Source organism: Streptomyces sp. 147326 (genome assembly GCF_045000215.1).
Lineage (GTDB): Bacteria > Actinomycetota > Actinomycetes > Streptomycetales > Streptomycetaceae > Streptomyces.
This window is the reverse complement of sequence record NZ_CP134201.1, coordinates 3,630,279-3,687,787: the sequence shown is the minus strand read 5'-3', so window position 1 is coordinate 3,687,787 and position 57,509 is coordinate 3,630,279. Positions and strand designations below refer to the sequence as shown.

At 71.9% G+C, this 57,509-nt stretch carries 52 protein-coding genes and 2 pseudogenes (1 of these 54 only partly in view); 38 read left to right on the top strand and 16 right to left on the bottom strand.

The window, feature by feature from the left end; all coding sequences use genetic code 11:
• Positions 1–39 precede the first annotated feature (39 nt).
• From RIU97_RS16280 to glmM, 8 genes are all read left to right on the top strand, one after another.
• Positions 40–1,062: a DNA-directed RNA polymerase subunit alpha gene (locus RIU97_RS16280; protein WP_008739666.1), complete on the top strand. Its 1,023-nt coding sequence runs from the start codon at positions 40–42 to the stop codon at positions 1,060–1,062.
• Positions 1,063–1,154: 92 nt separating this feature from the next.
• Complete coding sequence (gene rplQ / locus RIU97_RS16275) at positions 1,155–1,628, top strand: 50S ribosomal protein L17 (protein WP_319733898.1); 474 nt, start codon at positions 1,155–1,157, stop codon at positions 1,626–1,628.
• Positions 1,629–1,727: 99 nt separating this feature from the next.
• Complete coding sequence (gene truA / locus RIU97_RS16270; protein ID WP_404957436.1) at positions 1,728–2,579, top strand: tRNA pseudouridine(38-40) synthase TruA; 852 nt, start codon at positions 1,728–1,730, stop codon at positions 2,577–2,579.
• 63 nt (positions 2,580–2,642) lie between these two features.
• Positions 2,643–4,271, top strand: coding sequence for an ABC-F family ATP-binding cassette domain-containing protein (locus RIU97_RS16265; RefSeq protein WP_404957434.1), 1,629 nt, complete (start codon positions 2,643–2,645; stop codon positions 4,269–4,271).
• Between the two features lie 69 nt (positions 4,272–4,340).
• Positions 4,341–5,654, top strand: coding sequence for a glycosyltransferase family 87 protein (locus RIU97_RS16260; RefSeq protein WP_404957432.1), 1,314 nt, complete (start codon positions 4,341–4,343; stop codon positions 5,652–5,654).
• 231 nt (positions 5,655–5,885) lie between these two features.
• On the top strand, positions 5,886–6,329 hold the full coding sequence (gene rplM, locus RIU97_RS16255) for a 50S ribosomal protein L13 (RefSeq protein WP_073912858.1): 444 nt from the start codon (positions 5,886–5,888) through the stop codon (positions 6,327–6,329).
• 42 nt (positions 6,330–6,371) lie between these two features.
• A complete protein-coding gene (gene rpsI / locus RIU97_RS16250) occupies positions 6,372–6,890 on the top strand; it encodes a 30S ribosomal protein S9 (protein WP_361753580.1) in 519 nt (172 codons plus the stop codon).
• 136 nt (positions 6,891–7,026) lie between these two features.
• The gene (gene glmM, locus RIU97_RS16245; RefSeq protein WP_404957429.1) at positions 7,027–8,385 is read left to right on the top strand and encodes a phosphoglucosamine mutase; all 1,359 of its coding nucleotides are present in this window, start codon (positions 7,027–7,029) and stop codon (positions 8,383–8,385) included.
• On the opposite strand, the gene RIU97_RS16240 is transcribed toward glmM, so the two are convergent.
• Both RIU97_RS16240 and coaA read right to left on the bottom strand, forming a co-directional pair.
• On the bottom strand, positions 8,382–9,353 hold the full coding sequence (locus RIU97_RS16240) for a DUF389 domain-containing protein (RefSeq protein ID WP_404957427.1): 972 nt from the start codon (positions 9,351–9,353) through the stop codon (positions 8,382–8,384). The genes glmM and RIU97_RS16240 overlap by 4 nt on opposite strands.
• A 16-nt stretch (positions 9,354–9,369) precedes the next feature.
• On the bottom strand, positions 9,370–10,419 hold the full coding sequence (coaA, locus tag RIU97_RS16235) for a type I pantothenate kinase (RefSeq protein ID WP_404957425.1): 1,050 nt from the start codon (positions 10,417–10,419) through the stop codon (positions 9,370–9,372).
• A 259-nt stretch (positions 10,420–10,678) separates the two neighbouring features.
• Here coaA and RIU97_RS16230 point away from each other — a divergent pair, with 259 nt between their 5' ends.
• The 8 genes from RIU97_RS16230 to RIU97_RS16195 all read left to right on the top strand — a co-directional run bounded on the left by RIU97_RS16230 (position 10,679) and on the right by RIU97_RS16195 (position 18,477).
• Positions 10,679–11,434: a hypothetical protein gene (locus tag RIU97_RS16230; RefSeq protein ID WP_404957422.1), complete on the top strand. Its 756-nt coding sequence runs from the start codon at positions 10,679–10,681 to the stop codon at positions 11,432–11,434.
• A 108-nt stretch (positions 11,435–11,542) separates the two neighbouring features.
• Positions 11,543–13,390, top strand: a complete 1,848-nt coding sequence (gene glmS / locus RIU97_RS16225; protein ID WP_404957420.1) for a glutamine--fructose-6-phosphate transaminase (isomerizing) — start codon at positions 11,543–11,545, stop codon at positions 13,388–13,390.
• A 23-nt stretch (positions 13,391–13,413) separates the two neighbouring features.
• Positions 13,414–13,782 carry a holo-ACP synthase gene (locus RIU97_RS16220; RefSeq protein ID WP_404962856.1) on the top strand — a complete coding sequence of 123 codons (369 nt, stop codon included), beginning with the start codon at positions 13,414–13,416 and terminating at the stop codon, positions 13,780–13,782.
• A gap of 26 nt (positions 13,783–13,808) precedes the next feature.
• The gene (locus tag RIU97_RS16215) at positions 13,809–15,197 is read left to right on the top strand and encodes an NAD(P)H-hydrate epimerase (RefSeq protein WP_404957418.1); all 1,389 of its coding nucleotides are present in this window, start codon (positions 13,809–13,811) and stop codon (positions 15,195–15,197) included.
• 122 nt (positions 15,198–15,319) lie between these two features.
• Entirely contained in the window at positions 15,320–16,456 is a 1,137-nt protein-coding gene (gene alr, locus RIU97_RS16210) for an alanine racemase (protein ID WP_404957416.1), read from the top strand.
• Positions 16,453–17,664 carry an alpha/beta fold hydrolase gene (locus RIU97_RS16205; protein ID WP_404962855.1) on the top strand — a complete coding sequence of 404 codons (1,212 nt, stop codon included), beginning with the start codon at positions 16,453–16,455 and terminating at the stop codon, positions 17,662–17,664. Before alr ends, RIU97_RS16205 begins: the two co-directional genes overlap by 4 nt.
• Entirely contained in the window at positions 17,615–18,181 is a 567-nt protein-coding gene (gene tsaE / locus RIU97_RS16200) for a tRNA (adenosine(37)-N6)-threonylcarbamoyltransferase complex ATPase subunit type 1 TsaE (protein WP_383577451.1), read from the top strand. The genes RIU97_RS16205 and tsaE overlap by 50 nt, the downstream gene beginning before the upstream one ends.
• 116 nt (positions 18,182–18,297) lie before the next feature.
• Positions 18,298–18,477 (top strand): hypothetical protein, encoded by a 180-nt coding sequence (locus RIU97_RS16195; protein WP_361760648.1) that lies wholly within the window; start codon positions 18,298–18,300, stop codon positions 18,475–18,477.
• 33 nt (positions 18,478–18,510) lie between these two features.
• Here the strand turns inward: RIU97_RS16195 and RIU97_RS16190 are convergent, their stop codons facing one another.
• Complete coding sequence (locus RIU97_RS16190) at positions 18,511–19,068, bottom strand: hypothetical protein (protein ID WP_404957413.1); 558 nt, start codon at positions 19,066–19,068, stop codon at positions 18,511–18,513.
• A 155-nt stretch (positions 19,069–19,223) separates the two neighbouring features.
• On the opposite strand from RIU97_RS16190, the gene tsaB reads away from it, so the two are divergent.
• The 5 genes from tsaB to RIU97_RS16165 are packed head-to-tail and all read left to right on the top strand — an operon-like array spanning position 19,224 to position 22,457.
• A complete protein-coding gene (tsaB, locus tag RIU97_RS16185; RefSeq protein WP_327415826.1) occupies positions 19,224–19,886 on the top strand; it encodes a tRNA (adenosine(37)-N6)-threonylcarbamoyltransferase complex dimerization subunit type 1 TsaB in 663 nt (220 codons plus the stop codon).
• 29 nt (positions 19,887–19,915) lie between these two features.
• The gene (gene rimI / locus RIU97_RS16180) at positions 19,916–20,395 is read left to right on the top strand and encodes a ribosomal protein S18-alanine N-acetyltransferase (RefSeq protein WP_030710386.1); all 480 of its coding nucleotides are present in this window, start codon (positions 19,916–19,918) and stop codon (positions 20,393–20,395) included.
• A complete protein-coding gene (tsaD, locus tag RIU97_RS16175; protein WP_404957410.1) occupies positions 20,388–21,512 on the top strand; it encodes a tRNA (adenosine(37)-N6)-threonylcarbamoyltransferase complex transferase subunit TsaD in 1,125 nt (374 codons plus the stop codon). The genes rimI and tsaD overlap by 8 nt, the downstream gene beginning before the upstream one ends.
• Complete coding sequence (locus RIU97_RS16170; protein ID WP_319727499.1) at positions 21,509–21,781, top strand: hypothetical protein; 273 nt, start codon at positions 21,509–21,511, stop codon at positions 21,779–21,781. The genes tsaD and RIU97_RS16170 overlap by 4 nt, the downstream gene beginning before the upstream one ends.
• A gap of 52 nt (positions 21,782–21,833) precedes the next feature.
• On the top strand, positions 21,834–22,457 hold the full coding sequence (locus RIU97_RS16165; protein WP_404957408.1) for a hypothetical protein: 624 nt from the start codon (positions 21,834–21,836) through the stop codon (positions 22,455–22,457).
• Between the two features lie 138 nt (positions 22,458–22,595).
• Here the strand turns inward: RIU97_RS16165 and RIU97_RS16160 are convergent, their stop codons facing one another.
• Complete coding sequence (locus RIU97_RS16160) at positions 22,596–23,792, bottom strand: THUMP-like domain-containing protein (RefSeq protein WP_404957405.1); 1,197 nt, start codon at positions 23,790–23,792, stop codon at positions 22,596–22,598.
• A 195-nt stretch (positions 23,793–23,987) separates the two neighbouring features.
• Here RIU97_RS16160 and RIU97_RS16155 point away from each other — a divergent pair, with 195 nt between their 5' ends.
• A complete protein-coding gene (locus tag RIU97_RS16155; protein WP_361760623.1) occupies positions 23,988–24,857 on the top strand; it encodes a polysaccharide deacetylase family protein in 870 nt (289 codons plus the stop codon).
• Complete coding sequence (locus RIU97_RS16150; RefSeq protein WP_404957402.1) at positions 24,854–25,753, top strand: polysaccharide deacetylase family protein; 900 nt, start codon at positions 24,854–24,856, stop codon at positions 25,751–25,753. The genes RIU97_RS16155 and RIU97_RS16150 overlap by 4 nt, the downstream gene beginning before the upstream one ends.
• On the opposite strand, the gene RIU97_RS16145 is transcribed toward RIU97_RS16150, so the two are convergent.
• The 5 genes and pseudogenes from RIU97_RS16145 to RIU97_RS16125 all read right to left on the bottom strand — a co-directional run bounded on the left by RIU97_RS16145 (position 25,750) and on the right by RIU97_RS16125 (position 28,904).
• Entirely contained in the window at positions 25,750–27,162 is a 1,413-nt protein-coding gene (locus RIU97_RS16145; protein ID WP_404957400.1) for an FtsW/RodA/SpoVE family cell cycle protein, read from the bottom strand. The genes RIU97_RS16150 and RIU97_RS16145 overlap by 4 nt on opposite strands.
• A complete protein-coding gene (locus RIU97_RS16140) occupies positions 27,150–27,800 on the bottom strand; it encodes an LCP family protein (protein WP_404962854.1) in 651 nt (216 codons plus the stop codon). Before RIU97_RS16140 ends, RIU97_RS16145 begins: the two co-directional genes overlap by 13 nt.
• A gap of 96 nt (positions 27,801–27,896) precedes the next feature.
• Positions 27,897–27,944: pseudogene (locus tag RIU97_RS16135) on the bottom strand (hypothetical protein); the annotation flags it as partial.
• A gap of 2 nt (positions 27,945–27,946) precedes the next feature.
• Positions 27,947–28,315: pseudogene (locus tag RIU97_RS16130) on the bottom strand (response regulator); the annotation flags it as partial.
• A 58-nt stretch (positions 28,316–28,373) separates the two neighbouring features.
• Entirely contained in the window at positions 28,374–28,904 is a 531-nt protein-coding gene (locus RIU97_RS16125) for a hypothetical protein (protein WP_404957398.1), read from the bottom strand.
• 257 nt (positions 28,905–29,161) lie between these two features.
• Here RIU97_RS16125 and groES point away from each other — a divergent pair, with 257 nt between their 5' ends.
• Positions 29,162–29,470 carry a co-chaperone GroES gene (groES, locus tag RIU97_RS16120; protein WP_030011064.1) on the top strand — a complete coding sequence of 103 codons (309 nt, stop codon included), beginning with the start codon at positions 29,162–29,164 and terminating at the stop codon, positions 29,468–29,470.
• A gap of 112 nt (positions 29,471–29,582) precedes the next feature.
• The gene (gene groL / locus RIU97_RS16115; RefSeq protein ID WP_362851991.1) at positions 29,583–31,211 is read left to right on the top strand and encodes a chaperonin GroEL; all 1,629 of its coding nucleotides are present in this window, start codon (positions 29,583–29,585) and stop codon (positions 31,209–31,211) included.
• 72 nt (positions 31,212–31,283) lie between these two features.
• Here groL and RIU97_RS16110 read toward each other — a convergent pair whose 3' ends face one another.
• The 3 genes from RIU97_RS16110 to RIU97_RS16100 all read right to left on the bottom strand — a co-directional run bounded on the left by RIU97_RS16110 (position 31,284) and on the right by RIU97_RS16100 (position 33,581).
• Positions 31,284–31,994, bottom strand: coding sequence for an ester cyclase (locus RIU97_RS16110; RefSeq protein ID WP_404957395.1), 711 nt, complete (start codon positions 31,992–31,994; stop codon positions 31,284–31,286).
• A 95-nt stretch (positions 31,995–32,089) separates the two neighbouring features.
• Entirely contained in the window at positions 32,090–32,863 is a 774-nt protein-coding gene (locus tag RIU97_RS16105) for an SDR family NAD(P)-dependent oxidoreductase (protein ID WP_404957393.1), read from the bottom strand.
• Positions 32,864–32,894: 31 nt separating this feature from the next.
• Complete coding sequence (locus RIU97_RS16100; protein WP_404962853.1) at positions 32,895–33,581, bottom strand: MOSC domain-containing protein; 687 nt, start codon at positions 33,579–33,581, stop codon at positions 32,895–32,897.
• A 93-nt stretch (positions 33,582–33,674) separates the two neighbouring features.
• On the opposite strand from RIU97_RS16100, the gene RIU97_RS16095 reads away from it, so the two are divergent.
• Complete coding sequence (locus tag RIU97_RS16095) at positions 33,675–34,574, top strand: LysR family transcriptional regulator (protein ID WP_404957391.1); 900 nt, start codon at positions 33,675–33,677, stop codon at positions 34,572–34,574.
• Between the two features lie 194 nt (positions 34,575–34,768).
• Here the strand turns inward: RIU97_RS16095 and RIU97_RS16090 are convergent, their stop codons facing one another.
• Positions 34,769–35,095 (bottom strand): WhiB family transcriptional regulator, encoded by a 327-nt coding sequence (locus RIU97_RS16090; RefSeq protein ID WP_030710411.1) that lies wholly within the window; start codon positions 35,093–35,095, stop codon positions 34,769–34,771.
• Between the two features lie 390 nt (positions 35,096–35,485).
• Here RIU97_RS16090 and RIU97_RS16085 point away from each other — a divergent pair, with 390 nt between their 5' ends.
• The 4 genes from RIU97_RS16085 (at position 35,486) to RIU97_RS16070 (ending at position 39,958) form a co-directional block, all read left to right on the top strand.
• Complete coding sequence (locus RIU97_RS16085) at positions 35,486–36,097, top strand: response regulator transcription factor (protein ID WP_003948568.1); 612 nt, start codon at positions 35,486–35,488, stop codon at positions 36,095–36,097.
• A gap of 348 nt (positions 36,098–36,445) precedes the next feature.
• On the top strand, positions 36,446–37,075 hold the full coding sequence (locus RIU97_RS16080; RefSeq protein WP_030389108.1) for a sigma-70 family RNA polymerase sigma factor: 630 nt from the start codon (positions 36,446–36,448) through the stop codon (positions 37,073–37,075).
• 114 nt (positions 37,076–37,189) lie between these two features.
• A complete protein-coding gene (guaB, locus tag RIU97_RS16075; RefSeq protein WP_404957388.1) occupies positions 37,190–38,689 on the top strand; it encodes an IMP dehydrogenase in 1,500 nt (499 codons plus the stop codon).
• 144 nt (positions 38,690–38,833) lie between these two features.
• On the top strand, positions 38,834–39,958 hold the full coding sequence (locus tag RIU97_RS16070) for a GuaB3 family IMP dehydrogenase-related protein (protein WP_189733282.1): 1,125 nt from the start codon (positions 38,834–38,836) through the stop codon (positions 39,956–39,958).
• Positions 39,959–40,035: 77 nt separating this feature from the next.
• Here RIU97_RS16070 and RIU97_RS16065 read toward each other — a convergent pair whose 3' ends face one another.
• Together RIU97_RS16065 and RIU97_RS16060 are read right to left on the bottom strand one after the other, a co-directional pair.
• The gene (locus RIU97_RS16065; protein ID WP_404957385.1) at positions 40,036–40,509 is read right to left on the bottom strand and encodes a hypothetical protein; all 474 of its coding nucleotides are present in this window, start codon (positions 40,507–40,509) and stop codon (positions 40,036–40,038) included.
• 117 nt (positions 40,510–40,626) lie between these two features.
• Complete coding sequence (locus RIU97_RS16060; RefSeq protein ID WP_404957383.1) at positions 40,627–41,856, bottom strand: nucleotide sugar dehydrogenase; 1,230 nt, start codon at positions 41,854–41,856, stop codon at positions 40,627–40,629.
• A gap of 231 nt (positions 41,857–42,087) precedes the next feature.
• Here RIU97_RS16060 and RIU97_RS16055 point away from each other — a divergent pair, with 231 nt between their 5' ends.
• The 7 genes from RIU97_RS16055 to RIU97_RS16025 all read left to right on the top strand — a co-directional run bounded on the left by RIU97_RS16055 (position 42,088) and on the right by RIU97_RS16025 (position 56,359).
• Positions 42,088–43,794 carry a glycerol-3-phosphate dehydrogenase/oxidase gene (locus tag RIU97_RS16055; protein ID WP_404957381.1) on the top strand — a complete coding sequence of 569 codons (1,707 nt, stop codon included), beginning with the start codon at positions 42,088–42,090 and terminating at the stop codon, positions 43,792–43,794.
• Between the two features lie 908 nt (positions 43,795–44,702).
• A complete protein-coding gene (locus RIU97_RS16050) occupies positions 44,703–46,649 on the top strand; it encodes a serine/threonine-protein kinase (protein WP_404962852.1) in 1,947 nt (648 codons plus the stop codon).
• A 77-nt stretch (positions 46,650–46,726) separates the two neighbouring features.
• Positions 46,727–49,240, top strand: coding sequence for a protein kinase (locus RIU97_RS16045; protein ID WP_404957378.1), 2,514 nt, complete (start codon positions 46,727–46,729; stop codon positions 49,238–49,240).
• 125 nt (positions 49,241–49,365) lie between these two features.
• The gene (locus tag RIU97_RS16040) at positions 49,366–50,994 is read left to right on the top strand and encodes a serine/threonine-protein kinase (RefSeq protein ID WP_404957376.1); all 1,629 of its coding nucleotides are present in this window, start codon (positions 49,366–49,368) and stop codon (positions 50,992–50,994) included.
• Between the two features lie 93 nt (positions 50,995–51,087).
• Complete coding sequence (locus RIU97_RS16035; protein WP_404957374.1) at positions 51,088–52,716, top strand: succinic semialdehyde dehydrogenase; 1,629 nt, start codon at positions 51,088–51,090, stop codon at positions 52,714–52,716.
• Between the two features lie 9 nt (positions 52,717–52,725).
• Positions 52,726–54,549 (top strand): GMC oxidoreductase, encoded by a 1,824-nt coding sequence (locus tag RIU97_RS16030; RefSeq protein ID WP_404957372.1) that lies wholly within the window; start codon positions 52,726–52,728, stop codon positions 54,547–54,549.
• Between the two features lie 166 nt (positions 54,550–54,715).
• Entirely contained in the window at positions 54,716–56,359 is a 1,644-nt protein-coding gene (locus RIU97_RS16025; protein WP_404957370.1) for an LPXTG cell wall anchor domain-containing protein, read from the top strand.
• 297 nt (positions 56,360–56,656) lie between these two features.
• Here RIU97_RS16025 and RIU97_RS16020 read toward each other — a convergent pair whose 3' ends face one another.
• Positions 56,657–56,920: a chorismate mutase gene (locus RIU97_RS16020; RefSeq protein ID WP_319726447.1), complete on the bottom strand. Its 264-nt coding sequence runs from the start codon at positions 56,918–56,920 to the stop codon at positions 56,657–56,659.
• Between the two features lie 297 nt (positions 56,921–57,217).
• Between RIU97_RS16020 and guaA the strand changes: the two genes are divergently transcribed.
• Positions 57,218–57,509 carry the start of a glutamine-hydrolyzing GMP synthase gene (gene guaA, locus RIU97_RS16015; protein ID WP_404957367.1) on the top strand. The gene runs 1,295 nt beyond the window's last position, so only the first 292 of its 1,587 coding nucleotides appear in the window; the start codon lies at positions 57,218–57,220; the stop codon falls past the right edge of the window.

Here is a 57,509-nt window from a genome sequence, read left to right as displayed (position 1 = left end):
CGTCAAATAGTGGGCGTCCACGAATGAAGGAACACAGACATGCTTATCGCTCAGCGTCCTTCGCTGACCGAAGAGGTCGTCGACGAGTACCGCTCGCGGTTCGTGATCGAGCCGCTGGAGCCGGGCTTCGGCTACACCCTCGGCAACTCCCTGCGCCGTACGCTCCTGTCCTCGATCCCGGGTGCCGCTGTCACCAGCATCCGCGTGGACGGCGTCCTGCACGAGTTCACCACCGTGCCGGGCGTCAAGGAAGACGTCACCGACATCATCCTCAACATCAAGCAGCTGGTCGTCTCCTCGGAGCACGACGAGCCGGTCGTGATGTACCTGCGCAAGCAGGGTCCCGGCCTGGTCACCGCTGCTGACATCGCGCCCCCGGCCGGTGTCGAGGTGCACAACCCGGACCTGGTCCTCGCCACGCTCAACGGCAAGGGCAAGCTGGAGATGGAGCTGACCGTCGAGCGCGGTCGCGGCTACGTCTCCGCCGTCCAGAACAAGCAGCTGGGCCAGGAGATCGGTCGCATCCCGATCGACTCCATCTACAGCCCGGTCCTCAAGGTCACCTACAAGGTCGAGGCGACCCGAGTCGAGCAGCGCACCGACTTCGACAAGCTGATCGTCGACGTCGAGACCAAGCAGGCCATGCGCCCGCGTGACGCCATGGCGTCCGCCGGTAAGACCCTGGTCGAGCTGTTCGGTCTGGCGCGCGAGCTCAACATCGACGCCGAGGGCATCGACATGGGCCCGTCCCCGACGGACGCCGCCCTGGCCGCCGACCTGGCGCTGCCGATCGAGGAGCTCGAGCTCACCGTTCGGTCGTACAACTGCCTCAAGCGCGAGGGCATCCACTCCGTGGGTGAGCTCGTCGCCCGCTCCGAGGCGGACCTGCTCGACATCCGCAACTTCGGTGCGAAGTCGATCGACGAGGTCAAGGCGAAGCTGGCCGGCATGGGCCTGGCCCTCAAGGACAGCCCGCCCGGATTCGACCCGACCGCCGCCGCCGACGCGTTCGGCGCGGACGACGACGCCGACGCCGGCTTCGTCGAGACCGAGCAGTACTAAGCAGCACCCGTAGATCTTTCCCGCGGCATCCGCCTCGGGGGAACTGACACCGGTACCTGACACGGCCGGTGCAGATATGAAGGAGTAACACCATGCCGCGTCCCGCAAAGGGTGCCCGCCTGGGCGGTTCCGCCGCGCACGAGAAGCACCTCCTCGCGAACCTCGCGAAGGCGCTCTTCGAGCACGGCCGCATCACCACCACCGAGGCCAAGGCCCGTCGCCTGCGTCCCTACGCCGAGCGTCTGGTCACCAAGGCCAAGAAGGGCGACATCCACAACCGTCGCCTGGTGCTGCAGACGATCACGGACAAGAGCATCGTGCACACGCTGTTCACCGAGATCGCCCCGCGCTACGAGAACCGCCCCGGTGGTTACACGCGCATCACCAAGATCGGCAACCGTCGTGGCGACAACGCCCCGATGGCCGTGATCGAGCTGGTCGAGGCCCTCACGGTCGCCCAGCAGGCCACTGGTGAGGCCGAGGCCGCCACCAAGCGCGCGGTGAAGGAGGCGGAGGCCAAGGCCGAGGCCACCGAGACCCCCGCCGAGGAGACCAAGGAGGCCTGATCCCCCGGGATCACGCTTGCTTGATCGGCTCTGAACGGGCCCGCCCCTTCCCGGGGCGGGCCCGTTCTGCATTTCGGTGACTCTGAGAGGATCTGTCACGTGAGTGACGAGGTGGAGCCCGGGCACGTCCGGGTGCGGCTGGACCTGAGCTACGACGGCAAGGACTTCTCCGGCTGGGCGAAGCAGCGCGTGCTGCGCACCGTCCAGGGCGAGCTGGAGTCGGCCCTGCAGACCGTGATGCGGCTGTCCGAGCCGGTCGAGCTGACCGTGGCCGGGCGTACCGACGCGGGCGTGCACGCCCGCGGGCAGGTGGCACAGTTCGACCTCGCCGAGGAGGTGTGGGCCGAGCACCACGACAAGCTGCTGCGCCGCCTCGCGGGCCGGCTGCCGCACGACGTACGGGTGTGGAAGGTCGCCGAGGCCCCCGAGGGCTTCAACGCGCGCTTCTCGGCCATCTGGCGCCGCTACGCCTACCGCGTGGGCGACCACCAGGGCGGCGTCGACCCGCTGCGCCGCGGCCACGTGCTGTGGCACCAGTGGCCCCTCGACGTGGACGCCATGAACGAGGCCGCCGCCGCGCTGCTCGGCGAGCACGACTTCGCCGCGTACTGCAAGAAGCGCGAGGGCGCCACGACCATCCGGACGCTCCAGCAGCTCAGCTGGGAGCGCGCCGAGGACGGGATCGTCACCGCGACCGTCCGCGCCGACGCCTTCTGCCACAACATGGTCCGCTCGCTGGTGGGCGCCCTGCTGCACGTCGGCGACGGGCACCGGCCCACCGACTGGCCGGGCAAGGTCCTGCGCGCCGCCGTACGGGACTCCTCGGTGCACGTCGTGAAGCCGCACGGGCTGACCCTGGAAGAGGTCGGCTACCCGGCGGACGAGCTGCTGGCCGCCCGCAGCAAGGAAGCGCGCAACGTGCGGACCCTGCCGGGCGCCGGCTGCTGCTGACCGCAGCCGGCCGGGTCTCGGGTCCGGTTATCCGTTTGGGCGGATCGCGGCCGGACCTGGACAATGCGCGGCATGGGACATCTCGAAGCCAGCCACCTGGAGTACTACCTTCCCGACGGGCGGGTCCTGCTCCCCGACGTCTCCTTCCGGGTGGGGGAGGGGTCGGTGGTCGCCCTCGTGGGGGCGAACGGGGCCGGCAAGACCACCCTGCTGAAGATGATCTCCGGCGAGCTGCAGCCGCACGGCGGAGCGGTCACCGTCAGCGGCGGGCTCGGCGTGATGTCGCAGTTCGTGGGCTCGGTCCGGGACGAGACGACCGTGCGCGACCTGCTGGTCTCGGTCTCCCAGCCGCGCATCCGGGAGGCCGCGCGGGCCGTGGACCGGGCCGAGCAGCTGATCCTCACGGTCGACGACGAGGCCGCGCAGATGGCGTACGCGCAGGCGCTCAGCGACTGGGCCGACGTCCAGGGCTACGAGGCGGAGACCCTGTGGGACGTCTGCACCATGGCCGCGCTGGCCATCCCGTACGACTCGGCGCAGTTCCGCGAGGTCCGCACGCTCTCGGGCGGTGAGCAGAAGCGGCTCGTGCTGGAGGCGCTGCTGCGCGGGCCGGACGAGGTGCTGCTGCTCGACGAGCCGGACAACTACCTGGACGTCCCCGGCAAGCGGTGGCTGGAGGACCAGCTCAAGGCGACCCGCAAGACGGTCCTCTTCGTCTCCCACGACCGGGAGCTGCTGACCCGGGCCGCCGAGAAGATCATCAGCCTGGAGGCGAGCCCGATGGGTTCCGACGTCTGGGTGCACGGCGCGGGCTTCGACACGTACCACGACGCCCGCAAGGAGCGCTTCGCGCGCTTCGAGGAGCTCAAGCGGCGCTGGGACGAGGAGCACGCCCGGCTGAAGGCCCTGGTGCTGCGGCTGCGCAACCAGGCCGCGAGCAGCCCCGACATGGCCTCGCGGTACCGGGCGATGCAGACCCGCTTCCAGAAGTTCGAGGAGGCCGGCCCGCCGCCGGAGCCGCCGCGGGAGCAGGACATCCGGATGCGGCTCAAGGGCGGGCGTACGGGCGTGCGCGCCCTGACCGTGGAGAACCTGGAACTGACCGGCCTGATGAAGCCCTTCTCCCTGGAGGTCTTCTACGGGGAGCGGGTCGCGGTCCTCGGCTCGAACGGCTCGGGCAAGTCGCACTTCCTTCGCCTGATGGCGGGCGAGGACGTCAAGCACACGGGCACGTGGAAGCTGGGCGCGCGCGTGGTTCCCGGCCACTTCGCACAGACCCACGCCCACCCTGAGCTCTTCGGGCGGACCCTCGTCGACATCCTGTGGACGGAGGCGGCGAAGCCCCTGGGGCAGGCGATGGGCGCCCTACGCCGGTACGAGCTGGAGCGCCAGGGAGACCAGCCGTTCGAGAAGCTCTCGGGCGGGCAGCAGGCGCGCTTCCAGATCCTGCTGCTGGAGCTGGCGGGGACCACGGCGCTGCTGCTGGACGAGCCGACGGACAACCTGGACCTGGAGTCCGCGGAGGCGCTCCAGGACGGCCTGGAGGCGTACGAGGGGACTGTGCTGTGTGTCACGCACGACCGGTGGTTCGCGCGCACATTTGACCGTTACCTGGTCTTCGGTTCTGACGGTGTTGTGCGGGAGACTCAGGAACCCGTCTGGGACGAACGTAGAGTCGAACGCAAGCGCTAGGGGGAGATCGTCACCCCCTCGGATGAGTGAGGGGCAGGCGTCGTGGGGCTGCGGCCTAGCATCTGGCTGATGAAGTGGGAGAACCAGACCGCCCGAACCCAGGCCCCGGGGGACGGCGCCCCCGGGGAACGGTCCCCGGGCAACGGGACCTCGGGGAGCCGGCTGATCGACTGGCTGCTGCGGCCGGCCTCCCGGACCTGGCAGGTGCTCTCCCTCGCGGTGCTCCTCGGGGTCTGCGTCTCCACGAGCCTGCGCGCGAACTGGGGGTCGGACAACTCCTTCGTGGTCAAGGCCGCGCAGACGCTGCTCGCGGGCGGGTCCCCGTACGAGGACAAGCGCTTCCTCTACCTCCCCAGCGCCGTGATCATGGCGGTTCCGGAGGCGCTGCTGCCGCGCACGCTGCTGCAGTGGGTGCTTCCGGCCGGGATGTCGGGGCTGCTGGGCGCGGGCTGGCTGGCCGCGCTGCGGATGTTCTCGGTGCCGTGGCGCTCGCGCTTCGCGGTCGGCGGTTTCGCGGTGTTCGCCCTCGCCTACAAGCCCTACGTGAACCTCGTGCTGATCGGCAACTGGACCGCCATCTCGGCGGCCGCGCTGCCGGTGGCGCTGCTGCTGGCCCACCGGCGGTCGTGGGCGGCGGCCGGGCTGGTGGTCGGGCTGGCGATCGCCTGCAAGCCGATGCTGGTGCCGATCGGGCTGCTGTTCCTGCTCGCCCGGCAGTGGCGGGGACTGGCCGCGGCCGTGCTGGTGCCGCTGGGGCTCTCGCTGGCCGGCGCGCTGATGATGCCGAGCCCGACGCTGTTCTTCACCAAGACCCTGCCCTTCCTGCTCCAGGGGCAGGACGCGTACGCCCTCCCCTGGGACGCCTCGCCGATCGCGGTGCTGCCGCGGCTGGGGGTGCCGGAGCCGCTGGCGGTGCTGCTCGCGTTCGCGGGGGCCGGGGGCGGTCTGTGGGCGGCCTGGGTGCGCTGGCGCCGGCAGGACCAGACCGACCGGGGGGAACTGCGCCTGGTGGAGACCGCCTGCATGGTGATGCTCGCCGCATTCCTCGTGTCGCGGCCGTCCTTCGACCACTACCTTCTGGTGGTGCTTCCGCTGCTGCTCGCCTCGGCGGTGCGGCCGGGCTCGATGCCGCGCTCGCCCTGGTTCTGGCTGGCGCTGACGCCCCAGGTGGCCCTGGTCCCGTGGCCCTCGGAGCTGGCCCACAAGCGGCGCGCCTTCAAGGACTGCGCCACCCTGTGCGGGCTCGCGATGGTGCTGGCGCGTCGTGCACTGCGCTCCGGCCGGGTTACTCTGGGACCCGTAACAACTGCGGGGTCCCCACCCAGGACCGAACCGGAGTGCGCCGCGACGCCAGCAGAATCGGCATCGCGGACCGCGTTTTGACCCGTACGGGTCTGCTTGGGTATCCTGCTGGTTTGTTATGCGTATTGGCTTTCTCATTCTCACGTGAAAGGGCCTTGCGCCGGTCCACCGGACCGATGACCAGCGGTTCACACGGGTTGCGTCCCCGATGTGAACGAGGGCTGTCGTGATCGTCCGTGGTGACCCTGTCAGGACCTTCCCGTGGGGCTTGCGCCCTTGGGATACCACCACTGAAGAAGCGAAGGCATACGCGTGCGTACGTTCAGCCCCAAGCCCGGCGACATCTCGCGCCAGTGGCTCGTCATCGACGCCCAGGACGTTGTCCTCGGCCGTCTGGCGACCCAGGCCGCTGCCCTCCTGCGGGGTAAGCACAAGCCGACTTACGCCCCCCACATGGACATGGGCGACTTCGTCATCATCGTCAACGCCGACAAGGTTCACCTGTCCGGCAACAAGGCGACCCAGAAGATGGCGTACCGCCACTCCGGTTACCCGGGCGGTCTCCGTTCGGTGCGCTACGACGACCTCCTGGCGAACAACCCGGAGAAGGCCGTCGAGAAGGCCATCAAGGGCATGCTCCCCAAGAACACCCTGGGCCGTCAGATGCTCTCGAAGCTGAAGGTCTACTCGGGCGACCAGCACCCCCACGCTGCCCAGCAGCCGGTGCCGTTCGAGATCACCCAGGTCGCGCAGTAGTTCCGGCCACCCCCTAAGACGTAGAAAATTCTGAGGAGCATCGTGGCCGAGACCACCGCCGAGACGACCGTCGAAGAGTTCGAGGGCAACGTCGAGGAGTACACCAGCGAGTCCGAGGCCGTAGTCGAGGGCGACTACACCTCCGAGTCCCTTGCCGGTCGCTTCGGCGACCCCCAGCCGGCCGCCGGCCTGGGCCGTCGCAAGAACGCCATCGCCCGCGTCCGGATCGTTCCGGGCACCGGCAAGTGGAAGATCAACGGTCGCACCCTTGAGGACTACTTCCCCAACAAGGTGCACCAGCAGGAAGTCAACGAGCCGTTCAAGCTGCTCGAGCTCGACAACCGCTACGACGTCATCGCCCGCATCTCGGGTGGCGGCGTCTCCGGCCAGGCCGGTGCCCTGCGCCTCGGTGTGGCCCGTGCGCTGAACGAGGCGGACGTGGACAACAACCGCCCGGCGCTGAAGAAGGCCGGCTTCCTCTCCCGCGACGACCGTGCGGTCGAGCGCAAGAAGGCCGGTCTCAAGAAGGCCCGTAAGGCTCCGCAGTACAGCAAGCGTTAATCTGCGCCTGCTGTTCTGCAACGAAACCGCCCCGGCAGCACTCTCTGTGCTGCCGGGGCGGTTCGTTTACCGCCACAAGCGGCAAATACCTGTCACAAGCGGTCACAAAGCGATGCGGAAACTCGGGAGGACAACAGTGGGACGACTCTTCGGGACGGACGGTGTACGCGGCGTTGCCAACGCGGATCTGACGGCGGAGCTCGCGCTCGGCCTCTCCGTGGCGGCTGCCCACGTACTGGCCGAAGCGGGCACCTTCGCGGGCCACCGGGCGACGGCCGTGGTCGGCCGGGACCCCCGGGCCTCCGGCGAATTCCTCGAGGCCGCCGTCGTGGCCGGCCTCGCGAGCGCGGGCGTGGACGTCCTGCGCGTCGGTGTGCTGCCCACCCCGGCGGTGGCGTATCTCACCGGTGCGCTGGGTGCCGACCTCGGCGTGATGCTCTCCGCCAGCCACAACGCCATGCCCGACAACGGCATCAAGTTCTTCGCGCGCGGCGGCCACAAGCTCGCCGACGAGCTGGAGGACCGCATCGAGTCGACCTACGAGGAGCACCGCACCGGCGCCCCCTGGGACCGGCCCACCGGCTCCGGCGTCGGCCGCGTCTCCGACTACACCGAGGGCTTCGAGAAGTACGTCGCCCACCTCATCGGCGTCCTCCCCAACCGCCTCGACGGCCTGAAGATCGTCCTGGACGAGGCGCACGGCGCGGCCGCGTACGTCTCGCCCGAGGCCTTCGCCCGGGCCGGTGCGGAGATCATCACGATCGGCGCCGAGCCGGACGGCCTGAACATCAACGACGGCTGCGGCTCCACCCACCTCGGCCTGCTCAAGGCGGCCGTCGTCGAGCACGGCGCCGACTTCGGCATCGCGCACGACGGTGACGCCGACCGCTGCCTGGCCGTGGACGGCTCGGGCGCGGAGGTCGACGGCGACCAGATCCTCGCGGTGCTGGCGCTGGCCATGCGCGAGGCCGGCCAGCTGCGCGAGAACACCGTGGTCGGCACCGTGATGTCCAACCTGGGCTTCAAGCTGGCCATGGAGGGCGAGGGCATCCAGGTCGTACAGACCGGGGTCGGCGACCGGTACGTGCTGGAGTCGATGAAGGAGCACGGCTACGCGCTCGGCGGCGAGCAGTCCGGCCACGTGATCATCCTCGACCACGCGACGACCGGTGACGGCACGCTGACCGGCATGCTGCTGGCGGCGCGCGTCGCTGCCACCGGCAAGTCCCTCGCCGAGCTGGCGGGCGTCATGCAGCGGCTGCCGCAGGTGCTGGTCAACGTCCCCGACGTGGACAGGTCCCGGGTCACCACCTCCGCGGAGCTGGCGGCGGCCGTGGCCGACGCCGAGCGCGAGCTGGGCACCACCGGACGGGTGCTGCTCAGGCCCTCCGGTACGGAGCCGCTCGTACGGGTGATGGTCGAGGCCGCCGACATCGAGCAGGCCCGCGCGGTCGCCGGCCGGCTCGCTGACGTCGTGAAGTCGGCGCTGGGCTAACCCCCGCCGTTCGCCACGCCTGGCGCACCCGGCTTCCGGATCATCCGGCTCTGCTGGGTGCGCCACAGCATTTTCCAGGCGATCAGGGTGAGCGTGCCGGAGAGGATGATGCCGCCCAGGTTGAGCGCCAGCTGGGCGGCCGAGCCCCACATCTGGGGGAAGTCCCCGTAGCTGAGGGCCACGGCGGCATTGGCGCCCGCCGGGACGGTGGTGACGGAGATCGCCACCCCGACCAGCGCACCGGCCTTCGCCGAGGTCAGCGACAGCATGCCGGCCACGCCGGCGAGCAGCGCCACGACGAAGGAGAACGGGTCGGGCTGCCAGATGAAGCTGGTGTTCGGCCGGGGGTCGTCGAGCATGCCCTCGTGGAACAGGTCGAGCGCGTCCATCCCCAGGCTGAAGACCGTCGTCGCCACGATCGCCGCCGCGAAGCCGGTCACCAGGGCGATGAGGGAACGCCCGGCGAGCCGCGGCCGGCGCTGCACCAGGCCCGTGCAGATGCCGGCGAGCGGCCCGAACTCGGGGCCGACCGCCATGGCGCCCACGATCAGGATCGCGTTGTCCAGCACCACGCCGCAGGCCGCGATCATCGTTGCGACGATCATGAAGACGGCGTAGGTGATCGTGAGGGTGGACTCCTCGTGGGTGGCCTCGGCCAGCTGCTCCCAGATCACCGCGTCCGCGGCCTCGCCCGGCGCCTCGGCCTCCGCGTCGTCGGCCCGTCTGGAGATGGACAGGTCGATGTTCTCCACGGCGATGGACCCGCTCTTGTCGATGCCGAGCCCGCGCATCTCCTGGAGGAGTTCGTCGGCCGCCTCGCGGGCGACGTCGCACAGCACGAGATCGCCTTCGGGGTCGCGGGCGGCGCCGGTCAGCACGACCAGGTGGGTGGTGCCGACCGTGTTGTCGATCAGCTCCACCACCTGCTCCGTGAGGTGGTGCGGGGTGATCATCCGCAGATGCAGCATGCCCGCAGAGTAACTTTCAGAGCTTGCGGAGGCTCAGCTTCTGCACTTTGTGGTCCGGGCCCTTGCGGACGACGAGGGTGGCCCGGCCGCGGGTGGGCGCCACGTTCTCCAGCAGGTTGGGCTTGTTGATCGTCCGCCACATCGTCTGCGCGTACTCCATGGCCTCCTCCTCGGAGACCTGGGTGTACTTGCGGAAGTAGGAGAAAGGATTCTGGAAGGCGGTCTCGCGCAGCTTCCGGAAGCGGTTGAGGTACCAGCGTTCGATGTCCTCGGGGCGCGCGTCCACGTACACGCTGAAGTCGAAGTAGTCGGCGAGGGCGACGCGGGTGCGGCCGTCCGTGCCGGGGAGGGCCGGCTGGAGCACGTTGAGGCCCTCGACGATGAGGATGTCCGGGCGGCGGACGACGAGCTCCTCGCCGGGGACGATGTCGTAGATCAGGTGCGAGTAGACCGGGGCCCTGACCTCGTCCTTCCCGGCCTTGATGTCGGCGACGAAGCGGGTGAGCGCGCGGCGGTCGTAGGACTCCGGGAAGCCCTTGCGGGAGGTGAGCCCGCGCCGCTGGAGCTCCTTCATCGGGTACAGGAACCCGTCGGTGGTGACCAGCTCCACGCGCGGGTGCTCGGGCCAGCGGGCGAGGAGGGCCTGCAGGAGGCGGGCCACGGTGGACTTGCCGACGGCGACCGAACCGGCGACCCCTATGACGAAGGGCGTGCCCTGCTGGGCGCCGTGGCCGTTGCCCGCGTCGCCGAGGAAGGTGTTAAGGGTGCCGCGGAGGTTGCTGGTGGCGCCGACGTAGAGGTTGAGGAGGCGGGAGAGCGGCAGGTAGACGTCGCGGACCTCGTCGAGGTCGATGACGTCGCCGAGGCCGCGCAGCCGCTCCACCTCGTCGGCGGTCAGCGGCAGCGGGGTCCGCTCGCGCAGGGCGCTCCACTCGGCCCGGGTGAGGTCGACGTAAGGCGACGCGTCGGGGCCCCGGCGGTGGGCGGGGCGCGTGGGGTGCCCCTCCCGGCCGCGTCGCTCCGTTGCGTCGTCCGGCGTGCTGCTTCGTGGCGGCGAAGTGATCACACCGCCATTGTCGGGGCTCGGGGGCGCTTGTGGGTGGTGTGGTCGGTCACGTGCGCGGGGGCCGGGGGAGGGCCGGGCCGGGGGTTGTGGCGGGGCCGGTATCGATTCGGGGCAAAGGGAGTCTCGCCCTGATCACGATCGGGGGCCGTCGCGGAAAACCCCGATCGGCCGATCTAACGGCCCGTACATTGTTGATCACCGCAGCGCTGAGGACCTTTCGCGCTGCCCTGCTGTCGTTGCTCCATGGGGGAGATCTTTCGTGCGTACCGCTCTTGTCCGTCGTACCGTCCTGACCGCGTCCGCGGTGTCCCTGGCCCTGCTGGCCACCGCCTGCGGCTCCGACAAGGCCGGCACCAAGGCCGATGCCAAGCCGTCGGCCGCCGCGTCCTCGCCGGCCGCCCCGGCCGCCAAGGCGAAGACGGACGCCGAGCTGTCCGCCCTGCTCGTGACCAAGGCCGAGCTGGCGGACCACCTGTTCACCGCCGTCCCGAAGGACGAGGTGGCTCTCGGTGAGGCCGCCTCCGGTGACAAGGCCGAGTGCCTGCCCGTGGTCAAGACTCAGGGCACGGCCATCGTCGGTACGGCCGCCGGTGTGGCGCGGACCAAGGCCGTCGCCATGCCCAAGGAAGGCGCCAGCCCGGAGGACACGGCTGCCGCAGGCCTCAAGGCCCTCGCCGGCACCCGGACCTCGGTCACCCTCGCCTCGTACGAGGGCAAGGGCGCGGAGGAGGCCTTCGCGGCCGTCAAGGCCGCGGCCACCGCGTGCGCGGGCGGCTTCACGCTGACGATGGAGGGCGAGACCACCAAGATCGACAAGGTGGTGTCCGGCACCGCCACCGGTGGCGACGAGGCGCTCGCCCTCACGCTGGAGGCCGCTGTGGAGGGCACGAAGGTCACGACCGAGACCGTCCTCGTCCGCAAGGGCAACACCCTCGCCACCCACACCGCGTCGGCCCTGGGCGTCGCGGAGAAGCCGACCGCCATCGTGGCCGCGCAGGTGAAGAAGCTCGGCTGAGCCCCGCCCGACCCGACGTCGACCCCGCTCCGGCCCATTCGCCGGGGCGGGGTTTTCGTCTTGTTCAGGTACGGGGCAGACGGCCAACTACGGCGTACGCTGCGGCCTATGTGCGGAATTGTGGGTTACGTGGGAGCGCAGTCTGCGCTCGATGTGGTCATCGCCGGACTCAAGCGACTGGAGTACCGCGGCTACGACTCGGCAGGGGTCGCCGTGCTCGCCGACGGCAGCCTGGCGGCCGCCAAGAAGGCCGGCAAGCTCGTCAATCTGGAGAAGGAACTGGCCGGGCACCCGCTGCCGGCCGGCTCCACGGGACTCGGACACACCCGGTGGGCGACCCACGGCGGGCCCACCGACGTCAACGCCCATCCGCACCTCGACAACTCGGGGCGGGTGGCCGTCGTGCACAACGGCATCATCGAGAACTTCGCCGAACTCCGGGCCGAACTCGCCGGGCGCGGCCACCGGCTGGACTCCGACACGGACACCGAGGTCGTGGCGCACCTGCTGGCCGAGCACTTCGCGGCGACCGGCGACCTCGCCCAGGCCATGCGGCAGGTGTGCCGGCGCCTGCAGGGCGCCTTCACGCTGGTCGCCGTGCACGCCGACGACCCGGACGTGGTGGTCGGCGCGCGCCGGAACTCCCCCCTGGTGGTGGGCGTCGGAGAGGGCGAGAACTTCCTCGCCTCGGACGTGGCCGCGTTCATCGCCCACACCCGGTCCGCGATCGAGCTGGGCCAGGACCAGGTCGTGGAACTGCGCCGCGAAGGGGTCACGGTGACCAACTTCGACGGTTCGCCCGCGTCCGTGCGGGCGTACCACGTGGACTGGGACGCCTCGGCGGCCGAGAAGGGGGGCTACGACTACTTCATGCTCAAGGAGATCGCCGAGCAGCCGAAGGCCGTCGCCGACACGCTCCTGGGCAGGATCGACGCGAGCGGCTCGCTGACCCTGGACGAGGTGCGGATCCCCGTCTCGGTGCTCAGGGAGGTCGACAAGGTCGTGATCGTGGCGTGCGGTACGGCGTACCACGCGGGCATGATCGCGAAGCTGGCCATCGAGCACTGGACCCGCATCCCGTGCGAGACGGAGCTGGCGAGCGAGTTCCGCTACCGCGACCCGATCCTGGACCAGCGGACGCTCGTGGTCGCGATCTCGCAGTCCGGCGAGACCATGGACACCCTGATGGCGCTCCGGCACGCGCGCGAGCAGGGGGCGAAGGTGCTGGCCGTCTGCAACACGAACGGCTCGACGATCCCGCGCGAATCGGATGCCGTGCTCTACACGCACGCCGGTCCCGAGGTGGCCGTCGCCTCGACCAAGGCGTTCCTGACGCAGCTGGTCGCCTGCTATCTCGTGGCGCTGTACCTCGGGCAGGTGCGCGGCACGAAGTGGGGCGACGAGATCCAGGCGGTGATCCGCGAACTGTCGGACATCGCCGCCGCGGTGGACACCGTACTGGAGACCATGGAGCCGGTACGGCAGCTCGCGCGCTCCCTCGCCGACAAGAACACCGTGCTGTTCCTCGGCCGTCACGTCGGGTACCCCGTGGCGCTGGAGGGCGCGCTCAAGCTCAAGGAGCTCGCGTACATGCACGCCGAGGGCTTCGCGGCGGGCGAGCTCAAGCACGGGCCGATCGCCCTGATCGAGAAGGACCTGCCGGTGGTGGTGGTCGTCCCGTCACCGCGCGGCCGGTCGGTCCTCCACGACAAGATCGTGTCGAACATCCAGGAGATCCGGGCGCGCGGGGCGCGGACCATCGTGATCGCGGAGGAGGGCGACGAGGCGGTGGTCCCGTACGCCGACCACCTCATCCGGATCCCGGCGACGCCGACGCTGCTCCAGCCGCTGGTGGCGACGGTGCCCTTGCAGGTCTTCGCGTGCGAACTGGCGACGGCGCGGGGTAACGAGGTGGACCAGCCGCGTAACCTCGCAAAGTCCGTGACCGTGGAGTAGTGACCTGGCTGGAGCTGTGGGACGTGATTATCGGCGTCGGGATCGACGTGGCGGAGATCGAACGGTTCAGCGCGGCGCTGGAGCGCACGCCGGGCCTCGCGCAGCGGCTGTTCATCGACGCCGAGTTGACGCTGCCGAGCGGTGAGCGGCGCGGGACCGCCTCGCTCGCCGCGCGGTTCGCCGCCAAGGAGGCGCTGGCCAAGGCGCTCGGCGCGCCCGCCGGGATGCTGTGGACCGACGCCGAGGTGTACGTGGAGGCCAGCGGGCAGCCGCGGCTGCGGGTGTCGGGGACGGTGGAGGCGCGGGCGCTGGCGCTGGGCGTGAAGTCGTGGCACATCTCGCTGAGCCACGACGCCGGCGTCGCCTCCGCCGTGGTGATCGCCGAGGGATAGCGCCTGCCGTCGGGCAGGCTGGTGCCATGCGTACTGCTTACAGCGTGGAGACCGTACGGGCCGCCGAGCGGGAGCTGATGGCCCGGCTGCCCGAAGGAGCCCTGATGCAGCGGGCGGCGGCCGGACTGGCCGCCGTGTGCGCGGGACTGCTCGTACGGGTGTACGGGTCCCGGGTCGTGCTGCTGGTCGGGCCCGGCGACAACGGGGGCGACGCGCTCTACGCCGGGGCGCGGCTCGCCCGGCGCGGGGCCGCGGTGACGGCGGTGCCGATGGACCCCGAGCGGATGCACGCGGGCGGGCTCGCCGCGCTGCGGGCCGCCGGGGGCCGGGTCGAGGAGGCCGTTCCGCAGCGGGCGGACCTCGTACTCGACGGGCTGCTCGGGATCGGCGGGCGGGGCGGGCTGCGGCCGGCGGCGGCCGCGCTGGTGGAACGGATCCCGCCGGGGGTCCCGGTGGTGGCCGTGGACCTGCCGAGCGGGGTGGACGCGGACACCGGGGAGGTGGCGGGGCCGGCCGTCACGGCTGACGTGACGGTGACCTTCGGCGCGTACAAGCCCGGTCTGCTGATCGACCCCGGGGCCTCGCGGGCCGGGGTGGTGCGGCTGGTGGACATCGGGCTGGAACTGCCGTCGCCGCAGGTGGAGGCCCTGCAGCACGCCGACGTGGCGGAGCTGCTGCCGGTGCCGACGGCGTCGAGCGACAAGTACCGGCGGGGCGTGGTCGGGATCGTCGCCGGCTCCGCGCAGTACCCGGGGGCGGCCGTACTGGCCGTGGCGGGAGCGCTGCGGGGCGGTGCGGGTGCGGTGCGGTACGTGGGGCCGGCGGCGGAGGCCGTGCTCGCGCGGTACCCGGAGACGCTGATCGGGCCCGGACGGGTGCAGGCGTGGGTGGCCGGGCCCGGACTGGGGGAGGGGCGCGCCGGGGAGGTCGCGGACCTGCTGGCGGACGATGTGCCGGTGCTGGTCGACGCGGACGGGCTGCGCGGTCTGGACGCGGAGCTGCTGCGGGCCCGGACGGCCCCGACCCTGCTGACCCCGCACGCGGGGGAGGCGGCGGCGCTGCTCGGGGTGTCGCGGGAGTCGGTGGAGGCGGGGCGGCTGGGGGCGGTGCGGAGGCTGGCGGCCGGGTACGGGGCGGCGGTGCTGCTGAAGGGGTCGACGACGCTGGTCGCCTCCGGCGGGTGCGCCGTGCGGGTGAATCCGACGGGGAGTTCGTGGCTGGCCACGGCGGGGAGCGGGGACGTGCTGTCCGGGCTGGCCGGGTCGCTCCTGGCGGGCGGGCTGTCCGGCGCGGACGCCGGGTCGGTGGCGGCGTACCTCCACGGCCTGGCGGCCAGGCTCACCGGCGGCCCCCTCCTGGCCCACCAACTGGCCGAGGCCCTCCCCGCTGCGTGGCGCAACGCCAGCCGCTCGTGACCACGCGCGGCGCCGTTGCCGGGGCCGGCCCCGGACCCCGCGCCTCAATCGCCGGCGGGGCTGGATTCGCCCGGCGAGGCTGACCGGCAGGGCACGGTGGGGGTTCTGAGAGACTGGGGGCGATGAACGAGACACCGACGCGCGTGTACGCCGAGATCGATCTTGACGCCGTACGGGAGAACGTGCGCGCACTGCGCGAGCGGGCGCCCCGGGCCGAGTTGATGGCCGTGGTCAAGGCGAATGCCTACGGGCACGGAGCCCTGGCCTGCGCCAGGGCCGCCCAGGAGGCCGGCGCCACCTGGCTCGGGACCGCCACCCCCGAGGAGGCGCTCGCGCTGCGCGCCGCCGGGATCGAGGGGCGGATCATGTGCTGGCTCTGGACCCCCGGCGGGCCCTGGCGGGAGGCCGTCGAGGCCGGCATCGACGTGTCCGTCAGCGGAATGTGGGCCCTCGACGAGGTGCGCGAGGCCGCCCGCGCCGCGGGCCGCACCGCACGGATCCAGCTCAAGGCCGACACCGGCCTCGGCCGCAACGGCTGCCAGCCCGCCGACTGGGAGGCGCTGGTCGGGGCGGCCGTCGCCGCGCAGGCCGAGGGGACCGTCCAGGTCACCGGGGTCTGGTCGCACTTCGCCTGCGCCGACGAGCCCGGCCACCCCTCCATCCAGCTGCAGCTCGCCGCCTTCCGCGACATGCTCTCGTACGCCGAGAAGGAGGGCGTCGAGCCCGAGGTCCGGCACATCGCCAACTCGCCGGCCACCCTGACCCTGCCCGAGTCCCACTTCGACCTGGTGCGCTGCGGGCTGGCCCTCTACGGGGTCTCGCCCGCGCCCGAACTCGGCACGCCGGCCCAGCTGGGCCTGCGGCCCGCGATGACCCTCAAGGCCTCCCTCGCGCTGGTCAAGACCGTCCCCGCCGGGCACGGCGTCAGCTACGGCCACCACTACGTCACCGGGACCGAGACGAGCCTCGCGCTGATCCCGGCCGGCTACGCCGACGGCATCCCGCGCAATGCCTCCGGGCACGGGCCGGTGCTCGTCGCCGGCCGGATCCGCCAGGTCGCCGGGCGCGTCGCCATGGACCAGTTCGTGGTCGACTTGGGTGCGGACCACGCCCGCGCCGGCGACGTAGCCGTCATCTTCGGCGACGCGGAACGTGGTGAACCCACCGCCGAGGACTGGGCACAAGCGGCGCACACGATCGCGTATGAGATCGTCACCCGTATCGGTGGACGTGTGCCCCGGGTGTACCTGGGCGGCTGAGCGAGCGGAGTGAGGGCGGCGGCGTGAGCGAGAACTGGCGCAAGGCCGGCTGGGCCGGCGCCGCCATCGGCGTGATAGCCGCTGGCGCGGCGGCCGGTGTCGCGGTCGAACGGATCACCGTCGGGCGCGGCATGCGCAGGAAGGCGCGCCTCGCACTCGACGCCGCCGGGGACTACGGCGCCCTGCGCGGCACCGAGGGGACCTGCCGGGCCGAGGACGCCACCGAGCTCTACTACGAGGTCGAGGAGCTGCCCGAGGAGGGCAAGCGGCGCCGGCTGCGGCGCAAGGCCGCGCCCCCGGCCACCGTCGTCTTCTGCCACGGCTACTGCCTCAGCCAGGACTCCTGGCACTTCCAGCGCGCGGCCCTGCGCGGAATGGTCCGCGCGGTCTACTGGGACCAGCGCAGCCACGGCCGCAGTGCGCGCGGCCTCGCCCAGGCGGACGGCGAGCCGCTGACCATGGAGCAGCTCGGCCGTGACCTGAAGAGCGTCATCGACGCCGCCGCCCCCGAGGGTCCGCTGATCCTCGTGGGTCACTCGATGGGCGGAATGACCATCATGGGATTCGCCGAGCAGTTCCCCGACATCGTGCGCGAGCGCGTGGTCGGCGTGGCCCTGGTCGGGACCTCCAGCGGCCGCCTCGGCGAGGTGACGTACGGGCTGCCGTCCGTCGGGGTGGGTGCCGTGCGACGGATCCTGCCGGGCGTGCTCAAGGCGCTCGGCTCACAGGTGGAGCTGGTGGAGAAGGGCCGCCGGGCCACCGCCGACCTGTTCGCCGGCATGATCAAGATGTACTCGTTCGGCTCCCGTGACGTGGACCCGGGCGTCACGCGCTTCGCGGAGCGGCTGATCGAGGCCACCCCGATCGACGTGGTCGCCGAGTTCTACCCGGCCTTCCAGACCCACGACAAGACGGCCGCGCTCCGGCTGTTCGCGGACATCCCGGTCACCGTCATCGCCGGCGACAAGGACATGATCACCCCGCCCGGGCACAGCGTGGCCATCAAGGAGGTGCTGCCCAGCGCCGACCTCGTGGTCCTGGAGTCCACCGGGCACCTGATGATGCTGGAGCGCCCGGAGACCGTGACGCGGCTGCTCACCGGGCTGCTGGCGCAGACCGGCGCGGTCCCGCTCCCCACACCGACTAACGTTGGCGCGCATGGAAGAAGTACCGCTGGAAGCCCAGCGCAGCCAGGCACCGGCACCTGAGGCCGAGGACAGCACCGAGACCCGGATCACCGTCGGTTCGCCGGACGCGATGCAGGAGTTGGGCCGCAGGATCGCAGCCCTGCTGCGTCCCGGCGACCTCGTCCTGCTGACGGGTGAGCTGGGAGCGGGCAAGACCACGCTCACCCGCGGCCTGGGCGAGGGCCTGGGCGTGCGCGGGGCCGTGACCTCGCCGACCTTCGTGATCGCCCGCGTGCACCCCTCGCTGACCGGCGGGCCCGCGCTGGTGCACGTGGACGCGTACCGCCTGGGCGGCGGGCTGGACGAGATGGAGGACCTGGACCTCGACGTCTCGCTGCCCGAGTCCGTGGTCGTCGTGGAGTGGGGCGACGGCAAGGTGGAGGAGCTCTCCGACGACCGTCTGCACGTGGTGATCGCGCGCGCGGTCGGCCACGAGGAGGTGCTGGACGACGTCCGCGAGGTCTCGGTGCGCGGGGTCGGGGCGCGCTGGACCGCCGGAGCCGGGCTGGACTCCCTGGCCGGTGCCCTCTCGGAGTAAACGTGCCGACAACTCGTCGGCAAGATATTGCGCTGGTGGCAGCCCCCGTGGTGACATGGTACCGAGAGTTTCTTAGGTATGCCTAAGTTCGGTGTCCCGGGGTCCAGGAGGCAGTCATGTCGGCACCAGCAGGAGCACAGCGCGATCCCCGCCCGTCCGTCGTCTCCATGCGGACGCTGCTCGCCGCCGGAGTGGCCGCCACAGCCGTCTCGACGCCGCCCGCCCGCGAACGCGTACCGGGCGCGCCCGAGGACGGCGCATGCGAAGAGGCCGCTCCGGAATCCGAAGCGGCCTGAGTCGCACGTACGGGTGAAGCGCGGGCGTCCCGGTCAGGGAACGACGACGACCTTCGAGTTGATCGTCGCGAAGGCCCACATCGCGTCGCCGTCGGCGCGCGTCATGCGGATCCCGCCGGTCTTCTTGGCCGCGTCGGGGGCCGGCGTCGCGCCGTCCAGGCGGGCGCTGAAGCCGACCGCCACGCCCTCGGCGGTGGCGAACCGCACGACGTGCTCGATCGGCACGCCGTCCGAGCCGGTGACCGAGCCCGAGCGCGAACCGACGAGGTAGCTGCCCGCCTTCGGGTGCACCGTGCTCGGCATCACCGTGAACGACTTCGGCTCCTGCGCGGCGTCGCCCACCAGCCACACCCGCTTCTGGCCCACCGAGTAGACGACGCGCGTCCCGGTGCCGGATCCCTCCGGCACGGGCACCGGCTTCGCCGGGTCCTGCTTGGCGGCGGGCTGGCTCGGAGCGGGGGCCGCGTTCTGCGGGGCCGCCTTCGGGGGGCGCGGCGGAGCCGTGGCGGAGGCCTGGTAGCCGAGGAAGCCGACCGCGGCCACTGCCGCGATGGTGAGCCCGGCCACGATTCCCGAGCTGCTGCGTGCCACCTTGCTCCACCTCTCCGCGCTGACCGACACCTCGACCGACAGTTCGGCCGACGGCTCGACCGATACCTCAGTGATCCCTCGGTCGAAAGGTAGCAGCCGCCCTCCTTTCCGACCGTCCGCAAGGGGCGCGGCCGCCGGAGTCGTAGGCTGTTCGCGTGCTCCTGCTCGCTGTAGATACCGCCACGCCCGCCGTCACCGTCGCCCTGCACGACGGCGAGTCCGTCCTCGCCGAGTCGAACCAGGTCGACGCCCGCCGCCACGGGGAGCTGCTGCTGCCCTCCGTGGACCAGGTGCTCGCCGAGGCCGGCCTGAAGCTCGACGCCCTCACCGGCATCGTCGTCGGGGTCGGCCCCGGCCCCTACACCGGGCTCCGCGTCGGCCTCGTCACCGCCACCACCTTCGCCGCCGTGCTGGGCGTGCCCGTGCACGGCCTGTGCACGCTCGACGGCCTGGCGTACGCCGCCGGCGCCGCCGGGATCGAGGGCCCCTTCACCGTGGCCACCGACGCGCGGCGCAAGGAGGTCTACTGGGCCCGGTACGAGGACCCGCGCACGCGCGTCGGAGAGCCCGCCGTGGACCGCCCGGCCGACATCGCCGAGCAGGTCGCGGGGGTGCCCGCGGTGGGTCAGGGCGCGCTCCTGTACCCCGAGGTGTTCCCGGACGCGCGCGGCCCCGAGCACCAGTCCGCCGCCGCGCTGGCCTCACTGGCCGCGGAACGACTGGCGGCGGGGGCCGAGTTCCTGCCTCCGACCCCGCTCTACCTGCGCCGGCCCGACGCGCAGGTCCCCAAGAACTACAAGGTGGTCACCCCGCAGTGACCCCGGCGACCCCGCACACCGTGCGCGAGATGCGCTGGTGGGACATCGGGCCCGTGCTGGAACTGGAGCACGAGCTGTTCCCCGAGGACGCCTGGTCCGCCGGGATGTTCTGGTCCGAGCTCGCCCACGCCCGCGGCCCGCAGGCCACCCGCCGCTACGTCGTGGCGGAGGACGCGTCGGGGCGGCTCGTGGGATACGCCGGGCTGGCCGCCGCCGGCGACCTGGCCGACGTACAGACCATCGCGGCCGCCCGCGACCAGTGGGGGACCGGGCTCGGCGCCCGGCTCCTCACCGACCTGCTGCGCGCCGCCACCGCGTTCGAATGCGCCGAGGTGCTGCTGGAGGTGCGGGTGGACAACACCCGCGCCCAGAAGCTCTACGAGCGCTTCGGCTTCGAGCCCATCGGCTTCCGGCGCGGCTACTACCAGCCCGGCAACGTCGACGCGCTCGTCATGCGACTGACCGACCCCGCACAAGCACGAACTGAGAGCAGTGAGAGCAATGGCTGACGAACCGCTCGTCCTCGGAATCGAGACGTCCTGCGACGAGACCGGCGTCGGCATCGTCCGTGGCACGACCCTCCTCGCGGACGCCATCGCGTCGAGCGTCGACGAGCACGCGCGCTTCGGCGGCGTCGTGCCCGAGGTGGCCTCGCGGGCCCACCTGGAGGCGATGGTCCCCACCATCGAGCGCGCGCTGAAGGAGGCCGGGGTCAGCGCCCGCGACCTCGACGGCATCGCGGTCACGGCCGGGCCGGGCCTCGCGGGGGCGCTGCTGGTGGGCACCTCGGCGGCCAAGGCGTACGCGTACGCGCTGGGCAAGCCGCTCTACGGGGTGAACCACCTGGCCTCGCACATCTGCGTGGACCAGCTGGAGCACGGGCCGCTGCCGGAGCCGACGATGGCGCTGCTGGTGTCCGGCGGGCACTCCTCGCTGCTGCTGGCCCCCGACATCACCTCCGACGTACGGCCGCTCGGCGCGACCATCGACGACGCGGCGGGCGAGGCTTTCGACAAGATCGCGCGCGTGCTGCAGCTGGGCTTCCCCGGCGGTCCGGTCATCGACCGGCTCGCGCGCGAGGGCGACCCCAAGGCGATCAACTTCCCGCGCGGGCTGACGGGGCCGCGCGACGCGGCGTACGACTTCTCCTTCTCCGGGCTGAAGACGGCCGTCGCCCGCTGGATCGAGGCGAAGCGGAACGCGGGCGAGGAGGTGCCGGTGCGCGACGTGGCGGCGTCCTTCCAGGAGGCCGTGGTGGACGTGCTGACGCGCAAGGCGATCCGGGCGTGCAAGGACGAGGGCGTCGACCACCTGATGATCGGCGGCGGTGTGGCCGCCAACTCCCGGCTGCGGTCGCTGGCGCAGGAGCGGTGCGACGACGCGGGGATCGTCCTGCGGGTGCCGCGGCCGAAGCTGTGCACGGACAACGGCGCCATGGTGGCGGCGCTGGGCGCGGAGATGGTCAAGCGGAACCGGGCCCCCTCCGACTGGGACCTGTCGGCGGACTCCTCGCTGCCGGTGACCGACCCGCACGTGCCGGGCGTCCACGGGCACGGTCACGGCCACGGGCACGCCCATGACCATGACCACGTGCACGAGCTGAGCAAGGACAACCTGTACTCATGAGCACCGTCGCGCTGATGTGGGAGGCCCGGGCCGCCGACGGCCGGGGCAACGAACTCCTGGAGTGGGCCCGGGCCCAGGTCCTCGCCCGGGAGCCGGTGCGCCGCGAGGTGTTCCGGGCCCCGCAGGACCGGGTGCTCGTGATCACGTGGTGGGAGGCGGCCGAAGGGGTGTCGGCGGAACTCCCCGAACTGCCCGAGCCCGCGGCCGACTTGATCACGCGGGCCGTGCACCGCTGGCGGTTCGAGTCGGTGGAGGTCGACGGGGGCTGACCGCGCCCGCCCGGTCCGGGAGGGGTCCCGGGCTGCGGATATGGTCATGTGCATGCCTAGCCGTGACCTGCCGCCCCCGCCGCCGCCCGCGCACCTGCGCGCCTGGCTGGACGAGGACACCGTACGGGCCGACCGTGCGCGCTTCCTGCACGACCTGGGTCAACGCAGCCTGGGCATCGGGCGGTTGCTGCTGCTCTGGGCCGTCGCGGCCGTCTTCGCCCTCGGCTGGTCCTTCGTCGGCATGGCCCTGGTGGCCTTCGAGGCGGGAGACCCGGTCTCCTTCGTCCTCGGACTCGTCTTCCTCGTCGTGGGCGCCGGCGTGCTGGTCCCGGCCGGCTTCTGGTTCGCCTGGGGCGCCCGGCGCGACCGCGAGGTGCGGCGGCTGCTGTGCGCGTGGTCCGAGGCGGGCCGGGACCCGGCCGCCGACGCCCGGATGCGCGCGCCCGGCCGGAGCCTGACCTGGCTGCTGGCCTCCCTCGTACTGGGCGCGGCCGGGCTGTGGGTGACCTTCGGCGTCGCCCTGACGGCCCGCCCGGGCGAGGACACGTACGGCGAGGTCGCGTACTACATGGGCCTGGGCATGATCCTGTGGATCACCGCCCTCCTGGGCGCCGCCAAGGCGGCCGCCCACTACCGCTGGGCACTGCGCGCCGTCCGCCCGGCCCGCACGGCGTAGCCCGGGGACCGAAGGCCGCCGGCTCCGGCCCGCGCCGGCTCCGCCGGTCGGGCCCGCCACATGCGCTGCGCCGGGTGCCGGGCCGTCGCGTGCGCCGCGTCGGCGCTGCCCGTCGCCGGGCCGCGGCCGCGCGGGAAGTCACTGCTCGGGCAGCGCCGCAGGCGGCACGGCGGGACGGCCGATCAGCATGGACGGGGCGCCCGCCACGCGGGTCAGGAAGACCGTCGCCGCGTTCGGGCCCTGTGGTTTGACCTTCCTGCGCAGCTCCTCCGGTTCGATCGCCGAGCCGCGCTTCTTCACGGTCAGGACGCCGACCCCGCGCTCGCGCAGCAGGGCCTTCAGCTTCTTCAGGCCGAAGGGCAGCACGTCGGTGATCTCGTACGCGGTCGCGTACGGGGTCGCGCGCAGCTCGTCGGCGGTGATGTAGGCGATGGTCGGGTCGATGAGCCGGCCGTCCAGCTGCTCGGCCACCTCGGCGACCAGGTGGGCGCGGATGACGGCGCCGTCGGGCTCGTAGAGCCAGCGGCCGACCGGGCCGGCCGGCGGATCGGGCAGCGGATCGGCGGTCCGCAGCTCGCGCGGCCCGGGCAGCAGGGTGGCGCGCACGGTTCCGGGGGCGGTTCCGAACCAGAGCACCGCCTCCTTGACGTCACCCTGGTCGGAGATCCACTCGGCCTCGGCCTCCTCGGGCACGGCCTCGTGCGGGATCCCGGGGGCGATCTTGACGGCCGCGTACTTCGCCGTACGGGCGGTGGCGACGGCCCAGGACAGCGGCGGCGAGTACGACTCCGGGTCGAAGACCCGGCCGCGCCCCCCGCGCCGGGCCGGGTCGATGAAGACGGCGTCGTAGCCGGAGGTGTCCACCTCGGTCACGTCCGCCTCCCGGACCTCGATCAGGTCCGCCAGCCCCAGCGCCCCGGCATTGGCCCGCGCGACGGCGACCGTCAGCGGGTCGCGGTCCACCGCGAGCACCCGGATGCCGAGCCGGGCCAGGGCGAGGGCGTCGCCGCCGATGCCGCAGCACAGGTCCGCGAGGCTGCGCACGCCGAGGGCCGCGAGCCGCTCCGCCCGGTACGAGGCCACGGACGCGCGGGTGGCCATCTCGCCGCCGCCGGGCGTGAAGTACATCCGGAAGGCGTCCTCGGCGCCGAACTTCGCCACCGCGCGCTGCCGCAGCCCGGCCTGCCCGAGCGCGGCGGACACCAGCCCGGCGGGGTGCTCGCGGCGCAGCCGGGTGGCCACGGCCAGCTCCTGGGCGGGGTCGTAGTCCCGGAGCGAGTCGAGGAGGGCGCGGCCCTCGGGGGTGAGGAGGGCGGCGAAGTCTTCGGGGGTCACGGGTCCATTGTCGGCGACGGGCCGGACCCGGACGGTGTGGGCCAGTCGAAGGAAGGTGGGACCGCGTTCGCGGTGTCTTCCGGGGAGCCCGTGTGTCGGGTGCCAGGATGCGCTGCTATGCAGCTAGTACGACAAAAAGGAAATAAGTCGCAACAGGGTCACCGGTACGCGGCAGGTCCGCGCGGCCGGTTCGGGGTGGCCGTCGCAGCCCTGCTCGTCGCCGCCCTCGGAACGGCCTGCGGATCCGGGGACTCCGGGCCGGACAAGGCCGCGAAGGAGAAGGCTGCCAAGGCCGCCGAGGCGGGCGCCGCGGGTGCGCTCAGCGCCGCCGAGAAGGCCAAGGCGGCCCAGCAGGCGCGCGTCGTCGCGGCGAAGAAGTGGGGCCTGCGCAAGACCCCGCTCACCGCCCCGCCCGCGCCGAAGGAGAAGCCCGAGATCACCACGCGGGACGGCTTCGAGGTGGAGGACCAGGAGGAGTACCCCCACGTCTTCACCACCGTCCCGACCGAGGACAAGGTCGTCTTCCTGACGATCGACGACGGCTCGGAGAAGGACCCCGAGTTCCTGAAGATGATGCAGGAGCTCAAGATCCCGTACACGGCCTTCCTCAGCGACTACGTCGTGCGGGACAACTACCCGTACTTCAAGCAGATGCAGGCCGCGGGGGTCACGCTCAACAACCACACGCTCAACCACCGCTACATGCCGGGCCTGTCGTACGAGCAGCAGCGCGAGGAGATCTGCGGTCAGCAGGACACCATCCAGAAGCAGTTCGGCAAGCGGCCGACCCTCTTCCGGCCGCCGTACGGCAACTACAACCAGGACACGCTGCGCGCGGCCAAGTCCTGCGGCATCAAGGCCGTCCCGCTGTGGAACGCCGAGGCGTTCACGAACCGCATGGACTACCGCGAGTGGGACCGGGACCTGCACCCCGGTGACATCATCCTCACGCACTTCCGCGGCAAGGAGGACTGGAAGGGCACGATGCCTGACATGATCCGTCATGTCATGAAGACCGTCACGGACAAGGGATACGCCGTGGCTCGCCTGGAGGATTATCTGTGAAGCACGCGCGCCGGTTGGTAGCCGGAACGCTGGCGGCCGGCGCGCTCGCGCTGTCCCTGACGGGGTGCGGGGACAGCGCGGACCCCACCGAACGACTGGGCCGCAAGACGCAGGAGACGCAGGGGACGCCGGAGTCGAAGCTGCCGGCGGACGCCGGTTCCGCCGGTCCGTCGGGGACACCGTCGGCCCCGGGGTCCGCCTCTGACGAGGCGTACAAGAAGTGGGGCCTGACGGCCCCCCTCTCCTTCGCGCCGAAGCCCGCCCAGAAGCCGCAGATACCGAAGGCGGCCCCGGGCAAGGTCCCGGTGGTCGACCGAATACCCGTCCCGGCCGGGGAGAAGACGGTTTTCCTGACCTTCGACGACGGCGCGGAGAAGGACCCCGAGTTCCTGAAGATGGCGGCCGATCTCAAACTGCCGATCAGCATGTTCCTCACAGACAACGTGGCCGCCTCGGACTACGGGCACTTCGAGAAGCTCCGCGACAACGGCTCGGCGAGCACGATAAACAACCACACGCTGTCGCACCCGAACCTCCGGACCCTGCCCTTCGAGGGGCAGAAGAAGGAGATATGCGGCCAGCAGGAGCGTCTGGAGAAGCGCTTCGGCACGCGCCCGCCGCTCTTCCGCCCGCCCTTCGGCAACTACAACGACGACACCCTCCGGGCCGCCTCGGAGTGCGGTGTCTCGTCCCTGGTCCTGTGGCGGGTGTCGATGCAGATCAACAACTTCCAGTACGCCGAGGGCTCCGCCCTCCGCCCGGGCGACATCATCCTGGCCCACTTCCGCGGCCCGGCAGAGCTCAAGGGCGCGACGGAGACCCAGATGACGGCGCGCATGCTGCAGCGGATCCAGGAACAGGGCTACCGCATAGGCCGCCTGGAGGACTACCTCTAGCCGCGGGCGCCGCTCTCCACCCGCACCACCGGGGTGATCGTGGTCTCCACCGGACCGCGGGCGTCCGCCTCGCGCTGGCGTTCCGCGCTGTCGCTGATGCGCAGGAGCAGGGCAATCATGATCCAGTTGGCCAGGAGGGACGAGCCGCCCTTGGCCAGGAAGGGCAGTGCCTTGCCGGTCAGGGGGATCAAGCCCGTCACGCCGCCCGCGACCACGAACACCTGCAGGGCCAGCGCCGAGGCCAGGCCGACCGCCAGCAGCTTGCCGAAGGGGTCGCGGGCGCCGAGCGCCATCCGCAGCCCCCGCTGCACGAGGAGTGCGTAGAGGATCAGGACGGCCATGACTCCGGCCAGGCCGAGCTCCTCGCCCACCGTGGTCAGGATGAAGTCGCTGCGCCCGGCGAACGCGATCAGCTCGGGGTGGCCCATGCCCAGGCCGGTTCCGGAGACGCCGCCCGTGCCGAAGCTGAACAGCGCCTGCGCCGACTGGTCCGAGGTGACCCCCGGCGGCCGGTTCTCCCAGTAGTACGACAGCGGGTTGAGCCACGCCGCCACGCGCGCCTTGACGTGCGGCTCCGTCGACCCGACGACGAAGGCGCCGGCCGAGGCCATGACCAGGCCGCAGACGATCCAGCTGGTGCGCTCGGTGGCGACGTACAGCATCACCACGAACACGCCGAAGAAGATCAGCGAGGTGCCCAGGTCGCGCTCGAAGACCAGCACCAGCATCGAGACGATCCACACCGTGACGATCGGACCCAGCTGGCGCATCGGCGGCAGCCGCATGCCCAGGAACCTGCGGCCCGTGAGCGCCAGCGAGTCCCGGTGGATGACCAGGTACCCGGCGAAGAAGACCGCGATCATGATCTTCACGAACTCGCCGGGCTGCAGCGAGAATCCGAAGAGTTTGATCCAGCGCTTCGCGCCGTAGGTGTCCGCACCGAAGAAGGCCGGCGCGATCAGCAGCACCAGCGCGACGGCCATCGTGATGTAGATGAACCGCTGCAGCAGCCGGTGGTCGCGCAGCAGCGCCAGCACCAGGAGGCAGGCGGCGACCCCGACCACCGTCCACATCAGCTGCCCGGGGGCGTTCGCGTCCGAGTTGTAGCGCTCGATGTAGCCCTGGTCGAGGCGGTGCAGCAGCACCAGCCCGAGCCCCGTCAGCAGCATGGCGAGGGGGAGGATCAGCGGGTCCGCGTAGGCCGCGAAACGGCGCACGCCCAAGTGCCCCACCAGCGACAGCAGGGTCATGCTGATGGTGAAGCCGGCGAGGTTGGGCGGCAGCTCGTCGTTCATGGCGAGGCCCGCGGCGACGTGGCCGAAGACCGCGATGGCGATGACGAAGGCCAGCAGCAGCGCCTCCGTGCGGCGGCGGGCGCCCGCCGAGGTCAGGGGCTTCAGTCCACGCACGGGATGCCGCCACCGTCCTTGGGGGCGGACGGGGAGGGCGGTGAGGAGGGCGGCGGGGGTGCCGCCTCCGGCGAGGACGGGGGTGAGGACGGTGCGCCGGGGCCGGGGGAAGCCTTCGGTCCGATCTGCTCGGTAATGAGGCGCTTTATCTTCATATCATCTACGACGTTGATGTCCTCCCCATGGTTCCTTCCGAAGCCTTCGATCGGAAGCGTCGTGAAGTGCACCTTCCCCCCCCCGGACAGGTTCTTGGCCTGCTTCACGAACGCCGGCAGGTCCCAGCCCTCGTCCGTGACCACGTCCTTCTTCGCGGCGTCGATCAGCCTGATCAGCTTCGTCGGGTCGGTGAAGGTCCCGGCCGAGTTCAGCTTCTTCGTCGCGCCCGCGAGGAAGGCCTGCTGCCGCTTCGTCCGGTCCAGATCGCCCATGTCGAGGCCGTGCCGCTGGCGCACGAAGGCCAGGGACTGCCGGCCGTCGAGCGTCTGCGGGCCCGCCGGGAAGCCGGCGCCGGAGTACTTGTCCTTCACCGCCTTGTTCAGGCACACCGGTACGCCGCCCAGCGCGTCGGCGAGGTGGTGGAAACCGGCCAGGTTCAGCTCGGCGAAGTGATCGACCGGGACGCCCAGGAAGTTCCGCACCGTCTCCAGCTCGTGGGAGGCGTCCGCGGTGAATTGCCGCTGCCGGTTGTCGGAGCGCTCCAGCCGGTCGAGGGTGTTGTTGACGGTCCGGGCGAGCTGCGCGATCTCGTCGGCCCCGCCCGGGTCCGGAACCCGCCGGTCCAGGCGCCGGCCCGGCGGGCCGGCGCGCGGATCCGGGCGGCCAGGACCACGAAGGAGAACGGCTTGGTGAGGTAGTCGTCGGCGCCGCAGTCCAGCCCCTCGGCCTCGTCGTACTCGCCGTCCCGGGCGGTGAGCATCAGGACCGGGGTGGTGTCCCCGTGGGCACGCATGCGGGCGCAGATCTCGTAGCCGCTCAGGCCGGGGAGCATCAGGTCGAGCAGGACGACGTCGTACGGGCCGCCGGCGAGGGCGAGGGCGAGGTCCAGGCCGCGGTGGCCGTCGTGCGCGACCTCGACCAGGTGTCCGTCGGCGGACAGGCCGCGCCGCAGGGACTCGGCGAGGCCTTCTTCGTCTTCGACCACGAGGATGCGCACGGCCCCAAGCCTCATACATCGGGCCAACCGGCCGTCGCGGGACCCGGTTCCGAGGGGCTCAGTGCGAGACGTCCGCGGAATCGGCGGGGTTCGTGGATACGGCCGGGTCCGCCGGTGCGGCGGGGGCCGTGGGGTCCTCAGTGCCGTCGCGCCGGCGCCGGCGGCGGTCGAAGGCGTCGCGGGTGGTCGAGGTCAGCGCCCAGGCCGGGAACGCGAAGCCGGTCAGGCCCAGGCCCATGGGCGCGAGCGAGGTGAGGAGGTCCGGCCGCACGGCCTTGTCGGCCGACGGTCCGCTGACGAGGGAGGCCACCGGTGCCTTCGGCCGGGTCTCGAAGCGGCCCTCGATCTCGATCCCGCGGATCGTGAACGATCCGTCGGAGGCGGTGAAGGATCCCTTGCAGGTGGCCTCCGGGTCCCCCTCCGAGTCCTCCTCCCACGTGCACCGCTCTGCGCGGAAGCTGCCCTCCACCCCCGTCAGCTGGGTCACCAGCCGCGGTACGGCCAACGCGAACGCGAAGATCCCGAAGGCGAGGCCGACGGCGATCGGGATGGCGTGATGCCAGCGCACCCCTGAGTTTGTCCTGGTCATGCGGGGGAGAGTAGTGATCCCGAACGTGCGTGCGCCCTGATTTTCGCGGTTCCGGGCCCGGTCCGCGCAACGCCCGACCGTCGAGAATTGGCACTCCGCTTGACCGAGTGCTAATCGCCGGAATAGTCTCGCACCTGGCACTCGCCCCTGGTGAGTGCCAACACAGCGACAGGCAGATCCGGCACCCGCGACGACGGATCGACCTGGTCGCCACCTCAGACAGTTAACCCCGGATCTCCGAAGGGGGAGGTCGGATCGTGACGACCGCCAGCTCCAAGGTTGCCATCAAGCCGCTTGAGGACCGCATTGTGGTCCAGCCGCTCGACGCCGAGCAGACCACGGCCTCCGGCCTGGTCATCCCGGACACTGCGAAGGAGAAGCCCCAGGAGGGCGTCGTCCTCGCGGTGGGCCCGGGTCGCTTCGAGGACGGCCAGCGTCTCCCGCTGGACGTCACCGTCGGCGACATCGTGCTCTACAGCAAGTACGGCGGCACCGAAGTGAAGTACAGCGGCGAGGAATACCTCGTCCTCTCGGCCCGCGACGTGCTCGCGATCGTCGAGAAGTAATTCTCTTCATCAGTACTGCTTTGAGCTGCGCCCCTGGTCACCCCGCTGATTGCCGGGCGGCGAGGGGCGCAGCTCGTTAAACCCGAGTTTTCGAGAGGGCTGAACCGCTCCCATGGCGAAGATCCTGAAGTTCGACGAGGACGCCCGTCGCGCCCTCGAGCGCGGCGTCAACAAGCTTGCCGACACGGTCAAGGTGACGATCGGCCCCAAGGGCCGCAACGTCGTCATCGACAAGAAGTTCGGCGCCCCCACCATCACCAACGACGGTGTCACCATCGCCCGCGAGGTCGAGCTGGACGACCCGTACGAGAACCTGGGCGCGCAGCTCGTGAAGGAGGTGGCGACCAAGACCAACGACATCGCGGGTGACGGCACCACCACCGCCACCGTGCTGGCCCAGGCGCTGGTCCGCGAGGGTCTGCGCAACGTCGCCGCGGGTGCCTCCCCGGCCGCCCTGAAGAAGGGCATCGACGCCGCGGTCAAGGCCGTCTCCGAGGAGCTCCTCGCGACCGCCCGCCCGATCGAGGACAAGTCCGACATCGCCGCCGTGGCCGCGCTCTCCGCGCAGGACACCCAGGTCGGCGAGCTCATCGCCGAGGCGATGGACAAGGTCGGCAAGGACGGTGTCATCACCGTCGAGGAGTCCAACACCTTCGGCCTGGAGCTGGAGTTCACCGAGGGCATGGCCTTCGACAAGGGCTACCTCTCCCCGTACATGGTCTCCGACCAGGAGCGTATGGAGGCCGTCCTCGACGACCCGTACATCCTGATCAACCAGGGCAAGATCTCCTCGATCCAGGACCTCCTGCCCCTGCTGGAGAAGGTCATCCAGGCCGGCGGCTCCCGCCCGCTGCTGATCATCGCCGAGGACGTCGAGGGCGAGGCGCTCTCCACCCTCGTCGTCAACAAGATCCGCGGCACCTTCAACGCGGTCGCCGTCAAGGCCCCCGGCTTCGGTGACCGCCGCAAGGCGATGCTCCAGGACATGGCCACCCTCACCGGTGCCACCGTCATCGCCGAGGAGGTCGGCCTCAAGCTCGACCAGGCCGGTCTGGACGTCCTGGGCTCCGCCCGCCGCGTGACCATCTCCAAGGACGACACCACCATCGTCGACGGTGGCGGCAGCCACGACGAGGTCGTCGGCCGCGTCAACCAGATCAAGGCCGAGATCGAGTCCACCGACTCGGACTGGGACCGCGAGAAGCTGCAGGAGCGCCTGGCGAAGCTCGCCGGCGGCGTCTGCGTCATCAAGGTCGGCGCCGCCACCGAGGTGGAGCTCAAGGAGAAGAAGCACCGCCTCGAGGACGCCATCTCGGCGACCCGCGCCGCGGTCGAGGAGGGCATCGTCTCCGGCGGTGGCTCCGCGCTCGTCCACGCCGTCAAGGTCCTCGAGGGCAACCTCGGCCTGTCGGGCGACGAGGCCACCGGTGTCGCGGTCGTGCGCCGCGCCGCCGTCGAGCCGCTGCGCTGGATCGCCGAGAACGCCGGTCTCGAGGGTTACGTCATCACCTCGAAGGTCGCCGAGCTCGACAAGGGCCAGGGCTTCAACGCCGCCACCGGCGAGTACGGCGACCTGGTCAAGGCCGGCGTCATCGACCCGGTGAAGGTCACCCGTTCCGCGCTGGAGAACGCCGCCTCCATCGCCTCCCTGCTGCTCACGACCGAGACCCTGGTCGTCGAGAAGCCGGCGGAGGACGAGGGCGACGCCGGTCACGGCCACGGTCACGGCCACAGCCACTGATCGCGCACCACGCAGAGAAGGCCCCGTTCCGCAGTCGCGGAGCGGGGCCTTCCGCGTGGTTCGGCTTCGGCCTCAGGATCCGTAGGGCGATCCGGACCCGCCCATCTGGCGCTGCAGGGCTCCGGGGTTGTAGTGCCACCAGCCCTCGGTGATCTCTCCGTCCTGGCACCGGAAGGTGGTGCTCCCGGACATCTCGTACGTCTTCCCGGTCGGTGCGACCCCCATGAACTCTCCCTTGTGGGTGCCGCGCCAGTTCCACACCGTCGTGACCATGTCGCCCTCGGCCAGCCGGGCCGTCGGCTCGAAGGTCATGTCGAAGGCCGTACGCCACGTCTCCATGTCCGACCGCATGGCGTCGCGTCCGATGACGGTGGGCTCCTCCCTGCTGGCGTCGTGGTTGATGTAGTTCGTCGCGAAGCAGTCGTCGAAGACGCTCATGTTCCCGGCCATGGCGGCCTCCTGGAACACCCGGTCGGCGAGCTGCTTGTTGAGGTGCTCGTCGCGGACCACGTCGAGGTTCATGAACTTCGGCATTCCCTCACAGAGGGCCACCATCTCCTGGAACATCCGGTCCGTCTCGGGGAGCTGAGAGTTCTTCATGGCCTCCTCGTACGAGGCGAATTCCACCATGTCCACGTAGTGGTTCCGGGCCTCGCGGTCCTGGCCGATCATCGTGTGCGTGGCGGTGCGCCTGCCGCTGCTCTGCTCCGCCCAGCGGTCGATGAGCGCGTTCATCTCATCGAACCGCCTGGTCTCATAATCGATCACTTGTACGAATGTCATCGCGTCGCCTCCCGCTGGAGATGGGACATGTCCAGTTTAGGGAGGGTTCGCCCGTTTGGCGGCTCGGTGGCGGGCTTACCGGCCGGTCACGAACGCTACTGGGGCCCGTACTTGCGGCCCGTACGCGAGGACACCCCGCCCAGCAGTCCGCGCGGCGTCAGCTTCACCACGCCCATCAGCGCCTTGTACCGCGGGTCCGGAATCGACACCGTCTTCCCCCGCGCCAGGTCGGCCAGGGCCGCCGCCACCAGCTTGTCGGCGTCCAGCCACATCCAGCCGGGGATGTTGTCCGTGCCCATGCCGGCGCGCTGGTGGAACTCCGTACGGACGAAGCCGGGGCACAGCGCCATCAGCCGCACGCCGGACCCCGCCAGGTCCCGCGCCGCGCCCTGGGTGAACTGCACGACCCAGGCCTTGCTCGCCCCGTACGTGCCGCGCGGCACGAAGGCGGCCACCGAGGCCACGTTGATCACGCCGCCGCGGCCGCGCGAGCGCATCGACCGCGTGGCCGCCGAAGTCAGCCGCAGGACCGCCTCGATGTGCACCTTCAGCATGCTCAGCTCGTCGGCCATGGAGACCTCGAGGTAGCGGCCCTTGTTGCCGAAGCCGGCGTTGTTGACCAGCAGGTCCACCGGGTGCGTACGGTCGTCGAGGCGCTGCTCCACCGCCGCGATGCCCTCCTCGGTGGAGAGGTCGGCGGCCAGCACCTCGGCCTCGATCCCGTGCCGGTCGTGCAGCTCGGTGGCCTGCTCGCCCAGCCGCTTGGTGTCGCGTGCCACCAGCACCAGGTTGTGCCCCTGGGCGGCGAGCCGCCGGGCGAATGCGGCGCCGATGCCCGCCGTGGATCCCGTAATCAACGCAGTCGTCATAGGCGCAACCTAGCCGCCCCGGGTGACGGTGCTACCGCGCCCCGGCGCCGGCCCCCTGCTTCTCCATGTACCGGCGCACCCGCTCGTGGGCCTCGGGTTCCATCGCCGCACCCGCCGCCAGGGTGCGCGGCAGCAGCGCGCGCTCGGTGGTGAAGGCGCGGAACCACAGCTCCACCGTCACCTCGTGGTCCGGCCGGTGGATGACCTCGACGGGATCGCCGGGGGAGACCGAACCCTCCCGGATCACCCGCAGGTACGCGCCCGGGCGGACCACCCGGGTGAACCGCCTGACCCAGCCGGTCTCGCCCATGACCCCCTGGAAGGTCCGGCAGGGAATGCGGGCCGAGGCCACCTCGAGGACGAGCTCCGCGCCGACCCGCCAGCGGTCGCCCAGTCGCGCGGTGTTCAGGTCGATGCCGGAGGTGGTGAAGTTCTCCCCGAAGATCCCGCCGGGCAGCTCGCGGCCCAGCTCGCCCTCCCACCAGTCCAGGTCCTCGCGCGCGTACGCGTAGACGGCCTGGTGGTCGCCGCCGTGGTGGCGCCGGTCGCAGACGGCGTCCCCCTCCAGGCCGCTGCCGAGGCCGGTGGCCTTCGAGCCGGGGGTGCGGACGCGGACCGGCCCGGGGACGGGGCGCTTGCCGATGCCCGTCACCCCGCCCTCGGCGTCGGTGTAGTCGACGGCCGTGGCGCGGCCGAGGTTCACGGAGATCAGTTGCATGGTGCCCATGGGGGAACACGCTAGCCGCGAGCGGGACCCAAAGCGTCCCAGAGACATTCGCGCAGCAGTCAAAGCAGGCCTTATGCTCGCAGGGTGATCGAGGCACGTCATCTCCGCGTTCTGCGCGCCGTCGCCGGGACCGGTTCCTTCTCCGCCGCCGCCCGCGAGCTCGGCTGCACCCAGCCCGCCGTCTCCCAGCAGATGAAGGCACTGGAGCACTCGGCCGGCACGCCGCTGCTCATCCGCACCGGGCGCGAGATGCGGCTGACCCAGGCCGGTGAGGCCCTCGTGCGGCACGCCGCGGGGATCCTGGCGGGGCTGACCGCCGCCGAGGAGGAGGTCGCGGCCATCGCCGGGCTGCGCGCCGGCCGGGTGCGGCTCGTGTCCTTCCCCAGCGGCAGCTCGACGCTGGTGCCGACCGCGCTCGCCGCGATGCGCGCCGAACACCCGGGCACCCGGATCTCGCTGGTCGAGGCGGAGCCGCCGCGCTCGGTGGAGATGCTGCGCGAGGGCGACTGCGACCTGGCGCTGGCCTTCCGCTACGGCGGGGCCGCCGGCTCCGCCGCGGAGTGGGAGGACCTCGTGGTGCGGCCGCTGCTGACGGACCGGCTCGTCGGGCTGGTCCCGGAGGGGCACCGGCTGGCCGGCGCGGAGCGCGTGGGCATGGCGGAGCTGGCCGACGAGCCCTGGATCGCGGGCTGTCCGCGCTGCCGCCGCCACCTGGTGGAGGTGTGCGAGGGCGTGGGCTTCACCCCGCGCATCGACTTCGCCACCGACGACTACCCGGCGGTGGTCGGCCTGGTCGGCGCGGGGCTGGGCGTCGCGGTGCTGCCGGAGCTCGCGGTGGAGTCCGTGCGGGCCAAGGGCGTGAGCACGGTCGCCGTGGAGCCGGCCGTCGAGCGGGAGGTCGTGGCGCTGACCCTGCCCGACCTGGCCCGGGTGCCGGCGGTGGCCGCGACCCTGGCCGAGCTGGAGCGGGCCGCCACGCGCTGACGGGCCGCACCGGCGGACCGCACGCGCCCGTCGGCGGACCGCACGCGCCCGTCGACGGGCCGCGCGCAACCGGCCGTACGCACGCACTCAACCGGGTGCGTACGGCCGAACGCGTGAATTCCGGGTTTGGCGGCGACACGCCCGGGTGTGCAGGTGATTCGAAGAAACGTTCCTTCGGACGTTTCGGCGAACGCTCAGTCCGGAGCGATCGGACCGATCGCACTCGACGCGGGGATCAGACGGTGCCGGGCGCGGCCCATCAGTTCCTCACGTTCGTCCTCGGTCAGACCTCCCCACACTCCGTAGGGCTCGCGGACGGCGAGTGCGTGCGCGGCACATTCCGCGCGGACCGGGCATCGCATGCAGACCTCTTTAGCCGAGGCCTCGCGCGCGCTCCTGGCCGCGCCCCGCTCGCCTTCCGGGTGGAAGAAGAGGGAGCTGTCGACCCCGCGGCAGGCAGCCAGCAGCTGCCAGTCCCAGAGGTCGGCGTTCGGGCCGGGGAGGCGGGAGAAATCTGCCATTGGTAGTCCTCGTTGGTGCCGGTACTGAGGCGGATACGGTCGATGTCTCCAAGGGTCTCCACACCTACTGTCGGAGTAGATGTAAATATGACTCATTGGGAATCTAGCCTCAGACACGTGCCAAACGGAAGGAAAGCCGCCAAATAGGGCATAGCTCCAGATGGAGGACAGGTGGCTTGTGGCGTCGGCGCCGTGATCGCTTCCTCACGTAGAGTGCCGAAGGTGTCCGTCCGACCCGTAACTCTTTCGAGTGACCATCGTTGAGAGTGCGAAGGCGGTTGAACCAACAAGTTCTCGGACAGGTGTCCGGGGGCATCGACCGCACAGGTGACGATACGTACCAGCCTGGAGGCTCAAGGTGACGCGCATCAGCAGCTGCGGAGGGCGGTCATGACATCCGTCCTCGTCTGCGACGACTCCCCGCTTGCCCGAGAGGCGCTCCGTCGCGCGGTTGCCACCGTGCCCGGCGTCGAGCGTGTGACGACGGCTGCCAACGGCGAGGAAGTCCTCCGCCGCTGGGGTGCCGACCGCTCCGACCTGATTCTGATGGATGTACGGATGCCGGGGCTCGGCGGCGTGGAGACGGTCCGCCGACTGCTCTCGGCCGACCCCGGTGCCCGCATCATCATGCTGACGGTCGCCGAGGACCTGGACGGCGTGGCCCTCGCGGTCGCCGCCGGCGCCCGCGGGTACCTGCACAAGGACGCCTCGCGCGCCGAGCTGCGGGCCACGGTCACCCAGGCCCTCGCCGACCCGACCTGGCGACTGGCCCCGCGCCGGCTCCGCTCGGCCGAGATGGGCGCCGCGCCCACGCTCACCGCGCGCGAGATCCAGGTGCTGGAGGGCATGAGCCACGGCCGGTCCAACGCGGAGATCGGGCGCGAGCTCTTCCTCTCCGAGGACACGGTCAAGACGCACGCCCGCAGGCTGTTCAAGAAGCTCGGCGCCTCGGACCGGGCGCACGCCGTGGCACTCGGATTCCGCTGGGGTCTGGTCCGCTGACCCGCGGGTCGTGGCCGGGCCCGGCCCGGTCCGCCGCGGACCGCGGATCGTCGAGAGCGGTCCCGTCCGCCACGGGCGGACGGGGCGGCGCGCCGCCCTCGTTTTCGGTGTAGCCCTGTCCCGCCGTACCCGCTGCGCACCCGGGGGTTGGCGGGGCACAATCCGGGGGACGTCTCGCTTCGTGCGCGATGCCGCATCCTTGAGGGTGTGGAGTCTCTCGGAGACTATTCGGCCGAGCGGGAGGGGAGGGCGCAGATGACGAGCTCAGGCGCACCCGCTCATAACGCTTCGATGCACAACAAGGGCCACGGTGCCGCGGATGCTCCGGCGCCAAGGCACCATGGATTGATGCGCGACGACGAGGCCCTGGGGTCACCCGCGGCCACAGGCCCCACCGGCGCCGCCAAAGGCGGCAGTGCCGGGGGTGTCAGCGCGCTCGTACGCAGGGCGGTCGAGGGTGACGAACAGGCCACGCACGACCTGCTCGCCTTCGTGCACCCCCTCGCGATCCGCTACTGCCGCACCCGGCTGTCGCGGCTCCCGGGTGACGCTCGTCACTTCGTGGAGGACCTGGCGCAGGAGGTCTGCGTCGCCGTCCTGATGGCCCTGCCGCGCTACCGGGACACCGGCCGGCCCTTCGAGGCCTTCGTCTTCGCCATCGCCGCGCACAAGGTCGCCGACCTGCAGCGGGCCGCCATGCGGCACCCGGGCAGCACGGCCGTGCCCTCCGACGAGATGCCGGAGCGGCCCGACGACTCACTCGGTCCGGAGGAGCGGGCACTGCTCAGCAGCGACGCCGCCTGGGCCAAGAAGCTGCTGGCCAACCTTCCGGAGAACCAGCGCGAGCTCCTCGTCCTGCGGGTGGCCGTCGGGCTGACCGCGGAGGAGACCGGGCAGATGCTCGGGATGTCCCCCGGGGCCGTGCGCGTGGCACAGCACCGGGCGCTCAGCCGGCTGCGGGCGCTCGCCGAGCAGTAGGAGCAGTCGTAGGAAGCGACGAATCTTCTGCTTGACCTTGGTCGTGGAATGAGACGCGTCGGGATCCCGTTAGCATGGACATCCGCGCTGAGCAAGACCATTTGGGAAGGTGTCATGACCGCCGACGGAGTGCCCGACAAATTCGCCACGCTCGGACTGACCTACGACGACGTGCTGCTGCTGCCGGGCGCGTCGGACATGTCGCCTGATGCGATCGACACCTCTTCCCTGATCTCGCGGAACGTCCGTGTGAACGTTCCCCTGCTGTCCGCGGCCATGGACAAGGTCACCGAGGCCCGGATGGCCATCGCGATGGCCCGCCAGGGCGGCGTCGGCGTCCTGCACCGCAACCTCTCCATCGCCGACCAGGCCAACCAGGTCGACCTGGTCAAGCGCTCCGAGTCCGGCATGGTCACGGACCCGATCACGGTCCACCCGGACGCGACCCTGCGCGAGGCCGACGAGCTCTGCGCGAAGTTCCGCATCTCCGGCGTCCCGGTCACCGACGCCGCGGGCAAGCTCCTCGGCATCGTCACCAACCGCGACATGGCCTTCGAGTCGGACCGCAGCCGCCAGGTGCGCGAGGTCATGACCCCGATGCCGCTCGTCACGGGCAAGGTCGGCATCTCCGGCGTAGACGCCATGGAGCTGCTGCGCCGCCACAAGATCGAGAAGCTTCCGCTGGTCGACGACGCGGGCATCCTCAAGGGCCTCATCACGGTCAAGGACTTCGTCAAGGCCGAGCAGTACCCGAACGCCGCCAAGGACAAGGGCGGCCGGCTGCTCGTCGGCGCGGCCGTCGGTGTCGCCGGCGACGCGTACGAGCGTGCCCAGGCCCTGATCGAGGCGGGTGCCGACTTCATCGTCGTCGACACCGCCCACGGCCACTCCCGCCTGGTCGGCGACATGGTCGCCAAGATCAAGTCGAACTCCACCGTCGACGTCATCGGCGGCAACGTCGCCACCCGCGACGGCGCCCAGGCGCTCATCGACGCCGGCTGCGACGGCATCAAGGTCGGCGTCGGCCCCGGTTCCATCTGCACCACCCGCGTCGTCGCCGGCATCGGCGTCCCGCAGGTCACCGCGATCTACGAGGCCGCGCTCGCCGCCAAGGCGGCCGGCGTCCCGGTCATCGGCGACGGCGGCCTCCAGTACTCCGGCGACATCGCCAAGGCCCTGGTCGCGGGCGCCGACACGGTGATGCTCGGTTCGCTGCTCGCGGGCTGCGAGGAGTCCCCGGGCGAGCTGCTCTTCATCAACGGCAAGCAGTTCAAGTCCTACCGAGGCATGGGTTCGCTCGGCGCGATGCAGTCCCGTGGCGACCAGCGCTCCTTCTCCAAGGACCGCTACTTCCAGGAGGGCGTGGGCGGCGACGACAAGCTCATCCCCGAGGGCATCGAGGGCCAGGTCCCGTACCGCGGCCCGCTCTCCGCGGTCGTGCACCAGCTCGTCGGAGGCCTGCGCCAGTCGATGTTCTACGTCGGCGGCCGCACGGTCCCCCAGCTGCAGGACCGGGGCCGCTTCGTCCGGATCACCTCTGCGGGGCTCAAGGAGAGCCACCCGCACGACATCCAGATGACGGTGGAAGCACCGAACTACTCCCGCAAGGGGTAGCAGCCGACGCGGAGGGGCGGGCCCGGGTGACCGGGCCCGCCCCTCCGGCGTGGGGGCCGGTCGTCCGTACAGCGGTCACCGGAACGCGGGCCCCCGGGGTTCGGGGATACTGGACGGGCAGACCCAGAGGAAAGGCCACCACACGTGACTGAGATCGAGATCGGGCGCGGCAAGCGCGGCCGCCGGGCGTACGCGTTCGATGACATCGCCATCGTCCCCAGCCGCCGTACCCGGGACCCGAAGGAGGTCTCGATCGCCTGGCAGATCGACGCCTACCGCTTCGAGCTCCCCTTCCTGGCCGCCCCCATGGACTCGGTCGTCTCCCCGCAGACCGCCATCCGCATCGGCGAGCTCGGCGGCCTCGGCGTGCTGAACCTCGAAGGCCTGTGGACCCGGTACGAGGACCCGCAGCCGCTGCTCGACGAGATCACGGAGCTGGACGAGGACGCGGCCACCCGCCGCCTCCAGGAGATCTACTCCGCGCCGATCCAGGCCGACCTGATCCGGCAGCGCATCAAGGAGGTGCGCGACTCCGGCGTCGTCACCGCCGCCGCGCTCTCCCCGCAGCGCACCGCCGAGTTCTCCAAGGCCGTCGTCGACGCGGGCGTGGACATCTTCGTGATCCGCGGCACCACCGTGTCGGCCGAGCACGTCTCGGGCGCCGCCGAACCGCTGAACCTCAAGCAGTTCATCTACGAGCTCGACGTCCCGGTCATCGTGGGCGGCTGCGCCACCTACACCGCGGCCCTGCACCTGATGCGCACCGGCGCCGCGGGCGTCCTGGTCGGCTTCGGCGGCGGCGCCGCGCACACCACGCGCAACGTGCTCGGCATCCAGGTCCCGATGGCGACCGCCGTCGCGGACGTGGCCGCGGCCCGCCGCGACTACATGGACGAGTCCGGCGGCCGCTACGTGCACGTCATCGCCGACGGCGGCGTGGGCTGGTCGGGCGACATCCCGAAGGCCGTCGCCTGCGGAGCGGACGCCGTGATGATGGGCTCCCCGTTGGCCCGTGCCACCGACGCGCCCGGCAAGGGCAACCACTGGGGCATGGAGGCCGTTCACGAGGACGTGCCGCGCGGCAAGAAGGTCGACCTGGGCACCGTCGGCACCACCGAGGAGATCCTCACCGGTCCCTCGCACACCCCGGACGGCTCGATGAACATCTTCGGCGCCCTGCGCCGCTCGATGGCCACCACCGGCTACAGCGAGCTCAAGGAGTTCCAGCGGGTCGAGGTCACGATCGCGGACTCGCAGCACAGCCGCTGACCGCTCCGCCCGTACGCCGGAGGGCCGGCACCCCGTGCTTGGGGTGCCGGCCCTCCGGCGTTGCGCGGTGCGGCCGGTCAGTCGCCCATCTTCTTGGCCGCGCCGAAGGCGGCGAAGCCGCCGATGCCGAGGAAGAGGTAGGACATGAAGTCCGCGCTCTCCTTCCAGATGTCGTTCAGGCCGCCGATGCCGACCTCGCTGAGCACCTCGCCCACGCCCACCTGGCCGTAGTCGGCGAACGCCAGCGCGATGAAGAAGAGCTGGCCGAGGTAGACGGCGCCGAGGGAGAGCGCGGCGGCGATCGCGGGCAGGACCGGGTTGCGGCCGCCGACCTTGCCGGCGGTGAGGCCGACGAGGAGGCCGACGCCGATCGCCGCGTAGCCGATCTCGCGCTCGATGGCGTTCATGATGCCGCCGTACGCGCCCGCCGCGACGAGGGCCGCGACGACGGCCGCGACGATGCCGAGACCGATGTTGCCGGTGCGGGCCGGGGCCGGGGCGGGCGCCGGACTGAAGGAGTCGGGCGCGGGCGGCGTGAAGTTCTGGCTCATTGGGAAATCCCCCCCAGGGATGCGTGGCACACGTGTCCAGGGGGACGTATGTGCGAGATAAGTGACGCCGCAGGCTAGCAGCCGCGACGGACATCCACGGGGAGGATTTCCCTGCCGTCACAGGCGGTGGGCCGCGCCCACCGGGCTGGCGCCCCGGGTGTCCAGCAGCAATTGGGCCTTCACGGCAAGACCTTGAAGGTCGTAGGTGCGGTGGTGCTGGAGCAGGATCGTCAGGTCGGCGTTGGCGGCGGCCTCGTACAACGATTCGGCACGGGGGACCGGCTGGTCCCTGACCCGCCAGCCCGTGATGTACGGGTCGTGGTAGCTGATCAGCGCCCCCAGGTCGAGCAGGCGGCTGGCGATCTCGCGGGCCGGGGAGCCCTCCTGGTCGGCGAGGTCGGGCTTGTAGGTGACGCCCAGCAGGAGGACGCGGGCGCCACGGGCCGACTTGCCGTGCTCGTTCAGCAGGGTGGCGGAACGCTGGATGACGTACTGCGGCATCCGGTTGTTGATCTCCTGCGCCAGGCCGACCATGCGCAGGGGGTGGCCGGGGGTGCGGGTGGTGTGGGGGAGGTAGTTCGGGTCCAGGGGGACTCCGTGGCCGCCGACCCCGGGGCCGGGGCGGAAGGCCTGGAACCCGTACGGCTTGGTCTCGGCGCAGCGGATCACGTCCCACAGGTCGACGCCGAGGTCGTGGCAGAGCACGGCCATCTCGTTCATGAGGGCGATGTTCACGTGCCGGTAGTTCGTTTCGAGGAGCTGGACGGTCTCGGCCTCGCGCAGCCCGCGGGCGCGGACCACCTTCTCGGTGAGGCGGGCGTAGAAGGCGTGCGCGGACTCGGTGCAGGCGGGGGTGAGGCCGCCGATCACCTTGGGGGTGTTGGCGATGCCGTGGGTCCGGTTGCCCGGGTCGTGGCGGCTGGGGGAGTAGGCCAGGTGGAAGTCCCGGCCGGCCCGGAGCCCCGAGCCCGCTTCGAGGATCGGGCGCAGGTAGTCCTCGGTGACGCCCGGGTGGACGGCGGATTCGAGGATCACGGTGGTGTGCGGGCGCAGCCGCGCGGCGAGCGCGTGGCCGGCCTCGCCGACGGCGGAGAGGTCCAGTGCGCGATCGGCGCCGAGCTGGGTGGGGGCGCAGATGACGGCCGTGCGGACCCGGCCGAGCTCGGCGGGGTTGGTGGTCACCCGGAAGCCGGCCGCCGACATGCGGCGGATCTCGGCGGCGGTGAGGGTGGAGTCCGTGACCGGACCGCTGTCGTAGCCGACCGTCTCGATCCCGGCGGCGACGGCCGCCTGGGCGAGCGGGAGGCCGAGATGGCCGAGTCCGATGACGGCGAGATCTGCGGGCATGGGGGTGCCGTCCCTTCCCTGACATGAGGGGGCTGCGGCGCAAGTCCTCCGGGGGGACAGGGGAGCTGGCGCAATGTCAGACTAGGCGTATATATGACAGATATGTCGCATTCCGGGGTGAAGGTCATCGTTGTGTTGTCCACAGGCGGTGGCTGATGTGGGTGCGGGCGGTCAGAATCATGAAACGGGGGCATGTGAGCGGGATCTCACCCGCACCAACGGGAGGCAGCCGTGAGGACAGCGACACTGGGGCCGGTGCAGCGGGCCGAGGCCCTCACCCGCATGGCCGAACGCGAACTGGACGTGCTGGTGGTGGGCGCGGGCGTGGTGGGCGCGGGCACCGCGCTCGACGCCGTCACCCGCGGCCTGTCGACCGGCCTGGTGGAGGCGCGGGACTGGGCCTCGGGCACCTCCAGCCGGTCCAGCAAACTGATCCACGGCGGCCTGCGGTACCTGGAGATGCTCGACTTCGCCCTCGTGCGGGAGGCGCTGAAGGAGCGCGGCCTGCTGCTGGAGCGGCTCGCCCCGCACTTGGTGAAGCCGGTGCCCTTCCTGTACCCCTTGCAGCACAAGGGCTGGGAGCGGCTGTACGCGGGCTCGGGCGTCGCGCTGTACGACGCGATGTCGGTCTCCAGCGGGCACGGGCGGGGCCTGCCGGTGCACCGGCACCTGTCGCGCAAGCGCGCGCTGCGGGTGGCTCCGGCGCTGCGCAAGGACGCGCTGGTGGGGGCCCTGCAGTACTACGACGCCCAGATGGACGACGCGCGGTACGTCACCACGCTGGTGCGGACGGCCACGGCGTACGGGGCGCACTGCGCCAACCGGGCGAGGGTGATCGGCTTCCTGCGCGAGGGCGAACGGGTGGTCGGCGCGCGGGTGCAGGATGTGGAGGGCGGCGGCGAGTACGCCATCCGGGCGAAGCAGGTCGTCAACGCGACCGGGGTGTGGACGGACGACACCCAGGCGCTGATCGGGGAGCGCGGGCAGTTCCACGTACGGGCCTCGAAGGGCATCCACCTGGTCGTGCCGAAGGACCGGATCCATTCGAGCACCGGGCTGATCCTGCGGACCGAGAAGTCGGTGCTGTTCGTCATCCCGTGGGGCCGCCACTGGATCGTCGGGACCACGGACACCGACTGGGACCTGGACAAGGCGCACCCGGCGGCGTCGAGCGCGGACATCGACTACCTGCTGGAGCACGTGAACTCGGTGCTGGCGGTGCCGCTGACGCGCGATGACGTCCAGGGCGTGTACGCGGGCCTGCGGCCGCTGCTGGCCGGCGAGTCGGACGCGACGAGCAAGCTCTCGCGCGAGCACACGGTGGCGCACCCGGTGCCCGGGCTGGTGGTGGTGGCGGGCGGCAAGTACACGACGTACCGGGTCATGGCGAAGGACGCCGTCGACGAGGCCGTGCACGGGCTGGACCAGCGGGTGGCGGAGTGCGTGACGGAGGACGTGCCGCTCGTGGGGGCGGAGGGGTACCGGGCGCTGTGGAACGGGCGGGCGAGGATGGCCGCCCGGACGGGGCTTCATGTGGTGCGGGTGGAACACCTGTTGAACCGCTTCGGGTCCCTGACGGAGGAACTGCTGGAGCTGATCGCCGCCGATCCGGGACTGCGCGAGCCGTTGACCGGGGCGGACGACTACCTGCGGGCGGAAATCGTGTACGCGGCCTCGCACGAGGGGGCGCGGCACCTGGACGACGTGCTGACGCGGCGGACGCGGATCTCGATCGAGACCTTCGACCGGGGGACGCGGTCTGCGCGGGAATGCGCGGAGTTGATGGCTCCGGTTCTGGGGTGGGACGAGCAGCAGATCGACAAGGAAGTGGAGCACTACGAGAAGCGGGTCCAGGCGGAGCGGGAGTCGCAGCGACAGCCGGACGACCAGACGGCGGATGCGGCGCGGCTGGGGGCGCCCGACATCGTTCCGTTGTAACTCCGGAATGCGGGACGGGGAACCGCGGACCCGGGGGGCCCGTCCGTTGCGGAGTGAGGAACAATGAGGGTTCTGCCGGGGCGGGTTACCGCGGGCCCCGGCCGCCGGGTCGCTCAGCCGCCAGGGCAGGCGGAGCAGCGGCAGGATCGCAGAGGGGACGCATGTCGAAGCCGGAGCACACCGAGTCACCTGCGGGGTCGCCTGCGGCGTCGCCTGACAGTGCGAAGTCTTCGGCTGGCCGCGCGCCTTCCGGGACGCCTGCGGCGGAGCCTGGCAGTGAGAGGGCCGAGGCCGGGAAGCCGGGGCTGAGCAAGGCGGGTGGGCCGCCTGCCGGGTCGCCTGCGGCGAAGCCCGGCCGCGGGAAGGCCGTGCCTTCCGGGATCCCCGCTGCTGCGCCTGCGGCGGAGCCTGAGGACGCGAAGCCTGCCGGGTCGCCCGCGGCGAAGCCCGGCGATGAGGAGCCGGCTGCTGCGAAGGCCGAGCCTTCTGGCATACCTGCCGAGGCGGCGAAGCCGAGCAGTGGGCAGGCGGAGGCCGAGGGCGCGCCTGCGGCGAAGCCGACGCCGGGCAAGGCCAAGCCCGCGGCTGCGCCCGCGGCGAAGCCCGAGCCGGAGGACGCCCGGCCGACGGCTGCGAAGCCGAAGCCGAACAAGGCCGTGCCTGCGGCGAAGGCTGCGGCCGAGCCCGAAGACGCGAAGCCGGCGGCTGCGAAGCCGGGGCCGGGCAAGGCTGCGCCCGAGGCGAAGCGTGAGACCGAGCCCGAAGACGCGAAGCCCGTGGCTGCCAAGTCTGAGGCCGAGCCTGTGGTGAAGGCTGAGCCGGCGGCTGCGAAGCCGGGGCTGGGGAAGGCCGCGCCTGCCAAGGCGGGCGAAGGGGTGGTCAATCCCGTCGTCGAGAAGGCCGACGCCATGGCGGCTGCCGTCAAGGCCGCCGCGGCGAAGGCGGCCGGGGGCGGGCAGGACGAAGGACGGCTGCTGGCCGGGCGCTACCGGCTGGGGGCCGTGCTCGGCAAGGGCGGCATGGGCACCGTGTGGCGGGCCCAGGACGAGACCCTGGGCCGGACGGTCGCCGTCAAGGAGCTCCGCTTCAGCATCGGGGTCGACGAGGACGAGAAGCGCCGCCTCATCACCCGTACCCTCCGCGAGGCCAAGGCCATTGCCCGGATCCGCAGTGGCGGCGCCGTCACCGTCTACGACGTCGTCGACGAGGACGGCCGGCCGTGGATCGTCATGGAGCTCATCGAGGGCCCCTCGCTCGCCGAGTTCGTACGGGAGAACGGTCCGCTGACCCCCCGTCGCGCCGCCGAGGTCGGCCTGGCCGTGCTCGACGTGCTGCGCGCCGCCCACGGCCAGGGCATCCTGCACCGCGACGTCAAACCCTCCAACGTGCTCATCGCCGGCAACGGCCGTGTCGTCCTCACCGACTTCGGCATCGCGCAGGTCGAGGGCGACCCCTCCGTCACCTCCACCGGCATGCTCGTCGGCGCGCCCTCCTACATCTCCCCCGAGCGCGCCCGCGGCCAGAAGCCCGGTCCGCCCGCCGACATGTGGTCGCTCGGCGGCCTGCTGTACGCCTCCGTCGAGGGAGTGCCCCCGTACGACAAGGGGTCCGCGCTCGCCACCCTCACCGCGGTGATGACCGAGCCCGTGGACCCGCCGAAGAACGCCGGCCCGCTGGCCGAGGTCATCTACGGCCTGCTGGTCAAGGACCCCGCGCTGCGGCTCGACGACGCCCGGGCGCGGGCCCTGCTCACCGCCGTGGTCCACGCGCCCGAGCCGGTCCCGGCCCCCGTTGCCGCCCCGGCCGCCGCCGAGGAGACGCGGCAGATATCCCTCGCGGACGCCAAGGCGGCCGCGGACAAGGCCGCCGCGGAGAAGGCCGCCGAGAAGGCGGCGAAGAAGGAACGCGAACGCCGTGAGCGCGAGCAGCGTGAACGCGCCCGCGCCGCACTGAAGTCGGCCCGCAAGGCGGCCACGGCCGCGGCGGCCACGACGGCCGTCTCGGCCGCGGAGCCGCCGAAGGCCAAGCCGTCCCCCGTCGCGGCGCCGCTCACCGACGTCATGCCCCGGCGCACCATCGCGCTCGCGATAGCCGCCGTGGTCGTGGTGCTGGCCGTGGTCGGCTCGCTGATCGCCTACGCCATGAGCGGCGACGACAAGGGCGCCAAGAACGAGGGCAAGGGCGGCCAGCCCAGCCCGGCCGTGTCCGCCCCCGACAAGCAGGAATCCCCGAAGCCTTCGGGGAACACCGGTGATTCGGCCGGCAACGGCAGTGCGGGCACCGGTGCCGGTACCGGCACCACCACCGGTACGGGCGGCGAGCCCGGCCAGGGCCAGCAGTCCCCGGCTGCGAGCCAGGGTCAGGGCGCCACCTCCGGCGGTGCCGGCGGCACGCTCCCGACGGGATACGCCGTGGTGCAGGAATTCGGGTTCCACTTCTCGATGGCGATGCCCGAGGGCTTCAAGCTCATAGACATAGCGGGCGACAACTCCGGCGGCATATACGCCCGCGAAAGCGGCGGCTTCCCGCGGATCCAGGTCGACTACACCAACAAGCCGGGCGACGACGCGCGCCTCGCCTGGACCAAGGCGGTCCCCGGTGTGGCCGCCAGCAGCAAGGGATACCGGCAGCTCCGGATCGACCTGGTGGACTACCGGGGCTATCCGACCGTCGCGGACTGGGAGTTCGAGCGGGAGCAGAAGGGGATGAAGGTCCGGGTGCTCAACCGTGGCTTCAAGCTGGATGCGACGCACGGCTACGCCATCATGATCAGCTGCGCTGCCGACCAGTGGGACGGCGCCGAGTGCACCCAGATGCGCAACACCGCCTTCGAGACCTTCCAGCCGCTCGGCTGACCCCGGGACGCGGGCGGCTCCGGCGACGTATCGTGTCAGCGGGGCCATGGGGGGCCCACGCACTCGGGGGAGGCGATGTGGAGGAGTACGCGGGCCGGATCCTGGCCGGCCGTTACCGTCTGCCGCTGCCCCCGTCCGACGAGTACGAGCTGGTCGAGACCCGGGCCTTCGACACGCGCAGCGGGCAGGAAGTCCTGGTCCGGCAGGTGCCGTTGCCGGAGATCGTCGACGCCGAGCTGCTGGACGGGCAGCGGCCCGTCCCGGCGGCGGCGCGCCGCTCGCCCGCGGACCTGCCGGCCGTGCGGCGCGCGATCGGGGCGGCGCAGGCGGCGGCCTCGATCCCGGACCACCCCCGGCTGGACCAGGTCTTCGACGTCTTCGCCGAGGGCGAGTCGCTGTGGATAGTGAGCGAACTGGTCCCGGCCCGGCCGCTGGCCGCCCTGATAGCCGATGAACCGCTCAGCCCCTACAGGGCGGCTGAGGTGGCGTCGGACGTGCTGACCGCGCTGCGCGTGCTGCACGCGCACGGCTGGACGCACCGGAACATCACCGTCCGGACGGTGCTGGTGTGCGATGACGGCCGGGTCGTGCTGACGGGCCTGGCGGCCGGCGCGGCGGAAGAGGCCCTGTGCGGCTACGATCCCGTGCCGAACTCCGCCGACCCCGACGGCGCCGGCGGCTGGGGAACGGCTCCCGCCCCGGCTCCGGGGCCCGCCACCGCCTCGACTCCCGCCCCGGCTCCGGGTCCGGCGGCCGCCCCCGCCCCCGCGCCGGAACCCGCCCCGGACAGCTCCGCCGGGTACGCCCCGCTCGTGGCTCCCGGGTACGACACCGGGCCCCGGTACACCGATCACATCACCCCGGGCCGTCCCCAGGACCGCCCCGACCTCCAGGCCGCCGCGCGGGCCGGGGCCATCGCCGCCTACCGGGCCGGGGCGCGGGCTGCCGCCGCCAAGGTCGGCGAGCAGCGCCAGACCGGCCCCATCGTCGTGCCGGAGCAGAGGCCGCAGGGGTCGACCCTCCCGCAGGGGTACTCGTACCCGTACGGCGGCCCGGAGACCTCCTCCACCGCTCCCTGGCACGGCGCGACCCCCCGCAACCGCCCGGCGCTGCCCGCCGCGCAGGAGCCGGACCCGCAGGAACCGCAGGAGTCGCCGGAGCCGGACGGCCGGCAGGCCCCGGCGGAGCCGCAGCCCGGGCCGGCGGCCGGGCCCGGGCCCGCCCCGGGGGCGTGGAGCCGGGCCGAATCCCCGGTGGCGCCCGCGCTGCCCGCCCGGCTCGCCCTGCCCCAGGGCTACCGCCAGGCCGAGGCCCCGGACCGGCCGGCCCCCGCGCCGGCCGCGCCCGACGCGCCTCAGCCTGCCGGGGCGGAACCTGCCCCCGCCACGGGCGGCTGGGCCGGGCCCCGGACCGGGCTGGACGCCGAGCGGGCGCGCCAGACGCGCATGGCCGTCGTCGGCGCCGTCACCGAGCGGTGGGCGCCCGAGCAGGCCGGCCCCGTCCTCGGGCACTGGCAGCTGGCGCCCCCCGTCGGGCCCGCCACCGACCTGTGGGCGCTCGGCGCGCTGCTGTACCGCGCGGTGCAGGGGCACGCCCCGTATCCCGAGGACAGCGTCGCCGAGCTCGTCGAACTGGTCTGCGCCGAACCGCCCGCCTTCGCGGAGGAGTGCGGGGCGCTCCGGCCGGTCGTGGAGTCGCTGCTGCGTCAGGACCCGACCGAGCGGCCCGACTTCGAGGAGCTCCGCGGCTGGCTGCGTTCGCTCGTACGGTCGGCCCCCGAGCCGGAAGCCGGCTTCGGGGTGCTTCCCATGCCGGAGGCGGATCCCGCGCGGCTGCCCGTCGTACGCCGCCGCGGCGAGGTCCACGGGCGGCACCGCAACCCCGCGGCCCCCCGCAAGCCGCGCGCCCTCGGCCGGACCCTGCTCGTCGGCATCCTGGTCCTGCTGGCCGGGGCGGTGGCGTACGCGATGCTGTTCATGCCCCGGTCCGGTACCCCGGAGCAACAGGGCGACGCCCCGGGGAGCAGCGCGCGGCCGCAGGCGAAGCCGAGCCCCTCGCAGGTTCCCACCGGCACGCCCGAGTCCAGGCCCGCGCCTCAGACGACCGCGCCCGCCGGGTCACCGGCCGCCCCCGCTTCCGCCCCGCCCGGCTACACCACCCAGCAGGACCCCGAGCACTTCGAGATCGCCGTACCCAACGGCTGGGAGCGGCGCGGGATCAACGAGGCCGGCCAGGTGCGGTACACGGACGGGGCGTTCGTGCTGACCGTGGTTCCCGGCCGGGACAAGGTCCAGGGCAACCCGGACCCGGCGGCGTACCAGAAGGACAAGGAGCCGGAGCTGACCCCGTACCGCACCTCCACCTGGTCGACCGTCGGGGACGTCAAGACCACGAAGGTGGGCCAGCAGCTGCAGGCCACGGGCCGCTACACGTGGATCGACGGGACCGGTCGCAACGTCTACGCCCGCAATTTCGTCGTGGCACTGGGAGGCAGTTACCACGTCGTCCTGGTCACGGGCCCGGAGGACGAGCAGTCCAAGGTCACCGAGGTCTTCGAGAAAGCCACGTCGAGTTACAAGTCGGGCGGTTGAGCGGATACTGACGACGGATCAGTACGGCGATTGCGTCACAGTGCCGTCTTTCGGCGGCCGGGCGGTTCCGGCAGCCCCCGTGGGCTCCGTAATCTGGCCGTAAGTGCAGAGAGCGGCGGGATTTCGTGGAACAGCAGACAGGTGGGGGCGCCGTGCTGGCGGGCCGGTACCGGCTCGTCGAGCCGATCGGCCGGGGCGGCATGGGCAAGGTGTGGCGCGCGCATGACGAGCTGCTCCACAGGACCGTCGCGGTCAAGGAACTGACGGCGGGTCTGTACGTCTCCCAGGCCGACCGGGACGTCATGCACGCCCGGACGCAGAAGGAGGCGCGGGCCGCGGCCCGGATCCAGCATCCGGCGGTGGTGACCGTGCACGACGTGCTGGAGCACGACGACCGGCCGTGGATCGTCATGGAGTACATCGACGGCCCCTCCCTCGCGGAGGCGGCCAAGGCGGCCGGGCGGATCGAGCCCCGCGAGGCGGCCCGGATCGGGCTGCACGTGCTGGGCGCGCTGCGCGCCGCGCACGCGGTCGGCGTGCTGCACCGGGACGTGAAACCGGGCAACGTGCTGCTGGCCAAGGACGGCCGGGTGCTGCTCACGGACTTCGGGATCGCCGCGATCGAGGGGGACTCCTCGATCACGCGGACCGGCGAGATCGTCGGCTCCATCGACTACCTGGCTCCCGAGCGGGTCACCGGCGGGATCCCCGATCCGTCCTCGGACCTGTGGTCGCTGGGCGCCACCCTCTACACGGCGGTGGAGGCCCGCTCGCCGTTCCGCCGTACGTCGCCCATCTCCAGCCTGCAGGCCGTGGTGAACGACGAGCCGCCGGCGCTGCGCCAGGCGGAGGCCCTGGGGCCGGTCATCACGGCCCTGCTGCGCAAGGATCCGATGGAGCGTCCCTCGGCCGCGGAGGCCGAGCGGATGCTGCTGGAGGCGATGGAGGGCCGGGAGCCGAAGGCGGCGCAGGCGTACGTGCCGACGCGCGCGGTGACCCAGGACGAACTGGCCCCGGCGCAGGAGCCGTCCGCCGAGCCGGCCGCGCCGGCGGAGCGCGGGCAGACGGCCCCGCAGACGACCTCGCAGACCGCCCCGCTGCCGGAACCCGCCGAGACCGCGCCGGTACCCGCTCCCGCGGACCCGGCGAGCGGCTGGCTCAAGCGGGCCGCGGGCATCGCCCTGGTGGCGGCGCTGCTCGGCGGCGGCGGTGTGTTCGGGGTGCTCAAGTACACCGATGACCCGGGGAGCGGCGGCGCGGACAAGAACGTCAGCGCCCCCGACGTGACCCCCGCGCCGGCCGGCTACAGCAGGGTCACCGACCCCATCGCCGGCTTCACCCTGTTCGTCCCGGAGGGCTGGACGCGCAAGGCGAACGGCGACCAGATCGACTACACCCCGGACGACGGGAAGCACTTCATCCGGATCGCCTCCGATTCCACCCCGGACTACCAGGACCCGTACGCGCACCTGCTCGACCTGGAGAAGCAGGTGGCGAAGCGGACCGACTACAAGAAGGTGCGGCTGAACCAGAACACCTTCCGGGACAGCACCCTGGCCGCGCTCTGGGACTTCACCTGGACGGAGAAGCAGAACCACCCCGGTCCGCGCAGGGCCAAGGAGCAGATGTACGTCGCCCCGGACGGCACGGAGTTCGCCATCTACATGTCGAGCCCGGTCGCCGACTGGGCCACGACCGAGCAGCAGTTCGACATCGTGCTCAGCGGCTGGGAGCCGCCCGCCAAGAAGCCCTGATCCCGTCATCCTGCCAGCGATCACTGGCGGAAATGACAAAATCCGGTTACCGGCGGGTACCCAAAGGCTGTCCGGCGCAATACGCTCACCGGCATGACGGACTCGCAGGCCCCGGCCCCCCTCCGCACCGCACCGGAACCCACCAACCCGGTCGCCCCGGCCCCGGCCGGTGCCCGCACCGCCGCCGACGTGGTGACCCCCGACCTCGTCGTCCGGCTGACCCGCGGAGTGCTCGGCTCCGGGCGCACCGCCAACCACACCCCCTTCACCGGGGACCGGCTGGCGGAACTCCCCGAGGCCACCCCCCAGGACGTGGCCGAGGCCTTCGAGCGGGCGCGCGCGGCCCAGCCCGCCTGGGCGGCCGTCCCCGTCGCCAAGCGGGCGGCCGTGCTCCTGCGCTTCCACGACCTGGTCCTGGACCGGCAGGCCGAGGTCCTCGACCTGATCCAGCTGGAGACCGGCAAGGCCCGCCTGCACGCCCACGAGGAGGTCCAGGCGGTCGCCGTCGCCGCCCGCCACTACGGCCGCAAGGCCCCCTCGTACCTGCGCCCCAAGGGCCACACGGGCGCCATGCCCACCCTCACCAAGGTCACCGAGCTGCGCCAGCCGCGCGGGGTCGTCGGCCAGATCGCCCCCTGGAACTACCCCCTGGAGCTGTCGGTAGGCGACGCCCTGCCCGCCTTCGTGGCGGGCAACGCCCTCGTCATGAAGCCCGACACCGAGACCGCCCTGACCGCCCTGTGGGCGCGCGACCTGCTGATCGAGGCCGGGCTGCCCGCCGACGTCTTCCAGATCGTCCTCGGCGAGGGCCCGGTCGTCGGCCCCGAGGTGGTCCGGCACGCCGACTACGTCTCCTTCACCGGCTCCACCCGCACCGGCCGCGAGGTCGCGCGCGGCGCCGCCGACCGGCTCGTCGGGGTCTCCCTCGAACTCGGCGGCAAGAACGCGATGCTCGTCCTGCACGACGCCGACGTGGAGAAGGCCGCCGCGGGCGCCGTCCGCGCCTGCTTCTCCTCTGCGGGCCAGCTGTGCATCTCCATCGAGCGGCTCTACGTCCACGCCTCGATCGCCGACGCGTTCGTCGAGCGGTTCGCCGCCCGCACCAAGGCCATGCGGCTCGGCAGCTCGCTGGCCTACGGCGCCGACATGGGCTCCCTGGTCGGCGAGCGCCAGCTGGAGACCGTACAGCGGCACGTGGACGAGGCCGTCGCCAAGGGCGCCACCCTCGTCGCCGGCGGCACCGCCCGCCCCGACATCGGCCCGCTCTTCTACGAGCCCACCATCCTCGACGGCGTCGAGTCGCCCATGGCGGTGTGCGGCGAGGAGACCTTCGGCCCGGTCGTGTCCGTCTACCGCTTCACCGACGAGGACCGGGCCATCGCGGAGGCCAACGCCACCGCCTACGGCCTGAACTCCAGCGTCTGGACCAAGGACGCCCGCCGCGGCCACTCCGTCGCCGCGCGCCTGCGCACCGGCACCGTCAACATCAACGAGGGCTACGCCCCCGCCTACGGCAGCGCCCAGGCGCCCATGGGCGGCATGAAGGACTCCGGCCTCGGCCGCCGCCACGGCTCCGAGGGCATCCTCAAGTACACCGAGGCCCAGACCGTCGCCCACCAGCGGCTGCTCCCGATGGCGCCCTCGCTGGGCATGGACGACGAGAAGTACGCGGCGTTCATGACCCGCAGCCTCAAGATCATGAAGGCCCTCCGACTGCGCTAAGGGGTATCCGTGTCGCACGACGACGCATCCGACGCATCCGACGCGTCCGACGCCGCATACGACTACGACGTCATCGTCATCGGATCGGGCTTCGGCGGCTCGGTCTCGGCCCTGCGCCTGACCGAGAAGGGGTACCGGGTCGGCGTCCTGGAGGCAGGGCGCCGCTTCACCCGCGCGAGCCTGCCGAAGAACAGCTGGGACCTGCGGAACTACCTGTGGGCCCCGGCCCTCGGGCTCTACGGGATCCAGCGGATCCACCTGCTCGGCAACGTCATGGTGCTCGCGGGCGCCGGCGTGGGCGGCGGCTCGCTCAACTACGCCAACACCCTGTACGTGCCGCCCACCGCCTTCTTCGAGGACCGGCAGTGGGCGTCCATCACCGACTGGCGCGCCGAACTCGCCCCGTACTACGACCAGGCCCAGCGGATGCTCGGCGTGCGCCTCAACCCGACCATGACCCCCTCCGACGTCCACCTCAAGGCGGCCGCCGAGAAGATGGGCGTGGCGGACTCCTTCCACATGGCCCCGGTCGGCGTCTTCTTCGGAGACGGCGACGACGCCGAGGGCCACGCGAAGGTCCGGCCCGGCGAGGAGGTCCCCGACCCGTACTTCGGCGGCGCCGGCCCCGCCCGCAGGGCCTGCACCGAATGCGGCGAGTGCATGACCGGCTGCCGCCACGGCGCCAAGAACACCCTGAACGAGAACTACCTGCACCTCGCCGAGCGCGCCGGCGCCGTCATCCACCCCATGACGACCGTCACCGCCCTCGCCGACCACCCCGAGGGCGGCTACCGCGTCCGCACCGTCCCCACCGACGGGCGCCGCCGGGGCCGGGCCAAGGTGCTGCGCGCCCGCCACGTGGTCGTCGCGGCGGGCACGTACGGCACGCAGACCCTGCTGCACACGATGAAGGACCGCGGGGAGCTCCCGCGCCTGTCCGACCGGCTCGGAGAACTGACCCGGACCAACTCCGAGGGCCTGGTCGGCGCGCAGACCGACGACCGCCGCTACCGCAAACGGCACGGCGCAGGGCCCGGCAAGGAGCAACGCGCCGACTTCACCCGGGGCGTGGCGATCACCTCCTCCGTGCACCCCAACGCCGACACGCACATCGAGCCGGTCCGCTACGGCAAGGGCTCCAACGCCATGGGGTTCATGACCGTCCTCCAGGTCCCCCACAGCAGGCACCGGGTCCGCGCCTGGCTGGCCAGGACGGCGAAGCACCCGCTCCAGCTGGCCCGCTCGCTGTCGAACCGGCGCTGGTCGGAGCGGACCATCATCGGGCTGGTCATGCAGTCGCTGGACAACTCCCTGACCACGTACCGCAAGCCCGGCGGGATCGGGAAGGGCCTGCTCACCGCCCGCCAGGGCCACGGCGCCCCCAACCCGGTGCAGATCGCGGAGGCCACCGAGGCCGCGACCCTGCTGGCCGAGGAGATCAACGGCTTCCCGGGCAGCAACATCGGCGAGCTGATGGGGACCCCGCTGACCGCGCACTTCCTCGGCGGCTGCCCGATCGGGGCGTCGGCGCAGGAGGGCGTGGTGGACCCGTACCACCGGCTCTACGGGCACCCGGGCATCTCGGTGGTCGACGGCTCGGCGGTCTCCGCGAACCTCGGGGTCAATCCGTCGCTGACGATCACGGCACAAGCGGAGCGGGCGATGTCGTACTGGCCGAACAAGGGCGAGCAGGATCCGCGGCCCGAACAAGGGGCGGCGTACGTACGCCTGGAGGCGGTGGAGCCGGCCCGTCCGGCGGTCCCGAAGGAGGCCTTCGGCGCTCTGCGCTTGCCGTTCCTGGCGGTCCCCGAGATTCCGCCGCGCCGGTCATGACAGCGGCGGGTACCGCGCTCCCCCTCCGAGCGCGGTACCCGCCGCAGTACATAGGTGACAGATGTTCAGCCTTGAAGGTTGTACCGGAATCCGCCGCGCCGGGCTGTGGCGTCGATCACACGGCGAAGTGTGCAACTGCGACTGATCTTCGACAGTCAACCGCTGCATGAGAAAGCGCATCTCCTTGCTGGCTGCCTGTGGCCTCGCGGCCGTCGCGCTGGCCACCACCCCCGCCCACGCGGCGGACCCCGAATTCCGGCTGGCCGGCCCGGCCGAGACCGGCCTGCGCCCCCACCCCGGCGCCGACGGCAAGCCACGGAAGACCTCGGTCGAGTTCCGGATCTTCAACGACACCGCCAAGACGTTCGACCGCCAGAGCACCTTCACGATCGACCTGACCCCCCTCAAGGGCGTCGCCGACGTCACACTCGCCGAGCACCAGAGCTCGGACTGCACGCTCACCGCCACCGCCGTGACCTGCAAGCGCTGGGCGCTGTGGACGGGCGACTCCACCGTCGTGGACCTGAACCTCAGCGCGGCCAAGGACAGCAAGGCCGGCGCGACCGCGGACCTGACGGTGACCGGCAAGGCCGAGGGCGCCGCCATCAAGGCCGCCACCACCAAGGTGCGGGTCGGCGGCCCCGACCTGGTGATGGAGCCCGCCGCGCTCAAGGCGGAGCAGAAGCCGGGCGACAAGCAGGCCCTGCCGATCGTCTTCGCCAACCAGGGCACGGAATCCGTCCAGGGCGTGGTGCTCGAAGTGCGCACCACGCACGGCATCGGCCTGGTGGAGCAGTACGGCAACTGCTCCTACTCCGAGGACACGGGCGCGGGGCAGCCGTGGAACACGGGCTGGACCACGGTGCAGTGCCTGCTCGAAGGCGAGTACGAGGCGGGCAAGATCTACGGGGTGGACGGCCCGCTGACCCTCAAGGCCGCCCCGCACGCCTTCGCCGACGCGCTCACCTACGCGGTGTACGCGAACGGCGAGCATCCGAAGGCCGAGAAGCTCCGCAAGCCCGCCGCCGGCAAGCAGCTGACCGCGAAGGCGCGGGCGCCCAAGGCCTCCGCGCAGGCGGTGGACCTCGACCCCTGGAACAACTTCCAGGAGTTCGACTTCGCGACGAAGAACACCGCCGACCTCGTGGCCGCACCCGTGTCCCTCAAGGGCAAGGCCGGCGAGACGGTGCGGGCCGACTTCGGCTTCCGCAACAACGGGCCGGCGTGGGTGGCCCTCCTGCGTTCCGGTGACGACGTCGCCCGCACGGACATCGTCATCCCGGCGGGCGCGAGGGTCACCAAGGTGCCGGACCGCTGCCAGGGGGTCAACGCCGACGGCACCCAGCGCGAGCAGGCCCTGGGCGCGCCGCGCTACTTCTGCTCCTCCGGACACGTCGTGGGGGAGAAGGAGAACTTCGCCTACCCGTTCGAGCTGAAGATCGAGACGGTCGTCGAGGACGCCAAGGGCTCCGTCTCGGTCGGCCAGTGGACGCCCGGCGGCACCCAGCCCCAGAAGTGGGACCCGAACCACGCCAACAACAAGGCGGCCCTCGTCATCAACGCCAAGGGCGGCGGCACCGCGCCGAGCCCGACGCCCACGGCCTCGGCCACCCCGAGCGCCTCGGCCACCCCGACGGCGACCGCCTCGCCGACCCCGGGCAGCGGCACCGGCACCGGCACGAAGGCGAACGGCGGCCTGGCCTCCACCGGCACCTCGGCCGAGGCGATCGCCTTCGGCGGCGCGGCGCTGGTGGCCGCCGGCGGCGCCCTGGTCCTGGCGTTCCGCCGCAAGGCGGCCGGGCGGGCGTAGCCCCCGGGCGGGCGTAGCCCCGTACGCGGGTGACCCCGTACGCGTGCAGACGAAGAACGGCCGGCCCGGGGCGTCCCCGGGGCCGGCCGTCCTCCAAGGGGTGACCGGGCTGCTGTCCCCTGCCGTCCGGTCACGCGAAGGAGCGAGGTCCCACGACGCGCGCTCCACGGGGCGCACGTCTCATCGCTCCAGCGGAGCCACGCGTGGTGATGCGGTCCCGCGGCTGGCTGCCGCGGACATCCTCACCAACGAAGGGCCGCGGGGGCGGTCACGGTCCGGACGGGTGACGAACAGCCGTCACACGCGGCCCCGGCACAGCTCCAGCACGGTCATGGCGAGGGCGGTCCCGGGCTTCCCGAGGGCATCGCTCCAATGGGAGAGCACCTCCATCTCGCGGGACAGGTGCACGCGGCGCCCGCCCGACGAGATCCGGGCGTCCTGGATGACCGTGGAGACGGCCATCCGCTCCTGGATCAGGCCGATGATCCGGTCGTCGATGGCATCGATGCGCATCCGGGAGTCGGCGATCAGCTGCTCGGGGGTGGTGGTGATCGTGGTCATGGTCATCTCTCCTGCCGGGTGGGGCCCGCAGGTCCGGAGAAACGCAGAGCGCCCCGGTCCTGTCGGACCGGGGCGCTCTGGGAAGTCAGCGGCTCAAGCGAGCATCACGATGACCCATGGCGACCGGACCGGCCGGTGCCATAGGTAAAGAGGAAGCTCAGCTGCTTGCGCATGGAAGGGATTATTACCCTCCGTCGCTCTCCCGGCCAAGCCGATTCGGATGGTGAGACGAAGAGGGGTGCGGGTCCCCCGTTAGAATCGACAAAACAGCCACTTCTTCCGCCGGAAGGCCGCCCCGTGCCAGAAGCACCCTCCGCCGCCCACGACAGCGCCCCGGACACGGTTCTCGTCGTCGACTTCGGCGCCCAGTACGCCCAGCTCATCGCCCGCCGCGTCCGCGAGGCACGGGTCTACAGCGAGATCGTGCCGAGCTCGATGCCCGTCGACGAGATGCTGGCCAAGAACCCCAAGGCGATCATCCTCTCCGGCGGTCCGTCCTCCGTCTACGAGGAGGGCGCCCCGCAGCTCGACCGCGCGATCTTCGAGGCCGGCGTCCCCGTCTTCGGCATGTGCTACGGCTTCCAGCTGA

Coding starts and splice junctions, on each gene's coding strand:
- RIU97_RS16035 (WP_404957374.1), top strand. CDS start 51,088: ATGACGGACTCGCAGGCCCCGGCCCCCCTCCGCACCGCACCGGAACCC.
- tsaE (WP_383577451.1), top strand. CDS start 17,615: ATGGAAGAAGTACCGCTGGAAGCCCAGCGCAGCCAGGCACCGGCACCT.
- RIU97_RS16195 (WP_361760648.1), top strand. CDS start 18,298: ATGTCGGCACCAGCAGGAGCACAGCGCGATCCCCGCCCGTCCGTCGTC.
- RIU97_RS16260 (WP_404957432.1), top strand. CDS start 4,341: ATGAAGTGGGAGAACCAGACCGCCCGAACCCAGGCCCCGGGGGACGGC.
- RIU97_RS16050 (WP_404962852.1), top strand. CDS start 44,703: ATGGCGGCTGCCGTCAAGGCCGCCGCGGCGAAGGCGGCCGGGGGCGGG.
- RIU97_RS16100 (WP_404962853.1), bottom strand. CDS start 33,581: ATGCAACTGATCTCCGTGAACCTCGGCCGCGCCACGGCCGTCGACTAC.
- RIU97_RS16265 (WP_404957434.1), top strand. CDS start 2,643: ATGCGCGGCATGGGACATCTCGAAGCCAGCCACCTGGAGTACTACCTT.
- RIU97_RS16170 (WP_319727499.1), top strand. CDS start 21,509: ATGAGCACCGTCGCGCTGATGTGGGAGGCCCGGGCCGCCGACGGCCGG.
- RIU97_RS16165 (WP_404957408.1), top strand. CDS start 21,834: ATGCCTAGCCGTGACCTGCCGCCCCCGCCGCCGCCCGCGCACCTGCGC.
- RIU97_RS16280 (WP_008739666.1), top strand. CDS start 40: ATGCTTATCGCTCAGCGTCCTTCGCTGACCGAAGAGGTCGTCGACGAG.
- RIU97_RS16085 (WP_003948568.1), top strand. CDS start 35,486: ATGACATCCGTCCTCGTCTGCGACGACTCCCCGCTTGCCCGAGAGGCG.
- RIU97_RS16020 (WP_319726447.1), bottom strand. CDS start 56,920: ATGACCACGATCACCACCACCCCCGAGCAGCTGATCGCCGACTCCCGG.
- RIU97_RS16025 (WP_404957370.1), top strand. CDS start 54,716: ATGAGAAAGCGCATCTCCTTGCTGGCTGCCTGTGGCCTCGCGGCCGTC.
- guaB (WP_404957388.1), top strand. CDS start 37,190: ATGACCGCCGACGGAGTGCCCGACAAATTCGCCACGCTCGGACTGACC.
- RIU97_RS16090 (WP_030710411.1), bottom strand. CDS start 35,095: ATGGCAGATTTCTCCCGCCTCCCCGGCCCGAACGCCGACCTCTGGGAC.
- rimI (WP_030710386.1), top strand. CDS start 19,916: ATGCGCTGGTGGGACATCGGGCCCGTGCTGGAACTGGAGCACGAGCTG.
- tsaD (WP_404957410.1), top strand. CDS start 20,388: ATGGCTGACGAACCGCTCGTCCTCGGAATCGAGACGTCCTGCGACGAG.
- RIU97_RS16105 (WP_404957393.1), bottom strand. CDS start 32,863: ATGACGACTGCGTTGATTACGGGATCCACGGCGGGCATCGGCGCCGCA.
- groL (WP_362851991.1), top strand. CDS start 29,583: ATGGCGAAGATCCTGAAGTTCGACGAGGACGCCCGTCGCGCCCTCGAG.
- RIU97_RS16240 (WP_404957427.1), bottom strand. CDS start 9,353: ATGCTGCATCTGCGGATGATCACCCCGCACCACCTCACGGAGCAGGTG.
- RIU97_RS16065 (WP_404957385.1), bottom strand. CDS start 40,509: ATGAGCCAGAACTTCACGCCGCCCGCGCCCGACTCCTTCAGTCCGGCG.
- rplQ (WP_319733898.1), top strand. CDS start 1,155: ATGCCGCGTCCCGCAAAGGGTGCCCGCCTGGGCGGTTCCGCCGCGCAC.
- alr (WP_404957416.1), top strand. CDS start 15,320: ATGAACGAGACACCGACGCGCGTGTACGCCGAGATCGATCTTGACGCC.
- glmS (WP_404957420.1), top strand. CDS start 11,543: ATGTGCGGAATTGTGGGTTACGTGGGAGCGCAGTCTGCGCTCGATGTG.
- RIU97_RS16080 (WP_030389108.1), top strand. CDS start 36,446: ATGCGCGACGACGAGGCCCTGGGGTCACCCGCGGCCACAGGCCCCACC.
- RIU97_RS16215 (WP_404957418.1), top strand. CDS start 13,809: ATGCGTACTGCTTACAGCGTGGAGACCGTACGGGCCGCCGAGCGGGAG.
- RIU97_RS16060 (WP_404957383.1), bottom strand. CDS start 41,856: ATGCCCGCAGATCTCGCCGTCATCGGACTCGGCCATCTCGGCCTCCCG.
- RIU97_RS16110 (WP_404957395.1), bottom strand. CDS start 31,994: ATGACATTCGTACAAGTGATCGATTATGAGACCAGGCGGTTCGATGAG.
- RIU97_RS16125 (WP_404957398.1), bottom strand. CDS start 28,904: ATGACCAGGACAAACTCAGGGGTGCGCTGGCATCACGCCATCCCGATC.